67 protein-coding genes and 1 pseudogene are annotated in these 48542 nt (G+C 49.9%); 25 read left to right on the forward strand and 43 right to left on the reverse strand.

What is annotated here, in order from left to right; translation table 11 throughout:
* The first annotated feature begins 227 nt into the window (after positions 1-227).
* Entirely contained in the window at positions 228-422 is a 195-nt protein-coding gene (locus EKG38_RS22595; RefSeq protein WP_001421937.1) for a YlcI/YnfO family protein, read from the forward strand.
* Positions 423-586: 164 nt separating this feature from the next.
* Here EKG38_RS22595 and ybcW read toward each other — a convergent pair whose 3' ends face one another.
* Positions 587-793 (reverse strand): protein YbcW, encoded by a 207-nt coding sequence (gene ybcW / locus EKG38_RS22600; protein ID WP_001031427.1) that lies wholly within the window; start codon positions 791-793, stop codon positions 587-589.
* Positions 794-1078: 285 nt separating this feature from the next.
* On the opposite strand from ybcW, the gene EKG38_RS22605 reads away from it, so the two are divergent.
* Positions 1079-1489: a DUF1398 domain-containing protein gene (locus EKG38_RS22605; protein ID WP_012775990.1), complete on the forward strand. Its 411-nt coding sequence runs from the start codon at positions 1079-1081 to the stop codon at positions 1487-1489.
* Between the two features lie 289 nt (positions 1490-1778).
* A complete protein-coding gene (bor, locus tag EKG38_RS22610; protein ID WP_000738492.1) occupies positions 1779-2072 on the forward strand; it encodes a serum resistance lipoprotein Bor in 294 nt (97 codons plus the stop codon).
* 31 nt (positions 2073-2103) lie between these two features.
* On the opposite strand, the gene rzpD is transcribed toward bor, so the two are convergent.
* The 17 genes and pseudogenes from rzpD to EKG38_RS22700 form a co-directional block, all read right to left on the reverse strand.
* Entirely contained in the window at positions 2104-2565 is a 462-nt protein-coding gene (gene rzpD, locus EKG38_RS22615) for a prophage endopeptidase RzpD (RefSeq protein ID WP_000092275.1), read from the reverse strand.
* The gene (locus EKG38_RS22620) at positions 2562-3038 is read right to left on the reverse strand and encodes a glycoside hydrolase family 24 protein (RefSeq protein WP_000229403.1); all 477 of its coding nucleotides are present in this window, start codon (positions 3036-3038) and stop codon (positions 2562-2564) included. The genes rzpD and EKG38_RS22620 overlap by 4 nt, the downstream gene beginning before the upstream one ends.
* Positions 3022-3345, reverse strand: a pseudogene (locus EKG38_RS25290) (phage holin, lambda family). The gene EKG38_RS22620 and the pseudogene EKG38_RS25290 overlap by 17 nt, the downstream one beginning before the upstream one ends.
* A 676-nt stretch (positions 3346-4021) precedes the next feature.
* Positions 4022-4645: an antitermination protein Q gene (locus tag EKG38_RS22635; protein WP_001235459.1), complete on the reverse strand. Its 624-nt coding sequence runs from the start codon at positions 4643-4645 to the stop codon at positions 4022-4024.
* Positions 4642-5307, reverse strand: a complete 666-nt coding sequence (locus EKG38_RS22640) for a serine/threonine protein phosphatase (RefSeq protein WP_001271136.1) — start codon at positions 5305-5307, stop codon at positions 4642-4644. The genes EKG38_RS22635 and EKG38_RS22640 overlap by 4 nt, the downstream gene beginning before the upstream one ends.
* On the reverse strand, positions 5285-5491 hold the full coding sequence (locus EKG38_RS22645; RefSeq protein ID WP_002901791.1) for a phage NinH family protein: 207 nt from the start codon (positions 5489-5491) through the stop codon (positions 5285-5287). The genes EKG38_RS22640 and EKG38_RS22645 overlap by 23 nt, the downstream gene beginning before the upstream one ends.
* Positions 5488-6102, reverse strand: a complete 615-nt coding sequence (locus EKG38_RS22650) for a recombination protein NinG (protein WP_015979261.1) — start codon at positions 6100-6102, stop codon at positions 5488-5490. The genes EKG38_RS22645 and EKG38_RS22650 overlap by 4 nt, the downstream gene beginning before the upstream one ends.
* A complete protein-coding gene (locus tag EKG38_RS22655; protein WP_306424353.1) occupies positions 6092-6304 on the reverse strand; it encodes a protein NinF in 213 nt (70 codons plus the stop codon). The genes EKG38_RS22650 and EKG38_RS22655 overlap by 11 nt, the downstream gene beginning before the upstream one ends.
* On the reverse strand, positions 6259-6441 hold the full coding sequence (locus tag EKG38_RS22660) for a NinE family protein (RefSeq protein ID WP_000113775.1): 183 nt from the start codon (positions 6439-6441) through the stop codon (positions 6259-6261). Before EKG38_RS22660 ends, EKG38_RS22655 begins: the two co-directional genes overlap by 46 nt.
* Entirely contained in the window at positions 6408-6581 is a 174-nt protein-coding gene (gene ninD / locus EKG38_RS22665; RefSeq protein ID WP_000984218.1) for a protein NinD, read from the reverse strand. The genes EKG38_RS22660 and ninD overlap by 34 nt, the downstream gene beginning before the upstream one ends.
* Positions 6578-7450, reverse strand: a complete 873-nt coding sequence (locus tag EKG38_RS22670; RefSeq protein ID WP_000611491.1) for a phosphoadenosine phosphosulfate reductase domain-containing protein — start codon at positions 7448-7450, stop codon at positions 6578-6580. The genes ninD and EKG38_RS22670 overlap by 4 nt, the downstream gene beginning before the upstream one ends.
* Positions 7447-7887, reverse strand: coding sequence for a recombination protein NinB (locus tag EKG38_RS22675; RefSeq protein ID WP_000736903.1), 441 nt, complete (start codon positions 7885-7887; stop codon positions 7447-7449). The genes EKG38_RS22670 and EKG38_RS22675 overlap by 4 nt, the downstream gene beginning before the upstream one ends.
* Before the next feature lie 73 nt (positions 7888-7960).
* Entirely contained in the window at positions 7961-8251 is a 291-nt protein-coding gene (locus tag EKG38_RS22680) for a protein ren (protein ID WP_000145933.1), read from the reverse strand.
* On the reverse strand, positions 8248-8949 hold the full coding sequence (locus EKG38_RS22685; protein WP_000788910.1) for a replication protein P: 702 nt from the start codon (positions 8947-8949) through the stop codon (positions 8248-8250). Before EKG38_RS22685 ends, EKG38_RS22680 begins: the two co-directional genes overlap by 4 nt.
* Positions 8946-9845: a replication protein gene (locus EKG38_RS22690; protein WP_000185505.1), complete on the reverse strand. Its 900-nt coding sequence runs from the start codon at positions 9843-9845 to the stop codon at positions 8946-8948. The genes EKG38_RS22685 and EKG38_RS22690 overlap by 4 nt, the downstream gene beginning before the upstream one ends.
* A gap of 32 nt (positions 9846-9877) precedes the next feature.
* Complete coding sequence (locus tag EKG38_RS22695; RefSeq protein ID WP_000251069.1) at positions 9878-10171, reverse strand: CII family transcriptional regulator; 294 nt, start codon at positions 10169-10171, stop codon at positions 9878-9880.
* A gap of 118 nt (positions 10172-10289) precedes the next feature.
* Positions 10290-10490, reverse strand: coding sequence for a Cro/CI family transcriptional regulator (locus tag EKG38_RS22700; protein ID WP_000437875.1), 201 nt, complete (start codon positions 10488-10490; stop codon positions 10290-10292).
* Positions 10491-10590: 100 nt separating this feature from the next.
* Here EKG38_RS22700 and EKG38_RS22705 point away from each other — a divergent pair, with 100 nt between their 5' ends.
* From EKG38_RS22705 to EKG38_RS22720, 4 genes are all read left to right on the forward strand, one after another.
* Positions 10591-11304 carry a LexA family protein gene (locus EKG38_RS22705; protein WP_000104864.1) on the forward strand — a complete coding sequence of 238 codons (714 nt, stop codon included), beginning with the start codon at positions 10591-10593 and terminating at the stop codon, positions 11302-11304.
* Between the two features lie 112 nt (positions 11305-11416).
* Positions 11417-12256: a RexA family antiphage protein gene (locus tag EKG38_RS22710; protein WP_000788349.1), complete on the forward strand. Its 840-nt coding sequence runs from the start codon at positions 11417-11419 to the stop codon at positions 12254-12256.
* A 15-nt stretch (positions 12257-12271) separates the two neighbouring features.
* Positions 12272-12706 carry a protein rexB gene (locus tag EKG38_RS22715; protein ID WP_001245922.1) on the forward strand — a complete coding sequence of 145 codons (435 nt, stop codon included), beginning with the start codon at positions 12272-12274 and terminating at the stop codon, positions 12704-12706.
* Positions 12707-13170: 464 nt separating this feature from the next.
* Positions 13171-13494: an antitermination protein N gene (locus EKG38_RS22720; protein WP_001564525.1), complete on the forward strand. Its 324-nt coding sequence runs from the start codon at positions 13171-13173 to the stop codon at positions 13492-13494.
* Here EKG38_RS22720 and EKG38_RS22725 read toward each other — a convergent pair whose 3' ends face one another.
* Positions 13495-13977 (reverse strand): superinfection exclusion B family protein, encoded by a 483-nt coding sequence (locus EKG38_RS22725; protein ID WP_000281856.1) that lies wholly within the window; start codon positions 13975-13977, stop codon positions 13495-13497.
* Positions 13978-14243: 266 nt separating this feature from the next.
* On the opposite strand from EKG38_RS22725, the gene EKG38_RS22730 reads away from it, so the two are divergent.
* The 18 genes from EKG38_RS22730 (at position 14244) to EKG38_RS22825 (ending at position 25845) form a co-directional block, all read left to right on the forward strand.
* A complete protein-coding gene (locus EKG38_RS22730; protein ID WP_000213975.1) occupies positions 14244-14444 on the forward strand; it encodes an antirestriction Ral family protein in 201 nt (66 codons plus the stop codon).
* Positions 14445-14626: 182 nt separating this feature from the next.
* Complete coding sequence (locus EKG38_RS22735) at positions 14627-14995, forward strand: DUF2528 family protein (RefSeq protein WP_000065374.1); 369 nt, start codon at positions 14627-14629, stop codon at positions 14993-14995.
* A 72-nt stretch (positions 14996-15067) separates the two neighbouring features.
* Positions 15068-15232 (forward strand): protease FtsH-inhibitory lysogeny factor CIII, encoded by a 165-nt coding sequence (locus EKG38_RS25440; RefSeq protein WP_001198861.1) that lies wholly within the window; start codon positions 15068-15070, stop codon positions 15230-15232.
* Positions 15201-15344 (forward strand): host cell division inhibitory peptide Kil, encoded by a 144-nt coding sequence (gene kil / locus EKG38_RS22745; protein ID WP_000372937.1) that lies wholly within the window; start codon positions 15201-15203, stop codon positions 15342-15344. Before EKG38_RS25440 ends, kil begins: the two co-directional genes overlap by 32 nt.
* A gap of 74 nt (positions 15345-15418) precedes the next feature.
* Entirely contained in the window at positions 15419-15715 is a 297-nt protein-coding gene (locus EKG38_RS22755; RefSeq protein ID WP_000995451.1) for a host-nuclease inhibitor Gam family protein, read from the forward strand.
* A 5-nt stretch (positions 15716-15720) separates the two neighbouring features.
* Positions 15721-16506: a phage recombination protein Bet gene (bet, locus tag EKG38_RS22760; RefSeq protein WP_000100844.1), complete on the forward strand. Its 786-nt coding sequence runs from the start codon at positions 15721-15723 to the stop codon at positions 16504-16506.
* On the forward strand, positions 16503-17183 hold the full coding sequence (locus tag EKG38_RS22765; protein ID WP_000186853.1) for a lambda exonuclease family protein: 681 nt from the start codon (positions 16503-16505) through the stop codon (positions 17181-17183). Before bet ends, EKG38_RS22765 begins: the two co-directional genes overlap by 4 nt.
* Positions 17180-17362 (forward strand): DUF1317 domain-containing protein, encoded by a 183-nt coding sequence (locus EKG38_RS22770; RefSeq protein ID WP_000149542.1) that lies wholly within the window; start codon positions 17180-17182, stop codon positions 17360-17362. Before EKG38_RS22765 ends, EKG38_RS22770 begins: the two co-directional genes overlap by 4 nt.
* Positions 17335-17526 carry a DUF1382 family protein gene (locus EKG38_RS22775; RefSeq protein ID WP_015979260.1) on the forward strand — a complete coding sequence of 64 codons (192 nt, stop codon included), beginning with the start codon at positions 17335-17337 and terminating at the stop codon, positions 17524-17526. The genes EKG38_RS22770 and EKG38_RS22775 overlap by 28 nt, the downstream gene beginning before the upstream one ends.
* Positions 17527-17917: 391 nt before the next feature.
* On the forward strand, positions 17918-18139 hold the full coding sequence (locus EKG38_RS22785; RefSeq protein WP_000763367.1) for a TraR/DksA family transcriptional regulator: 222 nt from the start codon (positions 17918-17920) through the stop codon (positions 18137-18139).
* Entirely contained in the window at positions 18136-18684 is a 549-nt protein-coding gene (locus EKG38_RS22790) for an ead/Ea22-like family protein (protein WP_001289873.1), read from the forward strand. Before EKG38_RS22785 ends, EKG38_RS22790 begins: the two co-directional genes overlap by 4 nt.
* 191 nt (positions 18685-18875) lie before the next feature.
* Positions 18876-19157, forward strand: a complete 282-nt coding sequence (locus EKG38_RS22795) for an Ea8.5 family phage-derived protein (RefSeq protein WP_000026224.1) — start codon at positions 18876-18878, stop codon at positions 19155-19157.
* Positions 19158-19245: 88 nt separating this feature from the next.
* Complete coding sequence (locus tag EKG38_RS22800; RefSeq protein WP_000545733.1) at positions 19246-19413, forward strand: hypothetical protein; 168 nt, start codon at positions 19246-19248, stop codon at positions 19411-19413.
* A 39-nt stretch (positions 19414-19452) separates the two neighbouring features.
* Positions 19453-19671 carry an excisionase gene (locus tag EKG38_RS22805; RefSeq protein WP_002414258.1) on the forward strand — a complete coding sequence of 73 codons (219 nt, stop codon included), beginning with the start codon at positions 19453-19455 and terminating at the stop codon, positions 19669-19671.
* On the forward strand, positions 19649-20719 hold the full coding sequence (locus EKG38_RS22810) for a tyrosine-type recombinase/integrase (protein WP_000533640.1): 1071 nt from the start codon (positions 19649-19651) through the stop codon (positions 20717-20719). The genes EKG38_RS22805 and EKG38_RS22810 overlap by 23 nt, the downstream gene beginning before the upstream one ends.
* Before the next feature lie 838 nt (positions 20720-21557).
* Positions 21558-23135 (forward strand): AAA family ATPase, encoded by a 1578-nt coding sequence (locus tag EKG38_RS22815; RefSeq protein ID WP_015979259.1) that lies wholly within the window; start codon positions 21558-21560, stop codon positions 23133-23135.
* The gene (locus EKG38_RS22820; RefSeq protein ID WP_000735931.1) at positions 23132-24022 is read left to right on the forward strand and encodes an HNH endonuclease signature motif containing protein; all 891 of its coding nucleotides are present in this window, start codon (positions 23132-23134) and stop codon (positions 24020-24022) included. The genes EKG38_RS22815 and EKG38_RS22820 overlap by 4 nt, the downstream gene beginning before the upstream one ends.
* A 590-nt stretch (positions 24023-24612) precedes the next feature.
* Entirely contained in the window at positions 24613-25845 is a 1233-nt protein-coding gene (locus tag EKG38_RS22825) for an Ea47 family protein (protein ID WP_000162952.1), read from the forward strand.
* 128 nt (positions 25846-25973) lie between these two features.
* Here EKG38_RS22825 and EKG38_RS22830 read toward each other — a convergent pair whose 3' ends face one another.
* From EKG38_RS22830 to EKG38_RS22945, 24 genes are all read right to left on the reverse strand, one after another.
* On the reverse strand, positions 25974-26546 hold the full coding sequence (locus EKG38_RS22830) for a tail fiber assembly protein (protein WP_425277498.1): 573 nt from the start codon (positions 26544-26546) through the stop codon (positions 25974-25976).
* Between the two features lie 11 nt (positions 26547-26557).
* Positions 26558-27502: a phage tail protein gene (locus tag EKG38_RS22835; RefSeq protein ID WP_015979257.1), complete on the reverse strand. Its 945-nt coding sequence runs from the start codon at positions 27500-27502 to the stop codon at positions 26558-26560.
* A gap of 173 nt (positions 27503-27675) precedes the next feature.
* Positions 27676-28881, reverse strand: a complete 1206-nt coding sequence (locus EKG38_RS25490) for a prophage tail fiber N-terminal domain-containing protein (RefSeq protein WP_015979255.1) — start codon at positions 28879-28881, stop codon at positions 27676-27678.
* Between the two features lie 64 nt (positions 28882-28945).
* Positions 28946-29566 carry an outer membrane beta-barrel protein Lom gene (gene lom / locus EKG38_RS22845; protein WP_001246632.1) on the reverse strand — a complete coding sequence of 207 codons (621 nt, stop codon included), beginning with the start codon at positions 29564-29566 and terminating at the stop codon, positions 28946-28948.
* Between the two features lie 61 nt (positions 29567-29627).
* Positions 29628-33026 (reverse strand): phage attachment tail tip protein J, encoded by a 3399-nt coding sequence (gpJ, locus tag EKG38_RS22850; RefSeq protein WP_000515495.1) that lies wholly within the window; start codon positions 33024-33026, stop codon positions 29628-29630.
* Positions 33027-33086: 60 nt separating this feature from the next.
* A complete protein-coding gene (locus tag EKG38_RS22855) occupies positions 33087-33719 on the reverse strand; it encodes a tail assembly protein (protein ID WP_000090889.1) in 633 nt (210 codons plus the stop codon).
* Positions 33656-34399 (reverse strand): C40 family peptidase, encoded by a 744-nt coding sequence (locus EKG38_RS22860; RefSeq protein ID WP_000194780.1) that lies wholly within the window; start codon positions 34397-34399, stop codon positions 33656-33658. Before EKG38_RS22860 ends, EKG38_RS22855 begins: the two co-directional genes overlap by 64 nt.
* Before the next feature lie 5 nt (positions 34400-34404).
* Positions 34405-35103, reverse strand: coding sequence for a phage minor tail protein L (locus tag EKG38_RS22865; protein WP_001152639.1), 699 nt, complete (start codon positions 35101-35103; stop codon positions 34405-34407).
* Entirely contained in the window at positions 35103-35432 is a 330-nt protein-coding gene (locus EKG38_RS22870; RefSeq protein ID WP_000847379.1) for a phage tail protein, read from the reverse strand. Before EKG38_RS22870 ends, EKG38_RS22865 begins: the two co-directional genes overlap by 1 nt.
* The gene (locus EKG38_RS22875; protein WP_000840207.1) at positions 35429-37990 is read right to left on the reverse strand and encodes a phage tail tape measure protein; all 2562 of its coding nucleotides are present in this window, start codon (positions 37988-37990) and stop codon (positions 35429-35431) included. Before EKG38_RS22875 ends, EKG38_RS22870 begins: the two co-directional genes overlap by 4 nt.
* Positions 37983-38417, reverse strand: a complete 435-nt coding sequence (locus EKG38_RS22880) for a phage tail assembly protein T (protein ID WP_000459457.1) — start codon at positions 38415-38417, stop codon at positions 37983-37985. The genes EKG38_RS22875 and EKG38_RS22880 overlap by 8 nt, the downstream gene beginning before the upstream one ends.
* On the reverse strand, positions 38399-38821 hold the full coding sequence (gene gpG, locus EKG38_RS22885; protein WP_000479153.1) for a phage tail assembly chaperone G: 423 nt from the start codon (positions 38819-38821) through the stop codon (positions 38399-38401). Before gpG ends, EKG38_RS22880 begins: the two co-directional genes overlap by 19 nt.
* Positions 38822-38836: 15 nt before the next feature.
* Entirely contained in the window at positions 38837-39577 is a 741-nt protein-coding gene (locus EKG38_RS22890) for a phage tail protein (RefSeq protein ID WP_001349920.1), read from the reverse strand.
* A 7-nt stretch (positions 39578-39584) separates the two neighbouring features.
* The gene (locus EKG38_RS22895) at positions 39585-39980 is read right to left on the reverse strand and encodes a phage minor tail U family protein (RefSeq protein ID WP_000683105.1); all 396 of its coding nucleotides are present in this window, start codon (positions 39978-39980) and stop codon (positions 39585-39587) included.
* Positions 39977-40555, reverse strand: a complete 579-nt coding sequence (locus EKG38_RS22900) for a phage tail protein (protein WP_000975070.1) — start codon at positions 40553-40555, stop codon at positions 39977-39979. The genes EKG38_RS22895 and EKG38_RS22900 overlap by 4 nt, the downstream gene beginning before the upstream one ends.
* Before the next feature lie 11 nt (positions 40556-40566).
* The gene (locus EKG38_RS22905) at positions 40567-40920 is read right to left on the reverse strand and encodes a head-tail joining protein (RefSeq protein WP_000752979.1); all 354 of its coding nucleotides are present in this window, start codon (positions 40918-40920) and stop codon (positions 40567-40569) included.
* 11 nt (positions 40921-40931) lie between these two features.
* A complete protein-coding gene (locus tag EKG38_RS22910) occupies positions 40932-41330 on the reverse strand; it encodes a DNA-packaging protein FI (RefSeq protein WP_000158919.1) in 399 nt (132 codons plus the stop codon).
* A gap of 41 nt (positions 41331-41371) precedes the next feature.
* Entirely contained in the window at positions 41372-42397 is a 1026-nt protein-coding gene (locus EKG38_RS22915; protein WP_000063280.1) for a major capsid protein, read from the reverse strand.
* 55 nt (positions 42398-42452) lie between these two features.
* Complete coding sequence (locus EKG38_RS22920; RefSeq protein ID WP_001297109.1) at positions 42453-42785, reverse strand: head decoration protein; 333 nt, start codon at positions 42783-42785, stop codon at positions 42453-42455.
* Between the two features lie 9 nt (positions 42786-42794).
* Complete coding sequence (locus EKG38_RS22925) at positions 42795-44114, reverse strand: S49 family peptidase (protein WP_000123343.1); 1320 nt, start codon at positions 44112-44114, stop codon at positions 42795-42797.
* Positions 44095-45696: a phage portal protein gene (locus tag EKG38_RS22930; protein ID WP_001359455.1), complete on the reverse strand. Its 1602-nt coding sequence runs from the start codon at positions 45694-45696 to the stop codon at positions 44095-44097. Before EKG38_RS22930 ends, EKG38_RS22925 begins: the two co-directional genes overlap by 20 nt.
* Positions 45693-45899, reverse strand: a complete 207-nt coding sequence (locus EKG38_RS22935) for a phage head-tail joining protein (protein WP_000198149.1) — start codon at positions 45897-45899, stop codon at positions 45693-45695. The genes EKG38_RS22930 and EKG38_RS22935 overlap by 4 nt, the downstream gene beginning before the upstream one ends.
* Positions 45896-47821, reverse strand: a complete 1926-nt coding sequence (locus EKG38_RS22940; protein WP_001027292.1) for a phage terminase large subunit family protein — start codon at positions 47819-47821, stop codon at positions 45896-45898. Before EKG38_RS22940 ends, EKG38_RS22935 begins: the two co-directional genes overlap by 4 nt.
* The gene (locus tag EKG38_RS22945; RefSeq protein ID WP_000453580.1) at positions 47796-48341 is read right to left on the reverse strand and encodes a DNA-packaging protein; all 546 of its coding nucleotides are present in this window, start codon (positions 48339-48341) and stop codon (positions 47796-47798) included. The genes EKG38_RS22940 and EKG38_RS22945 overlap by 26 nt, the downstream gene beginning before the upstream one ends.
* Between the last annotated feature and the right edge of the window lie 201 nt (positions 48342-48542).

Below are 48542 nucleotides of genomic sequence, written 5' to 3' on the forward strand. Positions count from 1 at the left end.
ATCTTACTAAGTCAGTAGGTCGCCGCCCCGTAACCTGTCGGATCACCGGAAAGGACCCGTAAAGTGATAATGATTATCATCTACATATCACAACGTGCGTGGAGGCCATCAAACCACGTCAAATAATCAATTATGACGCAGGTATCGTATTAATTGATCTGCATCAACTTAACGTAAAAACAACTTCAGACAATACAAATCAGCGACACTGAATACGGGGCAACCTCATGTCAACGAAGAACAGAACCCGCAGAACAACAACCCGCAACATCCGCTTTCCTAACCAAATGATTGAACAAATTAACATCGCTCTTGAGCAAAAAGGGTCCGGGAATTTCTCAGCCTGGGTCATTGAAGCCTGCCGTCGGAGACTAACGTCAGAAAAGAGAGCATATACATCAATTAAAAGTGATGAAGAATGAACATCCCGCGTTCTTCCCTCCGAACAGGACGATATTGTAAATTCACTTAATTACGAGGGCATTGCAGTAATTGAGTTGCAGTTTTACCACTTTCCTGACAGTGACAGACTGCGTGTTGGCTCTGTCACAGACTAAATAGTTTGAATGATTAGCAGTTATGGTGATCAGTCAACCACCAGGGAATAATCCTTCATATTATTATCGTGCTTCACCAACGCTGCCTCAATTGCTCTGAATGCTTCCAGAGACACCTTATGTTCTATACATGCAATTACAACATCAGGGTAACTCATAGAAATGGTGCTATTAAGCATATTTTTTACACGAATCAGATCCACGGAGGGATCATCAGCAGATTGTTCTTTATTCATTTTGTCGCTCCATGCGCTTGCTCTTCATCTAGCGGTTAAAATATTACTTCAAATCTTTCTGTATGAAGATTTGAGCACGTTGGCCTTACATACATCTGTCGGTTGTATTTCCCTCCAGAATGCCAGCAGGACCGCACTTTGTTACGCAACCAATACTATTAAGTGAAAACATTCCTAATATTTGACATAAATCATCAACAAAACACAAGGAGGTCAGACCAGATTGAAACGATAAAAACGATAATGCAAACTACGCGCCCTCGTATCACATGGAAGGTTTTACCAATGGCTCAGGTTGCCATTTTTAAAGAAATATTCGATCAAGTGCGAAAAGATTTAGACTGTGAATTGTTTTATTCTGAACTAAAACGTCACAACGTCTCACATTATATTTACTATCTAGCCACAGATAATATTCACATCGTGTTAGAAAACGATAACACCGTGTTAATAAAAGGACTTAAAAAGGTTGTAAATGTTAAATTCTCAAGAAACACGCATCTTATAGAAACGTCCTATGATAGGTTGAAATCAAGAGAAATCACATTTCAGCAATACAGGGAAAATCTTGCTAAAGCAGGAGTTTTCCGATGGGTTACAAATATCCATGAACATAAAAGATATTACTATACCTTTGATAATTCATTACTATTTACTGAGAGCATTCAGAACACTACACAAATCTTTCCACGCTAAATCATAACGTCCGGTTTCTTCCGTGTCAGCACCGGGGCGTTGGCATAATGCAATACGTGTACGCGCTAAACCCTGTGTGCATCGTTTTAATTATTCCCGGACACTCCCGCAGAGAAGTTCCCCGTCAGGGCTGTGGACATAGTTAATCCGGGAATACAATGACGATTCATCGCACCTGACATACATTAATAAATATTAACAATATGAAATTTCAACTCATTGTTTAGGGTTTGTTTAATTTTCTACACATACGATTCTGCGAACTTCAAAAAGCATCGGGAATAACACCATGAAAAAAATGCTACTCGCTACTGCGCTGGCCCTGCTTATTACAGGATGTGCTCAACAGACGTTTACTGTTCAAAACAAACCGGCAGCAGTAGCACCAAAGGAAACCATCACCCATCATTTCTTCGTTTCTGGAATTGGGCAGAAGAAAACTGTCGATGCAGCCAAAATTTGTGGCGGCGCAGAAAATGTTGTTAAAACAGAAACCCAGCAAACATTCGTAAATGGATTGCTCGGTTTTATTACTTTAGGCATTTATACTCCGCTGGAAGCGCGTGTGTATTGCTCACAATAATTGCATGAGTTGCCCATCGATATGGGCAACTCTATCTGCACTGCTCATTAATATACTTCTGGGTTCCTTCCAGTTGTTTTTGCATAGTGATCAGCCTCTCTCTGAGGGTGAAATAATCCCGTTCAGCGGTGTCTGCCAGTCGGGGGGAGGCTGCATTATCCACGCCGGAGGCGGTGGTGGCTTCACGCACTGACTGACAGACTGCTTTGATGTGCAACCGACGACGACCAGCGGCAACATCATCACGCAGAGCATCATTTTCAGCTTTAGCATCAGCTAACTCCTTCGTGTATTTTGCATCGAGCGCAGCAACATCACGCTGACGCATCTGCATGTCAGTAATTGCCGCGTTCGCCAGCTTCAGTTCTCTGGCATTTTTGTCGCGCTGGGCTTTGTAGGTAATGGCGTTATCACGGTAATGATTAACAGCCCATGACAGGCAGACGATGATGCAGATAACCAGAGCGGAGATAATCGCGGTGACTCTGCTCATACATCAATCTCTCTGACCGTTCCGCCCGCTTCTTTGAATTTTGCAATCAGGCTGTCAGCCTTATGCTCGAACTGACCATAACCAGCGCCCGGCAGTGAAGCCCAGATATTGCTGCAACGGTCGATTGCCTGACGGATATCACCACGATCAATCATAGGTAAAGCGCCACGCTCCTTAATCTGCTGCAATGCCACAGCGTCCTGACTTTTCGGAGAGAAGTCTTTCAGGCCAAGCTGCTTGCGGTAGGCATCCCACCAACGGGAAAGAAGCTGGTAGCGTCCGGCGCCTGTTGATTTGAGTTTTGGGTTTAGCGTGACAAGTTTGCGAGGGTGATCGGAGTAATCAGTAAATAGCTCTCCGCCTACAATGACGTCATAACCATGATTTCTGGTTTTCTGACGTCCGTTATCAGTTCCCTCCGACCACGCCAGCATATCGAGGAACGCCTTACGTTGATTATTGATTTCTACCATCTTCTACTCCGGCTTTTTTAGCAGCGAAGCGTTTGATAAGCGAACCAATCGAGTCAGTACCGATGTAGCCGATAAACACGCTCGTTATATAAGCGAGATTGCTACTTAGTCCGGCGAAGTCGAGAAGGTCACGAATGAACTAGGCGATAATGGCGCACATCGTTGCGTCGATTACTGTTTTTGTAAACGCACCGCCATTATATCTGCCGCGAAGGTACGCCATTGCAAACGCAAGGATTGCCCCGATGCCTTGTTCCTTTGCCGCGAGAATGGCGGCCAACAGGTCATGTTTTTCTGGCATCTTCATGTCTTACCCCCAATAAGGGGATTTGCTCTATTTAATTAGGAATAAGGTCGATTACTGATAGAACAAATCCAGGCTACTGTGTTTAGTAATCAGATTTGTTCGTGACCGATATGCACGGGCAAAACGGCAGGAGGTTGTTAGCGCGACCTCCTGCCACCCGCTTTCACGAAGGTCATGTGTAAAAGGCCGCAGCGTAACTATTACTAATGAATTCAGGACAGACAGTGGCTACGGCTCAGTTTGGGTTGTGCTGTTGCTGGGCGGCGATGACGCCTGTACGCATTTGGTGATCCGGTTCTGCTTCCGGTATTCGCTTAATTCAGCACAACGGAAAGAGCACTGGCTAACCAGGCTCGCCGACTCTTCACGATTATCGACTCAATGCTCTTACCTGTTGTGCAGATATAAAAAATCCCGAAACCGTTATGCAGGCTCTAACTATTACCTGCGAACTGTTTCGGGATTGCATTTTGCAGACCTCTCTGCCTGCGATGGTTGGAGTTCCAGACGATACGTCGAAGTGACCAACTAGGCGGAATCGGTAGTAAGCGCCGCCTCTTTTCATCTCACTACCACAACGAGCGAATTAACCCATCGTTGAGTCAAATTTACCCAATTTTATTCAATAAGTCAATATCATGCCGTTAATATGTTGCCATCCGTGGCAATCATGCTGCTAACGTGTGACCGCATTCAAAATGTTGTCTGCGATTGACTCTTCTTTGTGGCATTGCACCACCAGAGCGTCATACAGCGGCTTAACAGTGCGTGACCAGGTGGGTTGGGTAAGGTTTGGGATTAGCATCGTCACAGCGCGATATGCTGCGCTTGCTGGCATCCTTGAATAGCCGACGCCTTTGCATCTTCCGCACTCTTTCTCGACAACTCTCCCCCACAGCTCTGTTTTGGCAATATCAACCGCACGGCCTGTACCATGGCAATCTCTGCATCTTGCCCCCGGCGTCGCGGCACTACGGCAATAATCCGCATAAGCGAATGTTGCGAGCACTTGCAGTACCTTTGCCTTAGTATTTCCTTCAAGCTTTGCCACACCACGGTATTTCCCCGATACCTTGTGTGCAAATTGCATCAGATAGTTGATAGCCTTTTGTTTGTCGTTCTGGCTGAGTTCGTGCTTACCGCAGAATGCAGCCATACCGAATCCGGCTTGTGATTGCGCCATCCCCATAGCAGCCATCACATCAGTACCGGAAAGAGAGTCAGAAGCCGTGGCCCGTGGTGAGTCGCTCATCATCGGGCTTTTTGGCGAATGAAATTTAGCTACGCTTTCGAGTCTCATGCGCCTTCTCCCTGTACCTGAATCAATGTTAGGTTTCCGCAGAACACTGCGCCGGTATCGATATACATTTGGTTGGCAAACTTGAGTGGTTTCACTGCTGGCGTATGACCAAAGATGAACGTGTCCGCGCCTTTGATTTCTTTCACGATCCCGTTTTGTGAGTTGCTGATTCGTTCGCGGTTCCAGATTACCTGCTGATGATCAACTGGCTTTCCAAACTCGTATTCGTCAAAGGGATAATCGGCGTGGCAGATAACATATTTTTTATCTTTGCTCACCAGTTCGATGATTAACGGAAGTTCATCTGCTTTATGGGCAAGAGCTTTAGCCAGAATTTCTTTGTCGTAATCGAGATTAAAGAACCAGCCACCGCCATTAAGCAGCCAGTGATTAACGTTTCCACGCTCTGATAAGCCATCAATCATCATTTGCTCATGGTTTCCACGTACAGCTCTGAACCAGGGGAATGTGATTAATTCCAGGCATTCAACGTTCTCTGCACCACGATCAACCAAATCGCCCACCGAGATAAGCAGGTCTTTTTTGTTGTCGAATCCAATCGTATCCAGTTTGTTCATCAGGTTCGTGTAGCATCCGTGCAGATCGCCAACTACCCAAATATTTCGGTATTTGCTGCCATCAATTTTTTCGTAATAGCGCATCTCTTTCACTCCATCCGCGATGAACCATGAGAACGTCGTTGACGATGGCGTGCATTTTCCCGTCTTTATCATCAACGTATTTTCTGACCGTACCGCGACTACATTTCAGTCTGCGTGCTACTTCTGTCTGATTTCCGTATGTTTCAACGAGCATGTCTGGAATGGTTTTTACTGAGAACGTCATGCGGCCTCACTTCTGCTATTTCGCAGGTCTTTGAGTTTCTGTTGGTACTCTGCCTTGATCGCCTTGCACTCTTCGATAGTCCAGCGATGGCGGTTATGGTTTGATTCGATTTCGTCTACTGCTTCCTGCCCGATGCGGCTAATCAGTTCGACGCGATACGGAACGAGATTTCCGCTTTTGTGCTGGTTGCACACCACGCATTGCTTGTGAATATTGCGTTCATTAAATCGGAGTTGAGGTGCCGCAGCAGTTGTCCGGTAATGTCCGGCATCCCACTGAGCAGACGTGAGCGTTCCGCACGAGATACATGGTAAGTCGCGGTCTCTTTCTCTGATGAAGGCGTTTACGGCTTGTTGGGCTTGTTTAATCCAGTAACTGCGGGGCTTTAAGGCGAGTTTTCGAATCTTAAGTTTATCTTTCTGTTTCTGCTCCTCTCGTCGTCGTTTCTTCTCTGCTGCTTTTTCCGCTTTTTCGCGTTCTTTACTTCGTCGTTCGAGTGCTATCTTGGTTCCACACTCTGGAGAGCACCACCACTGATTAGCGAATGCAGGGTGAAACCATTCCCGGCATTCATCGTTTTTACATCGTCTTCGCGCTGGTTTAGCCATCATCTTCTTCCTCGTGCATCGAGCTATTCGGATCGCTCATCAGTTCTGCGCAGCAGTGCTCACACACGTGAACTTCCAGCACATGCAGCTTCTGACCGCAGTTAGCGCACGTTAAAGCTCGCTCGACGCTTTCTTGTTCGTAACTTCGATTTTGGTCAATCACCTTGTTTTCCTCGCACGACGTCTTAGCCACCGGATATCCCACAGGTGAGCCGTGTAGTTGAAGGTTTTTACGTCAGATTCTTTTGGGATTGGCTTGGGTTTATTTCTGGTGCGTTTCGTTGGAAGGTATTTGCAGTTTTCGCAGATTATGTCGGTGATACTTCGTCGCTGTCTCGCCACACGTCCTCCTTTTCCTGCGGTAGTGGTAACACCCCTGTTGGTGTTCTTTCACACCGGAGACACCATCGATTCCAGTAAGGTTGATTTGGTCGGAAGCGGTTATCTTCTTTGCATTCACCGCACCGATAACATCGCATCATGCAGCTTCCCTCCCGAAGTCGAAATCAAGCTGCCCTCCAAATATTTCGCATGACTCAGAACAAGAGCCGGTATCGAATCTTTTAGCTCGTACCATGTCCTGATACAGGGCTTGATAATCATTTTCTGAATACATTTTCGCGATACCGTCCAGCGACATTCTTCCTCGGTACATAATCTCCTTTGGCGTTTCCCGATGTCCGTCACGCACATGGGATCCCGTGATGACCTCATTAAAAACACGCTGCAATCCCTCCTCATCTTTGCAGGCAAGTCCGATTTTTTGCGTTGATTTTTTAATGCAGAATATGCAGTTACCGAGATGTTCCGGTATTTGCAAATCGAATGGTTGTTGCTTCCACCATGCGAGGATATCTTCCTTCTCAAAGTCTGACAGTTCAGCAAGATATCTGATTCCAGGCTTTGGCTTTAGCCGCTTCGGTTCATCAGCTCTGATGCCAATCCACGTGGTGTAATTCCCTCGCCCGAAATGGTCATCACAGTATTTGGTGAAGGGAACGAGTTTTAATCTGTCAGTGCAGAACGCGCCGCCGACGTATGGAGTGCCATATTTCTTTACCATATCGATAAATGGCTTCAGAACAGGCATTCGCGTCTGAATATCCTTTGGTTCCCATACCGTATAACCATTTGGCTGTCCAAGCTCCGGGTTGATATCAACCTGCAATACGGTGAGCGGTATATCCCAGAACTTCACAACTTCCCTGACAAACCGATATGTCATTGGATGTTCACAACCTGTATCCATGAAAACGTAATGCACGTCTTTACCTGCCCGTCGCTTTTGCTCCATTAGCCAGAGCAAATATGCTGACGTCCTGCCACCGGAGAAACTAACGACATTTATCATGCAGCCCTGTCTCCCCATCTCGCTTTCCACTCCAGAGCCAGTCTCGCTTCGTCTGACCACTTAACGCCACGCTCTGTACCGAATGCCTGTATAAGCTCTAATAGCTCCGCAAATTCGCCTACACGCATCCTGCTGGTTGACTGGCCTATTACCACAAAGCCATTCCCGGCAAGGTTAGGAACAACATCCTGCTGCTTTAATGCTGCGGTAAACACACACTTCCAGCTTTCTGCATCCAGCCAGCGACCATGCCATTCAACCTGACGAGAGACGTCACCTAAGCAGGCCCATAGCTTCCTGTTTTGGTCTAAGCTGCGGTTGCGTTCCTGAATGGTTACTACGATTGGTTTGGTTGGGTCTGGAAGGATTTGCTGTACTGCGTGAATAGCGTTTTGCTGATGTGCTGGAGATCGAATTTCAAAGGTTAGTTTTTTCATGACTTCCCTCTCCCCCAAATAAAAAGGCCTGCGATTACCAGCAGGCCTGTTATTAGCTCAGTAATGTAGATGGTCATCTTTTAACTCCATATACCGCCAATACCCGTTTCATCGCGGCACTCTGGCGACACTCCTTAAAAACCAGGTTCGTGCTCATCTTTCCTTCCCGTTCTTCCCTGGTAGCAAACCGGTAATACACCGTTCGCCAGACCTTACCTTCGATAACCAGAAGACCTGCCCGTGCCATTTTAGCCGCGGCCTGATTTATGCTGGTTACTGTTGCGCCTGTTAGCGCGGCAACGTCCGGCGCACAGAAGCTATTATGCGTCCCCAGGTAATGAATAATTGCCTCTTTGCCCGTCATACACTTGCTCCTTTCAGTCCGAACTTAGCTTTGATTTCTGCGATCTTCGCCAGAGCCTGTGCACGATTTAGAGGTCTACCGCCCATGACAGGAAGTTGTTTTACTGGTTCAGGGATCGCCTCACCACGGTTAATTCTCGCAGTCATATGGACAAGCTCATCTGCGGCCTTACGGCGTAATTCCGCATCAGTAAGCGCATTGGCCCGCATGTTCTGATACAGGTTGGTAACCAGCCAGTAGTGCGCGTTTGATTTCCACGGATAAGACTCCGCATCCGGATACAGGCCTCGCTTCCGGCAATACTCGTAAACCATATCAACCAGCTCGCTGACGTTTGGCAGTCCGGCGGTAACGGATGCTTCTTCCCGGCACCATGCAACAAACTGCCCGGGTGATGGCAGAAATGGTCGATTCTGCCGACGGGCTACGCGCATTCCTGCGTTAACCTGTTCCATCGTGGTGATCCCGTTTTCCCGAAAAGCCAGAACCCACTGGCGACGGATTTCGTTCACTTCGTTCTGGTCACGGTTAGCCAGGCTCGCCGGGAAAGTTGCCAGTAACTGGCTGAACACACCGTTGATGATCTGCGCTACCTGCTGTACCTGCGGCTTTTCGTCGTACTGTTCCGGCATGTTGTTGGCGATCCGACGCATCTGCTCACGGTCAAAGTTAACCATCTGTGCGGCGATGTTTTTCATAGATCCACCCCGTAAATCCAGTCTGTGTTTGTCAGGTCGAGTTTTGGTTTGCTGGCTGTCACGCCTGCCTGTTGCTTGTTACGGTTGATTTCGAGTTGGGTCCACTTATCGCGGAGTTTGGCCGGGCTCAGCACGTTACCGGACCAGAAGTTGTCCTGGCATGCCCAGCGGAACAGCACACACATGTCGCGGTGGTTACGTCCGTCACGTTCACGCATCAGGCGGATATCGTTAGCCCACCCAGCAAAATTCGGTTTTCTGGCTGATGGTGCGATAGTCTTCACCATGTCAAACATCCACTCTGCGGCGGTCAGGTCTTCTGCTGTCCCCCACTTGCTGCCGCTCTGAATTGCAGCATCCGGTTTCACCACAGAAAGGTCGTTTTCTGGCTGGTCAGAGGATTCGCCAGAATTCTCTGACGAATAATCTTTTCTTTTTTCTTTTGTAATAGTGTCTTTTGTGTCCCCCTGTTTTGAGGGATAGCAATCCCCCAATTTGAGGGATGTTTTATCCCTCGTTTTAGGGGATTTTCCCTCGTTTTGAGGGATGCACCATTCTGAGATGTTTTTATTTGGTCCAAACATGCCGCCTTGCTGCTTGATAATATTCATTCTGACGAGTTCTAACTTGGCTTCATTGCACCGTTTGACAGGTAACTTTGTAATCTCGCTAAGTTGAGAATCGGTGATTCTGTCCATTGGTTTATTCCACCCATAGGTTTTACGCAGAATGGCAAGCAGCACTTTAAACTGTCGCTTGGTCAGATCTGCGCCCGAATAAGCCTCAAGCAGCATATTTGATAGTCTGGCGTAACCATCATCGAGATCTGCCACATTACGCTCCTGTCCGGCAAAGTTACCTCTGCCGAAGTTGAGTATTTTTGCTGTATTTGTCATAATGACTCCTGTTGATAGATCCAGTAATGACCTCAGAACTCCATCTGGATTTGTTCAGAACGCTCGGTTGCCGCCGGGCGTTTTTTATTGGTGAGAATCGCAGCAACTTGTCGCGCCAATCGAGCCATGTCGTCGTCAACGACCCCCCATTCAAGAACAGCAAGCAGCATTGAGAACTTTGGAATCCAGTCCCTCTTCCACCTGCTGATCTGCGACTTATCAACGCCCACAGCTTCCGCTGTCTTCTCAGTTCCAAGCATTGCGATTTTGTTAAGCAACGCACTCTCGATTCGTAGAGCCTCGTTGCGTTTGTTTGCACGAACCATATGTAAGTATTTCCTTAGATAACAATTGATTGAATGTATGCAAATAAATGCATACACCATAGGTGTGGTTTAATTTGATGCCCTTTTTCAGGGCTGGAATGTGTAAGAGCGGGGTTATTTATGCTGTTGTTTTTTTGTTACTCGGGAAGGGCTTTACCTCTTCCGCATAAACGCTTCCATCAGCGTTTATAGTTAAAAAAATCTTTCGGCCTGCATGAATGGCCTTGTTGATCGCGCTTTGATATACGCCGAGATCTTTAGCTGTCTTGGTTTGCCCAAAGCGCATTGCATAATCTTTCAGGGTTATGCGTTGTTCCATACAACCTCCTTAGTACATGCAACCATTATCACCGCCAGAGGTAAAATAGTCAACACGCACGGTGTTAGATATTTATCCCTTGCGGTGATAGATTTAACGTATGAGCACAAAAAAGAAACCATTAACACAAGAGCAGCTTGAGGACGCACGTCGCCTTAAAGCAATTTATGAAAAAAAGAAAAATGAACTTGGCTTATCCCAGGAATCTGTCGCAGACAAGATGGGGATGGGGCAGTCAGGCGTTGGTGCTTTATTTAATGGCATCAATGCATTAAATGCTTATAACGCCGCATTGCTTACAAAAATTCTCAAAGTTAGCGTTGAAGAATTTAGCCCTTCAATCGCCAGAGAAATCTACGAGATGTATGAAGCGGTTAGTATGCAGCCGTCACTTAGAAGTGAGTATGAGTACCCTGTTTTTTCTCATGTTCAGGCAGGGATGTTCTCACCTAAGCTTAGAACCTTTACCAAAGGTGATGCGGAGAGATGGGTAAGCACAACCAAAAAAGCCAGTGATTCTGCATTCTGGCTTGAGGTTGAAGGTAATTCCATGACCGCACCAACAGGCTCCAAGCCAAGCTTTCCTGACGGAATGTTAATTCTCGTTGACCCTGAGCAGGCTGTTGAGCCAGGTGATTTCTGCATAGCCAGACTTGGGGGTGATGAGTTTACCTTCAAGAAACTGATCAGGGATAGCGGTCAGGTGTTTTTACAACCACTAAACCCACAGTACCCAATGATCCCATGCAATGAGAGTTGTTCCGTTGTGGGGAAAGTTATCGCTAGTCAGTGGCCTGAAGAGACGTTTGGCTGATCGGCAAGGTGTTCTGGTCGGCGCATAGCTGATAACAATTGAGCAAGAATCTTCATCGAATTAGGGGAATTTTCACTCCCCTCAGAACATAACATAGTAAATGGATTGAATTATGAAGAATGGTTTTTATGCGACTTACCGCAGCAAAAATAAAGGGAAAGATAAGCGCTCAATAAACCTGTCTGTTTTCCTTAATTCTCTGCTGGCTGATAATCATCACCTGCAGGTTGGCTCCAATTATTTGTATATTCATAAAATCGATGGAAAAACTTTTCTCTTTACCAAAACAAATGACAAGAGTCTGGTTCAGAAGATAAATCGCTCTAAAGCTTCAGTTGAAGATATTAAGAACAGCCTCGCAGATGACGAATCATTGGGATTCCCATCTTTTTTGTTTGTTGAAGGCGACACCATTGGTTTTGCCAGAACTGTTTTCGGGCCGACCACATCCGATCTGACAGATTTTTTAATCGGGAAAGGAATGTCATTAAGCAGTGGAGAGCGCGTTCAGATAGAGCCACTGATGAGGGGAACCACCAAAGACGATGTTATGCATATGCATTTCATCGGCCGAACAACGGTGAAGGTAGAAGCCAAGCTACCTGTATTTGGCGATATATTAAAGGTCTTAGGGGCAACAGATATTGAAGGGGAGCTTTTTGACTCATTGGATATAGTCATTAAGCCAAAATTTAAAAGGGATATAAAAAAGGTTGCCAAGGATATTATTTTTAACCCGTCACCTCAATTTTCAGACATTAGCCTGCGGGCAAAAGATGAGGCCGGAGATATTTTAACAGAACATTATCTATCAGAAAAAGGCCATCTCTCAGCGCCTCTGAACAAGGTCACCAATGCTGAGATAGCTGAAGAGATGGCATATTGCTACGCAAGAATGAAAAGTGATATACTGGAATGTTTTAAAAGGCAGGTGGGCAAAGTTAAGGATTAATTATCAGGAGTAATTATGCGGAACAGAATCATGCCTGGTGTTTACATAGTAATAATTCCTTACGTTATCGTAAGCATTTGCTATCTCCTTTTCCGCCACTACATTCCTGGTGTTTCTTTTTCAGCTCATAGAGATGGTCTTGGGGCGACATTGTCATCATATGCAGGAACCATGATTGCAATCCTGATTGCTGCCTTGACGTTTCTAATCGGAAGCAGAACGCGCCGACTGGCCAAGATTAGAGAGTATGGGTATATGACATCGGTAGTTATTGTCTATGCCCTTAGTTTTGTTGAGCTTGGAGCTTTGTTTTTCTGCGGGTTATTGCTTCTTTCCAGCATAAGCGGCTACATGATACCCACTATCGCCATCGGCATTGCCTCTGCATCGTTCATTCATATATGCATCCTTGTTTTCCAACTATATAATTTGACCAGAGAACAAGAATAACCCGGCCTCAGCGCCGGGTTTTCTTTGCCTCACGATCGCCCCCAAAACACATAACCAATTGTATTTATTGAAAAATAAATAGATACAACTCACTAAACATAGCAATTCAGATCTCTCACCTACCAAACAATGCCCCCCTGCAAAAAATAAATTCATATAAAAAACATACAGATAACCATCTGCGGTGATAAATTATCTCTGGCGGTGTTGACATAAATACCACTGGCGGTGATACTGAGCACATCAGCAGGACGCACTGACCACCATGAAGGTGACGCTCTTAAAAATTAAGCCCTGAAGAAGGGCAGCATTCAAAGCAGAAGGCTTTGGGGTGTGTGATACGAAACGAAGCATTGGCCGTAAGTGCGATTCCGGATTAGCTGCCAATGTGCCAATCGCGGGGGGTTTTCGTTCAGGACTACAACTGCCACACACCACCAAAGCTAACTGACAGGAGAATCCAGATGGATGCACAAACACGCCGCCGCGAACGTCGCGCAGAGAAACAGGCTCAATGGAAAGCAGCAAATCCCCTGTTGGTTGGGGTAAGCGCAAAACCAGTTAACCGCCCTATTCTCTCGCTGAATCGCAAACCGAAATCACGAGTAGAAAGCGCACTAAATCCGATAGACCTTACAGTGCTGGCTGAATACCACAAACAGATTGAAAGCAACCTGCAACGTATTGAGCGCAAGAATCAGCGCACATGGTACAGCAAGCCTGGCGAACGCGGCATAACATGCAGTGGACGCCAGAAAATTAAGGGAAAATCGATTCCTCTTATCTAGTTACTTAGATATTGGCCTTGGCTTTATCTCAATATTATATGGATCATAGCTGGCAACTAATTCAGTCCAGTAAATATCCTCAATAGGGAATAATATATGCTTTCCATTCCATCGGGAAAAAGTTTTGTTCAACACACCAAGCTCAATCAACTCACTAATGTATGGGAATTGTTTTGATGTAACCACATACTTCCTGCCTTCATTAAGGGCTGCGCACAAAACCATAGATTGCTCTTCTGTAAGGTTTTGAATTACTGATCGCACTTTATCGTTTTGCATCTTAATGCGTTTTCTTAGCTTAAATCGCTTATATCTGGCGCTGGCAATAGCTGATAATCGATGCACATTAATTGCTAGCGAAAATGCAAGAGCAAAGACGAAAACATGCCACACATGAGGAATACCGATTCTCTCATTAACATATTCAGGCCAGTTATCTGGGCTTAAAAGCAGAAGTCCAACCCAGATAACGATCATATACATGGTTCTCTCCAGAGGTTCATTACTGAACACTCGTCCGAGAATAACGAGTGGATCCATTTCTATACTCATCAAACTGTAGGGGTTGTAATAGTTTATCCGATTTCTCGCTGTAGGGGTACACGAGAACCACCGAGCCTGATGTGGTTAAAAGACAGGCACAATCTTTACTACCGCAATCCACTATTTAAGGTGATATATGGAAGAAGAATTTGAAGAGTTCGAAGAGCATCCTCAGGATGTGATGGAACAATACCAGGACTATCCGTATGACTACGACTATTGATAAAAATCAATGGTGTGGACAATTCAAGCGATGCAATGGATGCAAGCTGCAATCGGAATGCATGGTTAAGCCTGAAGAAATGTTTCCTGTAATGGAAGATGGGAAATATGTCGATAAATGGGCAATACGAACGACGGCAATGATTGCCAGAGAACTTGGTAAACAGAACAACAAAGCTGCCTGATAGTGGCCTTTATTTTTGGCATAAATAACAGAATAAACACTGCACTGTGTATTCATTCCAACGAGTGAATACACGGAGCAATGTCGCTCGTAACTAAACAGGAGCCGACTTGTTCTGATTATTGGAAATCTTCTTTGCCCTCCAGTGTGAGGGCGATTTTTTATCTGTGAGGATATGAACAGATGTCAAACATCAAAAAATACATCATTGATTACGACTGGAAAGCATCAATAGAAATTGAAATCGACCATGACGTAATGACAGAGGAAAAACTTCACCAGATTAATAATTTCTGGTCAGACTCTGAATACCGACTCAATAAACACGGCTCTGTATTAAATGCTGTATTAATCATGCTGGCGCAACATGCTCTGCTTATAGCAATTTCAAGCGACTTAAATGCATATGGTGTTGTGTGTGAGTTCGACTGGAATGATGGAAATGGTCAGGAAGGATGGCCTCCAATGGATGGTAGCGAAGGAATAAGAATTACCGATATCGATACATCAGGAATATTTGATTCAGATGATATGACTATCAAGGCCGCCTGAGTGCGGTTTTACCGCATACCAATAACGCTTCACTCGAGGCGTTTTTCGTTATGTATAAATAAGGAGCACACCATGCAATATGCCATTGCAGGGTGGCCTGTTGCTGGCTGCCCTTCCGAATCTTTACTTGAACGAATCACCCGTAAATTACGTGACGGATGGAAACGCCTTATCGACATACTTAATCAGCCAGGAGTCCCAAAGAATGGATCAAACACTTATGGCTATCCAGACTAAATTCACTATCGCCACTTTTATTGGCGATGAAAAGATGTTTCGTGAAGCCGTCGACGCTTATAAAAAATGGATATTAATACTGAAACTGAGATCAAGCAAAAGCATTCACTAACCCCCTTTCCTGTTTTCCTAATCAGCCCGGCATTTCGCGGGCGATATTTTCACAGCTATTTCAGGAGTTCAGCCATGAACGCTTATTACATTCAGGATCGTCTTGAGGCTCAGAGCTGGGCGCGTCACTACCAGCAGCTCGCCCGTGAAGAGAAAGAGGCAGAACTGGCAGACGACATGGAAAAAGGCCTGCCCCAGCACCTGTTTGAATCGCTATGCATCGATCATTTGCAACGCCACGGGGCCAGCAAAAAATCCATTACCCGTGCGTTTGATGACGATGTTGAGTTTCAGGAGCGCATGGCAGAACACATCCGGTACATGGTTGAAACCATTGCTCACCACCAGGTTGATATTGATTCAGAGGTATAAAACGAATGAGTACTGCACTCGCAACGCTGGCTGGGAAGCTGGCTGAACGTGTCGGCATGGATTCTGTCGACCCACAGGAACTGATCACCACTCTTCGCCAGACGGCATTTAAAGGTGATGCCAGCGATGCGCAGTTCATCGCATTACTGATCGTTGCCAACCAGTACGGCCTTAATCCGTGGACGAAAGAAATTTACGCCTTTCCTGATAAGCAGAATGGCATCGTTCCGGTGGTGGGCGTTGATGGCTGGTCCCGCATCATCAATGAAAACCAGCAGTTTGATGGCATGGACTTTGAGCAGGACAATGAATCCTGTACATGCCGGATTTACCGCAAGGACCGTAATCATCCGATCTGCGTTACCGAATGGATGGATGAATGCCGCCGCGAACCATTCAAAACTCGCGAAGGCAGAGAAATCACGGGGCCGTGGCAGTCGCATCCCAAACGGATGTTACGTCATAAAGCCATGATTCAGTGTGCCCGTCTGGCCTTCGGATTTGCTGGTATCTATGACAAGGATGAAGCCGAGCGCATTGTCGAAAATACTGCATACACTGCAGAACGTCAGCCGGAACGCGACATCACTCCGGTTAACGATGAAACCATGCAGGAGATTAACACTCTGCTGATCGCCCTGGATAAAACATGGGATGACGACTTATTGCCGCTCTGTTCCCAGATATTTCGCCGCGACATTCGTGCATCGTCAGAACTGACACAGGCCGAAGCAGTAAAAGCTCTTGGATTCCTGAAACAGAAAGCCGCAGAGCAGAAGGTGGCAGCATGACACCGGACATTATCCTGCAGCGTACCGGGATCGATGTGAGAGCTGTCGAACAGGGGGATGATGCGTGGCACAAATTACGGCTCGGCGTCATCACCGCTTCAGAAGTTCACAACGTGATAGCAAAACCCCGCTCCGGAAAGAAGTGGCCTGACATGAAAATGTCCTACTTCCACACCCTGCTTGCTGAGGTTTGCACCGGTGTGGCTCCGGAAGTTAACGCTAAAGCACTGGCCTGGGGAAAACAGTACGAGAACGACGCCAGAACCCTGTTTGAATTCACTTCCGGCGTGAATGTTACTGAATCCCCGATCATCTATCGCGACGAAAGTATGCGTACCGCCTGCTCTCCCGATGGTTTATGCAGTGACGGCAACGGCCTTGAACTGAAATGCCCGTTTACCTCCCGGGATTTCATGAAGTTCCGGCTCGGTGGTTTCGAGGCCATAAAGTCAGCTTACATGGCCCAGGTGCAGTACAGCATGTGGGTGACGCGAAAAAATGCCTGGTACTTTGCCAACTATGACCCGCGTATGAAGCGTGAAGGCCTGCATTATGTCGTGATTGAGCGGGATGAAAAGTACATGGCGAGTTTTGACGAGATCGTGCCGGAGTTCATCGAAAAAATGGACGAGGCACTGGCTGAAATTGGTTTTGTATTTGGGGAGCAATGGCGATGACGCATCCTCACGATAATATCCGGGTAGGCGCAATCACTTTCGTCTACTCCGTTACAAAGCGAGGCTGGGTATTTCCCGGCCTTTCTGTTATCCGAAATCCACTGAAAGCACAGCGGCTGGCTGAGGAGATAAATAATAAACGAGGGGCTGTATGCACAAAGCATCTTCTGTTGAGTTAAGAACGAGTATCGAGATGGCACATAGCCTTGCTCAAATTGGAATCAGGTTTGTGCCAATACCAGTAGAAACAGACGAAGAATTTCATACGTTAGCCGCATCCCTTTCACAAAAGCTGGAAATGATGGTGGCGAAAGCAGAAGCAGATGAGAGAAACCAGGTATGACAACCACGGAATGCATTTTTCTGGCAGCGGGCTTCATATTCTGTGTGCTTATGCTTGCCGACATGGGACTTGTTCAATGACACCTCAGCAGGAAAACGCCCTTCGCAGCATTGCCCGTCAGGCTAATTCTGAAATCAAAAAAAGCCAGACAGCAGTTTCCGGATAAAAACGTCGATGACATTTGCCGTAGCGTACTGAAGAAGCACCGCGAAACGGTAACGCTGATGGGATTCACACCGACTCATTTAAGCCTGGCAATCGGCATGTTAAACGGCGTCTTTAAGGAACGATGAACATGAAAAGCAAAATCATCAGGGAGCTACAGGCTCCTTTTTTATTATTCGCATTCACCCTCAAGCGTATTAACCAACAGTTCAGGGATTAATGAAAGATGGCAGACATCATTGATTCAGCATCAGAAATAGAAGAATTACAGCGCAACACAGCAATAAAAATGCGCCGCCTGAACCACCAGGCTATATCTGCCACTCATTGTTGTGAGTGTGGCGATCCGATAGATGAACGAAGACGCCTGGTCGTTCAGGGTTGTCGGACTTGTGCAAGTTGCCAGGAGGATCTGGAACTTATCAGTAAACAGAGAGGTTCGAAGTGAGCGAAATTAACTCTCAGGCACTGCGTGAAGCGGCAGAGCAGGCAATGCATGACGACTGGGGATTTGACGCAGACCTTTTCCATGAATTGGTAACACCATCGATTGTGCTGGAACTGCTGGATGAACGGGAAAGAAACCAGCAATACATCAAACGCCGCGACCAGGAGAACGAGGATATTGCGCTAACAGTAGGGAAACTGCGTGTTGAGCTTGAAACAGCAAAATCAAAACTCAACGAGCAGCGTGAGTATTACGAAGGTGTTATCTCGGATGGGAGTAAGCGTATTGCTAAACTGGAAAGCAACGAAGTCCGTGAAGACGGAAACCAGTTTCTTGTTGTTCGCCATCCTGGGAAGACTCCTGTTATCAAGCACTGCACTGGTGACCTGGAAGAGTTTCTGCGGCAGTTAATCGAACAAGACCCGTTAGTAACTATCGACATCATTACGCATCGCTATTACGGGGTTGGAGGTCAATGGGTTCAGGATGCAGGTGAGTATCTGCATATGATGTCTGACGCTGGCATTCGCATCAAAGGAGAGTGAGATCGGTTTTGTAAAAGATAACGCTTGTGAAAATGCTGAATTTCGCGTCGTCTTCACAGCGATGCCAGAGTCTGTAGTGTCAGATGATGACCGTACTCAAACATCGGGTTGAGTATTATCTTACTGTTTCTTTACATAAACATTGCTGATACCGTTTAGCTGAAACGACATACATTGCAAGGAGTTTATAAATGAGTATCAATGAGTTAGAGTCTGAGCAAAAAGATTGGGCGTTATCAATGTTGTGCAGATCCGGTGTCTTGTCTCCATGCAGACATCACGAAGGTGTTTATGTAGATGAAGGTATAGATATAGAGTCGGCATACAAATATTCCATGAAGGTTTATAAGTCTAATGAAGACAAATCCCCATTCTGCAATGTGCGAGAAATGACTGATACCGTGCAAAATTATTATCACGAGTACGGTGGAAACGATACTTGCCCTCTCTGTACAAAACATATAGATGATTAAACCCAATATTACATAACAATCCTCGCACTCGCGGGGATTTATTTTATCTGAACTCGCTACGGCGGGTTTTGTTTTATGGAGATGATAAATGCACTTCCGAGTCACAGGAGAATGGAATGGAGAGCCATTCAACAGAGTTATCGAAGCGGAGAACATCAACGACTGCTACGACCACTGGATGATATGGGCGCAGATAGCACATGCAGACGTAACCAATATTCGAATTGAAGAACTGAAAGAACACCAAGCCGCCTGATGGCGGTTTTTTCTTGCGTGTAATTGCGGAGACTTTGCGATGTACTTGACACTTCAGGAGTGGAACGCACGCCAGCGACGTCCAAGAAGCCTTGAAACAGTTCGTCGATGGGTTCGGGAATGCAGGATATTCCCACCTCCGGTTAAGGATGGAAGAGAGTATCTGTTCCACGAATCAGCGGTAAAGGTTGACTTAAATCGACCAGTAACAGGTGGCCTTTTGAAGAGGATCAGAAATGGGAAGAAGGCGAAGTCATGAGCGCCGGGATTTACCCCCTAACCTTTATATAAGAAACAATGGATATTACTGCTACAGGGACCCAAGGACGGGTAAAGAGTTTGGATTAGGCAGAGACAGGCGAATCGCAATCACTGAAGCTATACAGGCCAACATTGAGTTATTTTCAGGACACAAACACAAGCCTCTGACAGCGAGAATCAACAGTGATAATTCCGTTACGTTACATTCATGGCTTGATCGCTACGAAAAAATCCTGGCCAGCAGAGGAATCAAGCAGAAGACACTCATAAATTACATGAGCAAAATTAAAGCAATAAGGAGGGGTCTGCCTGATGCTCCACTTGAAGACATCACCACAAAAGAAATTGCGGCAATGCTCAATGGATACATAGACGAGGGCAAGGCGGCGTCAGCCAAGTTAATCAGATCAACACTGAGCGATGCATTCCGAGAGGCAATAGCTGAAGGCCATATAACAACAAACCATGTCGCTGCCACTCGCGCAGCAAAATCAGAGGTAAGGAGATCAAGACTTACGGCTGACGAATACCTGAAAATTTATCAAGCAGCAGAATCATCACCATGTTGGCTCAGACTTGCAATGGAACTGGCTGTTGTTACCGGGCAACGAGTTGGTGATTTATGCGAAATGAAGTGGTCTGATATCGTAGATGGATATCTTTATGTCGAGCAAAGCAAAACAGGCGTAAAAATTGCCATCCCAACAGCATTGCATATTGATGCTCTCGGAATATCAATGAAGGAAACACTTGATAAATGCAAAGAGATTCTTGGCGGAGAAACCATAATTGCATCTACTCGTCGCGAACCGCTTTCATCCGGCACAGTATCAAGGTATTTTATGCGCGCACGAAAAGCATCAGGTCTTTCCTTCGAAGGGGATCCGCCTACCTTTCACGAGTTGCGCAGTTTGTCTGCAAGACTCTATGAGAAGCAGATAAGCGATAAGTTTGCTCAACATCTTCTCGGGCATAAGTCGGACACCATGGCATCACAGTATCGTGATGACAGAGGCAGGGAGTGGGACAAAATTGAAATCAAATAATGATTTTATTTTGACTGATAGTGACCTGTTCGTTGCAACAAATTGATAAGCAATGCTTTTTTATAATGCCAACTTAGTATAAAAAAGCTGAACGAGAAACGTAAAATGATATAAATATCAATATATTAAATTAGATTTTGCATAAAAAACAGACTACATAATACTGTAAAACACAACATATGCAGTCACTATGAATCAACTACTTAGATGGTATTAGTGACCTGTAACAGAGCATTAGCGCAAGGTGATTTTTGTCTTCTTGCGCTAATTTTTTGTCATCAAACCTGTCGCACTCCAGAGAAGCACAAAGCCTCGCAATCCAGTGCAAAGCTTTGTGTGCCACCCACTACGACCTGCATAACCAGTAAGAAGATAGCAGTGATGTCAAACGACGCAGCTGACTTCTTTTCTTTCACGACTTCCCCACACCCAGCATGCATACCTTTCCGCCATAACTGTAGTGAATGTCTGTTATGAGCGAGGAGCGGAAGTTAACACTTATGAAAAATGGCTACGAAGTCCGTGGCTATCTATCGGCTTATTAGTACTTGAAACGCTTCTTCAGAAGCCTGAAGAGCTAATCGTTCGGCGATACTATATATGCATTAATAGACTATATCGTTGGTATAAACAGTGCACCATGCAACATGAATAACAGTGGGTTATCCAAAAGGAAGCAGAAAGCTAAATATGGAAAACTACAATACGATGCCCCGTTAAGTTCAATACTACTAATTTTTAGATGGAAAACGTATGTAATAGAGAGTAACTTAAAAGAGAGATCCTGTGTTGCCGCCAAATAAATTGCGGTTATTTTAATAAAATTAAGGGTTACTATATGTTGGAGTTTAGTGTTATTGAAAGAGGCGGGTATATTCCTGCAGTAGAAAAAAATAAGGCATTCCTACGAGCAGATGGTTGGAATGACTATTCCTTTGTTACAATGTTTTATCTTACTGTCTTTGATGAGCATGGTGAAAAATGCGATATCGGAAATGTTAAAATTGGTTTTGTAGGTCAAAAAGAAGAAGTAAGCACTTATTCATTAATAGATAAAAAATTCAGTCAACTCCCTGAAATGTTTTTTTCCTTAGGTGAAAGCATTGACTACTATGTTAATCTCAGCAAATTAAGCGATGGTTTTAAACATAACCTTCTTAAAGCTATTCAGGATTTAGTAGTATGGCCAAATCGATTAGCCGACATTGAAAATGAAAGCGTCCTTAACACCTCATTACTTAGAGGGGTAACTCTTTCAGAAATTCATGGACAGTTCGCACGTGTGTTAAATGGTTTGCCAGAATTGTCAGATTTCCACTTTTCATTTAATAGAAAAAGTGCTCCCGGATTCAGTGATTTAACTATACCTTTTGAGGTGACGGTTAATTCTATGCCCAGCACGAACATTCATGCTTTTATCGGGCGGAATGGGTGTGGTAAAACAACAATTTTGAATGGAATGATTGGTGCAATCACCAACCCAGAAAACAATGAATATTTTTTCTCTGAAAATAATAGACTTATCGAGTCAAGAATCCCAAAGGGATATTTTCGATCGCTTGTTTCAGTTTCGTTTAGTGCATTTGATCCTTTTACTCCTCCTAAAGAACAACCTGACCCAGCAAAAGGTACACAATACTTTTATATTGGACTCAAGAATGCTGCCAGCAATAGTTTAAAATCACTAGGCGATCTCCGCTTAGAATTCATTTCAGCATTTATTGGTTGTATGAGAGTAGATAGAAAAAGACAACTCTGGCTTGAAGCTATCAAAAAACTAAGTAGTGATGAAAACTTTTCAAATATGGAACTCATCAGCCTCATTTCTAAATATGAAGAGTTAAGACGTAATGAACCACAGATTCAAGTGGACGATGATAAATTCACTAAATTGTTTTATGACAATATCCAGAAATATCTGCTTCGAATGAGCTCTGGACATGCAATTGTTTTATTTACTATCACAAGATTAGTAGATGTCGTTGGCGAAAAGTCATTAGTTTTATTCGATGAACCAGAGGTTCATCTGCATCCACCTTTGCTCTCTGCTTTTTTACGAACATTAAGCGACTTACTCGATGCACGCAATGGTGTAGCAATAATTGCAACTCATTCCCCAGTAGTACTGCAAGAGGTTCCAAAATCCTGCATGTGGAAAGTCCTACGGTCAAGAGAAGCAATAAATATTATCCGTCCGGATATTGAGACATTCGGTGAGAACTTAGGTGTTTTAACTCGTGAGGTGTTTTTACTTGAAGTGACAAATTCTGGATACCACCACTTATTATCGCAGTCCGTTGATTCAGAGCTTTCTTATGAAACCATTCTAAAAAATTATAATGGTCAGATAGGATTAGAAGGTCGAACCGTTTTAAAAGCGATGATAATGAACAGAGATGAAGGTAAAGTACAATGAAAAAACTACCTCTTCCAGCGAGAACTTATAGCGAAATGCTTAATAAATGCTCGGAAGGTATGATGCAGATAAATGTTAGAAATAATTTCATTACTCACTTCCCCACTTTTTTGCAGAAAGAACAACAATATAGAATATTAAGCTCGACAGGTCAGTTATTTACCTACGACAGGACACACCCTCTTGAGCCTACAACCTTAGTAGTTGGTAACCTGACAAAGGTTAAATTAGAAAAGCTTTATGAAAATAATCTCCGAGATAAAAACAAACCCGCTAGAACATATTACGATGACATGCTTGTTTCATCAGGTGAAAAATGTCCATTTTGTGGTGATATAGGACAGACAAAAAATATAGATCATTTTCTTCCTATTGCACATTATCCTGAATTTTCGGTGATGCCTATTAATTTAGTTCCATCGTGCCGCGACTGCAATATGGGAGAGAAAGGTCAAGTTTTCGCAGTAGATGAGGTACACCAAGCGATTCATCCCTATATCGACAAGGACATTTTTTTTCGTGAGCAATGGGTATATGCAAATTTCGTTTCCGGAACTCCGGGTGCTATCAGTTTTTATGTTGAATGCCCGGCGAACTGGAGGCAGGAAGACAAACACAGAGCTCTTCATCATTTCAAGCTATTAAATATTGCTAACAGGTATCGTTTGGAGGCAGGGAAGCACTTGAGTGAAGTGATTACTCAAAGAAACTCTTTCGTAAAAGTTATAAGGAAATATAGTTCAACCGCAACGTTTCAGCAGCTACAGTCAGAATTTATTGAAGCAAATCTGAAACCTATTATAGATTTGAATGACTTCCCCAATTATTGGAAAAGAGTTATGTATCAGTGCCTAGCAAACTCGGAAGATTTTTTCAGAGGGATCTAGAATATGATGAAAGATAGAAAATTACGACGCTTATCGGAAGTGAACGAATACTTTTTATATGAGGAGGGCTGTTTTTACAAAATCCGGTAGTAACTTGCTAACCAATTCCTAGGCAGGTCATTGGCAACAGTGGCATGCACCGAGAAGGACGTTTGTAATGTCCGCTCCGGCACATAGCAGTCCTAGGGACAGTGGCGTACAGTCATAGATGGTCGGTGGGAGGTGGTACAAATTCTCTCATGCAAAAAATATGTAAAATCGGTAGCAACTGGAAATCATTCAACACCCGCACTATCGGAAGTTCACCAGCCAGCCGCAGCACGTTCCTGCATACGACGTGTCTGCGGCTCTACCATATCTCCTATGAGCAACGTGTTAGCAGAGCCAAGCCACAACTCTAATTTTAATACATAATGAATGATAATAATAATATTAAAAATTTCCTGTGTAACTAATTTACTATATGGTTTCTGATAAGAATCATTGCAAAGATCAAACAACTTGTATTACATTGACAGTTAAGCAGTTAATTTTATCACCTCTAAAATATATCAGCATCTAGCATGCAACCTATCAAAATGGAGAGTTTTATGACTAAAAAACCATGGGAAAGAAGACTTAAAGATTTATCGCACTTGCTCAAATGCTGCATTGATACATATTTTGACCCTGAATTATTTCGCTTGAATTTGAATCAATTCCTCCAAACCGCAAGAACAGTAACATTTATTATTCAAAAAAACAAAAACCAGATTATAGGATATGACATTTGGTATAACAATAATGTTATTGAAAAATGGAAAAATGATCCATTAATGGCTTGGGCTAAAAATTCTCGCAATACGATAGAAAAACAAGGCGATTTAGAAATGTATAGCGAGGCAAAGGCTACTCTTATTTCATCTTACATTGAAGAAAATGACATTGAGTTTATTACAAATGAAAGTATGTTAAACATTGGTATAAAAAAGTTAGTCAGACTTGCACAAAAGAAATTACCTTCATATTTAACTGAATCATCTATTATTAAATCAGAAAGACGATGGGTCGCTAATACGCTAAAAGATTACGAATTATTACATGCCTTAGCTATAATCTATGGCAGAATGTATAACTGCTGTAACTCTCTTGGCATACAAATAAACAATCCAATGGGTGACGATGTGATTTCGCCAACATCATTCGACTCTTTATTTGATGAAGCCAGGAGAATAACTTATTTAAAATTAAAAGATTACTCCATAAGCAAATTGTCATTTAGCATGATACAATATGACAATAAAATAATTCCTGAAGATATTAAAGAGCGTCTAAAACTGGTAGATAAGCCTAAAAATATCACTTCGACAGAAGAGTTAGTTGACTATACAGCCAAGCTTGCAGAAACGACTTTTTTAAAGGACGGTTATCACATTCAAACATTAATTTTTTATGATAAACAATTCCATCCAATTGATTTAATCAATACAACATTTGAAGATCAAGCAGATAAATATATTTTTTGGCGTTATGCAGCTGACAGAGCCAAAATAACAAATGCCTATGGCTTCATTTGGATATCAGAGCTATGGCTCAGAAAAGCAAGCATCTACTCCAATAAACCAATACATACAATGCCAATTATAGATGAAAGACTTCAGGTAATTGGAATTGATTCAAATAATAATCAAAAATGTATTTCATGGAAAATAGTTAGAGAAAACGAAGAAAAAAAACCGACTTTAGAAATATCAACAGCAGACTCAAAACATGACGAAAAACCATATTTCATGCGTTCAGTCTTAAAAGCAATTGGCGGTGATGTAAACACTATGAACAATTGAGTCATAGAACTTCCATTATTCTCCTGAAGATAATAATCGCCAAATAAACCAATACTCAGCTTTACAATATACTAACTAACCGCAGAACGTTATTTCATACAACGTTTCTGCGGCATATCACAAAACGATTACTCCATAACAGGGACAGCAGGCCACTCAATATCAGGTGCAGTTGATGTATCAACACGGTTCAGCAACACCCGATACTTCTTCCAGGCTTCCAGCAACGAGGTTTCTTCCTTCGTTGCAATTTCCAGATCTGCAGCATCCTGAAGCGGCGCAATATGCTCACTGGCTACCTGCATCAGGCTTTTTTTTGTTTCTTCCGCCTCCCGGATCCGGAACAGTTTTTCTGCTTCCGTATCCTTCACCCAGGCTGTGCCGTTCCACTTCTGATATTCCCCTCCCGGCGATAACCAGGTAAAATTTTCCGGTAACGGACCGAGTTCAGAAATAAATAACGCGTCGCCGGAAGCCACGTCATAGACGGTTTTACCCCGATGGTCTTCAACGAGATGCCACGATGCCTCATCACTGTTGAAAACAGCCACAAAGCCAGCCGGAATATCTGGCGGTGCAATATCGGTACTGTTTGCAGGCAGACCGGTATGAGGCGGAATATATGCGTCACCTTCACCAATAAATTCATTAGTTCCGGCCAGCAGATTATAAATTTTTATGGTCCGTGGTTGTTCACTCATTCTGAATGCCATTATGCAAGCCTCACAATATAGTTAAATGCAATGTTTTTGACGGTGTTTTCCGCGTTACCCGCAGCGTTAACGGTGATGGTGTGTCCGTGTGAACCAATACTGAAAGAATGGGCATGAGCACCGATAACAACCGGATGCTGGTGCGCACCAATACCAACTGTATGCGCATGTGCACCGGCACTCACGGCTGTACCGGACAATGAGTGACTGTGGCTGCCCTGACTGTCCGTTTTCGATAAATAAGCAATACCCTGTGTGCTGGTTCCTTTAACTGTGGATAAACTTCCTGTAATGGTTGCTGTTCCATACTGACTCCAGCCAGAACTGTTCATCCTTAAACCACTTGTGTGGGCATGAGCACCCGCGGCCCCTGTTGAACCGCTCAGACTGTGAGCATGAGCCCCCGTGTTATTCGTCGATTTGGTGCCGTAATCGAAACTGCCTGTTGTTTTCGTCCCGTAATCAAACGACGATGTGGTTTTCGTCCCCAAATCCGTACCGGATGCACTGGCACTGTGGGTGTGCGACTTAATTCCATCCTGTTCCTGAGACAATACAGCACGACCGCTGGCGGGTTTCCCCTTGATTGTCCAGCCTCGCATATCAGGAAGCACACCCGATGGATACGCGACAGCAAGTTTTGGGTAGGCTGATTTGTCAAACGCCTGCCCCTGCATCAGGACGTAGCCAGACGGAACGATATCTGATGGCCACGGGATCGGCGCACCTGCCGGAAAGGCCGAATTCTCACCGGCCCCAAGGTATTCAAGAACATCTGCAACGGAATTTTTTGCCAGAATATCCCTGCCAACCTGAGTCAGTTCAGTCAGGCTGGCGGCATCATTTTCCGCAAAATACGGTAATTTATTTTTCGCCGTGGAAAGCCCTGCCAGCGCCGTCAGTGTCGCATTCTTCGGTTGTTTACCCGCAAGCGCGTTAGTCATGGTGGTAGCAAAATCTGGATCATTCCCGAGCGCTGCGGCCAGTTCATTCAGCGTATTCAGTGCGTCAGGTGACGCGTCGATAACATCTGCAATCGCGGCCAGTACAAAAGCGGTGTTCGCAATCTGGGTATTGTTTGTTCCCCTGAGCGCGGTTGGTGCTGTTGGCGTTCCGGTCAGTGCCGGACTGTCCAGTGGGCTTTTCTGTTCGTTTCATCCATTACCACCTTAACCGCCTTTGGCGTTGCAGCAAGCGTTTCAGACGTGCTGTTGGTTGCACTGCTGAGCTGCACTATCCCCTTTCTCGTTGTGTCCGCATCCTCAAGCGCGACAGCTGAAGCTATATCTTCTGCACGTTTTGCCGAATTTTTTGCACGTATTGCCGCCGCTTCTGCCGCACTTTTGCTCTGCGATGCTGATACCGCACTTCCCGCAGCCTCTGTCGCCTTCGTGGATGCCGTTGACGCACTCCCCGCCGCCGCTGTTTTTGCGTCTGCCGCGGCAGAGGCGCTCCGTTCCGCTGCTGTTTCAGATGACCTGGCATTCGTCTCGGACGTTTTTGCCGCCCTGGCAGAATTTTCTGCCGCCGTTGCCGAGGAAGCTGCACGACCGGCACTTGATGATGCGTTCGTTTCTGATGATTTTGCTGCCTCTTTTGAGGCCACCGCATCTCGTGCTGAAGTGGCGGCCTCTGACGCTTTCGTGGCCGCGGTGGAGGCAGACGTGGCGGCTGATTGTTGTGACGCTGCAGCATTCGTTTCTGACGTTTTCGCCGCACCGGCACTGGTGGCCGCCGCGTTTTTTGAGGACTCTGCGGCTGCGGCACTTTTTTCCGCTTCAGTGGCCTTTGCTGATGCCGCTTCTGCGCCGGAGGACGCTTCCTGAGCTGACGATGCAGCCTGTCCGGCGGACGTGCTGGCGGCGCGTGCTGAGTCAGTTGCATCAGTCACAAGGGCCGCGACCTGAGCAGCTGATGCACTGGCATCGCCGGCTGATTTCTTCGCGTCTGCCGTACTCTGTGCCACCACGGACGCGTTACGCGCCACCTCTTCCACCATCAGTTCAAGACGACGCAGCACCTCCGGCCGGGCATCATCCTCCGTCATGGCACAGAGAAAATCATTCAGCGTCCCCGGTTGTGAATCTTCATACACGGTGATGGTCCCGGCGTGCGATGGTGGAAAACCGTCAACCTGCAGGATGACACTGTACTGACCGTACTCCACATCCATGCTGTAACGCCCGGCTTCATCCGGATTCTCTGAGCCCACCGTGTTCACCACCACCGTGGTGCTGTTACGTCTGGCTTTCAGCTGAATGGTGCAGTTCTGTACCGGTTTTCCTGTGCCGTCTTTCAGGACTCCTGAAATCTTTACTGCCATATTCACCCCACAAAAAAGCCCACCGGTTCCGGCGGGCTGTCATAACACTGTGTTACCTGGCTAATCAGAATTTATAACCGACCCCAACGATGAATCCGTCAGTACGCCAGTCGCCACTGCCGGAGCCTTCATAAGCAATATCAACAACGACGGACGCTGCCGGATTAATCTGTATACCTGCACTCCACGCCACTGAGGTATGCCGCATTGCACTTTCGTCCCTGGCAGTGGTCGTCTCTTTCATATACCCGGGAGTGATTTCCGTCTTACGGTAATCCATTGTACTGCCGGACCACCGACTGTGAGCCACTCCGGCCATGGCGTACGCACTGACCTGCTTACTGATTTGTAAAACCGGTCCGGCCATCACGCTCACATAACGTCCACGCAGGCTCTCATAGTGAAACGTATCCTCCCCGGTCATCACTGTGCTGCTCTTTTTCGACGCGGCGAACCCCAGGGAAGCCATCACCCCCACACTGTCCGTCAGCTCATAACGGTACTTCACGTTAATCCCTTTCAGATGACTCACACCGGTATCCCCGCCCGACAACGACGGCAATGTACCCGGTTTCACTTGAAAATAGCCCACCGTAAACGTACCATGTCCACCTTCCGCACGGGCCGGAGTGACTGTCACCGCAAGTGCGGCAAAGACAGCAACGGCAATACACACATTACGCATCGTTCACCTCTCACTGTTTTATAATAAAACGCCCGTTCCCGGACGAACCTCTGTAACACACTCAGACCACGCTGATGCCCAGCGCCTGTTTCTTAATCACCATAACCTGCACATCGCTGGCAAACGTATACGGCGGAATATCTGCCGAATGCCGTGTGGACGTAAGCGTGAACGTCAGGATCACGTTTCCCCGACCCGCTGGCATGTCAACAATACGGGAGAACACCTGTACCGCCTCGTTCGCCGCGCCATCATAAATCACCGCACCGTTCATCAGTACTTTCAGATAACACATCGAATACGTTGTCCTGCCGCTGACAGTACGCTTACTTCCGCGAAACGTCAGCGGAAGCACCACTATCTGGCGATCAAAAGGATGGTCATCGGTCACGGTGACAGTACGGGTACCTGACGGCCAGTCCACACTGCTTTCACGCTGGCGCGGAAAAGCCGCGCTCGCCGCCTTTACAATGTCCCCGACGATTTTTTCCGCCCTCAGCGTACCGTTTATCGTACAGTTTTCAGCTATCGTCACATTACTGAGCGTCCCGGAGTTCGCATTCACACTGCCACTGATATCCGCATTTTTAGCGGTCAGCTTTCCGTCCGGTGTCAGGGAAAAGGCCGGAGGATTGCCGCCGCTGGTAATGGTGGGGGCCGTCAGGCGCTTCAGGAACACGTCGTTCATGAATATCTGGTTGCCCTGCGCCACAAACATCGGCGTTTCATTCCCGTTTGCCGGGTCAATAAATGCGATACGATTGGCGGCAACCAGAAACTGGCTCAGTTTGCCTTCCTCCGTGTCCTCCATGCTGAGGCCAATACCCGCGACATAATGTTTGCCGTCTTTGGTCTGCTCAATTTTGACAGCCCACATGGCATTCCACTTATCACTGGCATCCTTCCACTCTTTCGAAAACTCCTCCAGTCTGCTGGCGTTATCCTCCGTCAGCTCGACTTTTTCCAGCAGCTCCTTGCCGAGATGGGATTCGGTTATCTTGCCTTTGAAAAAATCCAGGTAACCTTCCGCATCATCGCTCGCCCGACCGACGGCCTCCACGAATGCCGATTTGCCAACGGTGTTCACACTGCGGATATAAAAGTAATAATCATGGCCCGGTTTGATATTGATACTGGCGGCTATCCAGTACAGCGCCGTACCAAGATAACGCGTGCTGGTTTCAACCTGTCTGATATCCGCAATCTGCTTTTCCGAGAACCAGAACTCAAACTGTACCGTCGGGTCATAAACGGCAAGATGCGGCGTGGCGGTTATCTGAAAATAGCCCGGCGTCAGCTCAATCCTCGACGGTGCTGCCGGTGCGGCAATCCGGAACGATACCGACGCCGGATCGCCCTGCTGCCCCCACGCATTTACCGCCCGGACTGTCAGCCTGTAGTTCCCCAGCGCCAGTTGCGTGAAGCGGTATGTGGTTTCCGTCGTCCGGGCCGTGCTGACCAGCCGCTCACTGCCGTCGTCCGCTGTTACGGTCAGACGGAGCAGGAAACTCACGCCCTTCACCACCTTCGGTGTGTCCCATCGCGCCAGCACCTGATATTCCCCGCTGTCTGCAGTGACTTCTGCGGTCAGGTGCTGCACCGCTGGCGGCGTGACACCATTCACCGTGCCACTCTGTTCGCCGTCAAAGTGCGCCCCGTTATCCACGATGGCCTCTTTTTCCGGCACATGCTGCACGGCGGTGATGGCATACGTGCCGTCGTCGTTCTCACGGATACTCACGCAGCGGAACAGTCGCTGGCGCAGCGTCGGCAGCTTCAGCTCCCATACGCTGTATTCAGCAACACCGTCAGGAACACGGCTCACTTTTACCTTCACGCCGTCGGTGACGGACTGAACCTCCACGCTGACCGGATTGCCACTTCCGTCAACCAGGCTTATCAGCGCGGTACCGGAGGATGGCAGCGTGATTTCACGGTCGAGCGTCAGCGTCCGGGTCTGGCTGTTCACCGCCAGCACACGACCACCGGTGCTGATACCGGCATAGTCATCATCGCAGATTTCAATAACATCGCCCGGTACATGGCGAAGCCCTTCTGCGCCGACGCTGAAATCCACGGTCTGCGTTTCCAGCAGTTCTGTTTTAATCAGCCACAGCCCGGCGCGGTGTGCCTGCCCCCGGCTGGTACAGCCAAAGGCATCCATCTTCGTAACATTACGACCGTAACGGGCAATGGCCTGCGTATCTTCAACAAGCTCTGTCGCCGTCTCCCAGCCGTTGTTCGGGTCAATCCAGTTCACCTCAACGGCATTATGGCGGTCCTTCAGGGCGCTGAAGCTGTAGCGGAACGGCGCGCCATCATCCGGCATCACCACATTACTGCGGTTATAGGTCCACGTCTTATCCGACGGTCGGTCCTGCACGAACGTCAGCGTCTGCCCGTTCCATACCGGCATACAGCGCATCGCCGAGCAGAAATCGCTGAGCACATCCCACGCCTTACGCTGTGTGGTCAGGTACGCATTACAGGTGATGCGCGGCTCCGTGCCGCCAAAGCCGTCCGGCACTGACTGGTCGCAGTACTGGCCGATGACATACAGCGCCCATTTATCCACATCCGCCGCACCAAGACGTTTCCCCATGCCGTAGCGCGGATGGGTCAGCATATCCCACAGACACCAGGCCATGTTGTTGCTGTATGCCGGTTTAAACGTTCCGTCCCAGATACCGCTGTATTGCCGCGTCTGCGGGTTATAGTTCGACGGCACCTGCAGAATACGCCCGCGCAGATGATAATTACGGCTCACCTGCTGGCTGCCGAACTGCTCCGAGTCCACCTGCACGCCGACCAGTGCCGTGTTCGGGTAGCACTGTTTCACATCGATGATTTCAGTGTATGACGACCAGAGCGTTTTGTTCTGCAGCTGGTCTGTGGTGCTGTCCGGCGTCATCCTGCGCATCCGGATATTAAACGGGCGCGGCGGCAGGTTACCCATCACCACCGAGGCCAGATACTGCGAGGTGGTTTTGCCCTTAATGGTGATGTCTTTTTCCGTCACCCAGCCACCGTTACGTTGTATCTGAACCAGCAGGCGGACTTCCGACGGATTCCTGTCACCCTTTGAGGTGGTTTCCACCAGTGCCTGTACACCGAAGGTAAAGCGCAGACGGTCGATGTTTGCAGACGTAATGGTGCGGGTGATCGGCGTGTCATATTTCACTTCCGTACCCAGCACCGTCTCGGAGCCGGAGGATTCAAATCCCTCCGGCGGAGTCTGCTCCTGCTCACCAGCCCGGAACACCACCGTGACACCGGATATGTTGGTATTCCCCTCAGTGTCCAGCACCGGCGTACTGTTCAGCAGCACGCTTTTTAAGCCATCCACCGGACCTTCAATCGGCCCTTCGCTGATGGCATCGATCACACTCAGCAACTGCGTGGACTTCAGGTTGTCCTTCGCTTCGCGCGGGGTATGCCCCTTACTGCTTCCTTTACCCATTCCTCACGCTCCATAAATGACAAAACCGCCCGCAGGCGGTTTCACATAAAACATTTTGCATCAGCGACCAATCACCACAACCTGACCACCGTCCCCTTCGTCTGCCGTGCTGATCTCCTGAGAAACCACGCGTGACCCCACGCGCATTTCCCCGTACAGAACAGGCAGAACATTGCCCTGGGCAACCATGTTATCCAGTGAGGAGAAATAGGTGTTCTGCTTACCGTTATCCGTTGTCTGTATACGGGGAGTTCTGGCTTTCGGTGCCAGCATCTGCGCCACACCACCGAGCACCATACTGGCACCGAGAGAAAACAGGATGCCGGTCATACCACCGGCCCCAATGGCTGCCCCCCATGCTGCAAGGGTGGCTCCGGCGGTAAAGAATGATCCGGCAATGGCGGCAGCCCCCAGGACAATCTGGAATACGCCACCTGACTTGGCCCCGGCGACTCTGGGAACAATATGAATTACAGCGCCATCAGGCAGAGTCTCATGTAACTGCGCCGTTAACCCGGACGTGCTGACGTCCCGCCCGGCAATCCGTACCTGATACCAGCCGTCGCTCAGTTTCTGACGAAACGCCGGGAGCTGTGTGGCCAGTGCCCGGATGGCTTCAGCCCCCGTTTTCACACGAAGGTCGATGCGGCGACCAAATCGTTGTAAATCCCCGTAAAGGCAGATGCGCGCCATGCCCGGTGACGCCAGAGGGAGTGTGTGCGTCGCTGCCATTTGTCGGTGTACCTCTCTCGTTTGCTCAGTTGTTCAGGAATATGGTGCAGCAGCTCGCCGTCGCCGCAGTAAATTGCGGCGTGATTCGGCACTGATGAACCAAAACAGCACAGCAGCACATCGCCCGGCTGTGCCGCTGACAACGGCACCTGATACAGCCCCGTCGCCTCCAGATTATCCAGATAGAGATTCTGGCCGTTACGCCACCAGTCATCCTCACGATGAAAGTCCGGCATCTCAATCCCCGCCAGATGATAAGCATCCCGGAACAGTGTGTAACAGTCCGTCACACCGTGCTCAAAGCGCCGCCCGGTGAGATGCGGCACACAGCGGAACTTATGAATCGTCCCCCGGCAGACCAGCCACCACGGCAAATCACTCTGCACCTGCAGCCGCCGGTCGGCCTCACTCAGCCAGGGCAGACCACCGGGGTGGCTGTGGACCAGCGCCACAATCTCACCCTGCATTTCTGCCTGCAGCCAGTCTTCCGGCGACATACGGAAATACGCCTCCGGCTCACCGGAGATATTCACGCAGGGGAAATATCTTTCCCCCTCCGGCGTGCTTACCACGAAGCCGCACGACTCCGCTGGCGCACATCGCCGGGCGTGCGCCAGAATCGCTGATTCTGTCTGTGTCATGGGATTTACTGCGAAAGTTTGTTAATGGAAAGGAAGCCGCCAAAGTTGCCGACGTTATTGCGGAACTTACAACCGCTCAGGCATTTGCTGCATTTATCCTTCGTGATATCGGACGTTGGCTGGTCATATTCATCCGCGACAGCCGGACCGCTATAACCGCACTCGTCACCGCGATAGGTCCAGGTGCAGGTGTTGGCCAGCATGATACGTCCCGGAAAAACAGCGCCATCCGTTTCCGTCGGCGTGGACAGTACAAAGGAGGCACTCACCGCGCTCAGTTCGCTGCACTGCTCAATGCGCCAGCGGCTGATCACCTCCTGCTCCGGATCGGCGTAACTGTTTCCGTTGACGAAGTTCACCGCATCCAGAAAACGGGCGTAAACCTTACGCCGGACCACCGTTCCGCCGACCAGACTCTGCATATCTTCCGCCATCCCGGTGACCATACCGTACAGGTTAGAAACCGTCAGCGTGGGGCGCGTACTGGTGCCTTTGCCATTCAGTTCAAAACCGCTCCCCTGAATGGGATACGGCTGATACTGTCGCCCCTGCCAGGTGACCGGCTCACCTTTTTCGTTCTGCTCATTACAGAAAAAATAACGTTCTCCACCGACCTCTGTCAGGTCGATTTCCCAGAGCACCACGCTGGCCGACTGCTCCGCACGGGTGCATTCATTCAGTGTTTCCTGCCGGATATCCTGCATCAGTTCACCACCTGTTCAAACTCTGCGCTGAACTCAACACGCAGCATACTGACCCGCGACGACCATTTTGCGCAGGTCACCTTTATCTGCCGCCACTCATAAGGCGGCGTCCACAGAAAGGATTTCCAGCCCCCGTGCTCTTCCAGAAACGACTCCAGTACCGTGGCCTCCTCACGGGGGACAGAAAGCGTCACGCTGTACGTTTTCAGGTTGGCATTCAGCCCGGCAGGCGCTCGCTGAGAATAGCCATCACCAAAGCGCACCTTTCTTACAGAAGGGACCGAAGCCACATCCATACCGGGTTTCACTTTCCAGCGGAAGGTCTTCATCGTCCACCTCCGGAGAACAGGCCACCATCACGCATCTGTGTCTGAATTTCATCACGGGCACCCTTGCGGGCCATGTCATACACCGCCTTCAGAGCAGCCGGACCTATCTGCCCGTTCGTGCCGTCGTTGTTAATCACCACATGGTTATTCTGCTCAAACGTCCCGGACGCCTGCGACCGGCTGTCTGCCATGCTGCCCGGTGTACCGACATAACCGCCGGTGGCATAGCCGCGCATCAGCCGGTAAAGATTCCCCACGCCAATCCGGCTGGTTGCCTCCTTCGTGAAGACAAACTCACCACGGTGAACAATCCCCGCTGGCTCATATTTGCCGCCGGTTCCCGTAAATCCTCCGGTTGCAAAATGGAATTTCGCCGCAGCGGCCTGAATGGCTGTACCGCCTGACGCGGATGCGCCGCCACCAACAGCCCCGCCAATGGCGCTGCCGATACTCCCGACAATCCCCACCATTGCCTGCTTAAGCAGAATTTCTGTCATCATGGACAGCACGGAACGGGTGAAGCTGCGCCAGTTCTGCTCACTGCCGGTCAGCATCGCCGCCATATTCTGTGCAATACCATCAAAGGTCTGCGTGGCTGCACTTTTTACCTGCGACATACTGTCCGTGGCGCTCTCTTCCCACTCACTCCAGCCGGACTTCAGGCCTGCCATCCAGTTCCCGCGAAGCTGGTCTTCAGCCGCCCAGGTCTTTTTCTGCTCTGACATGACGTTATTCAGCGCCAGCGGATTATCGCCATACTGTTCCTTCAGGCGCTGTTCCGTGGCTTCCCGTTCTGCCTGCCGGTCAGTCAGCCCCCGGCTTTTCGCATCAATGGCGGCCCGTTTTGCCCGTTGCTGCTGTGCGAATTTATCCGCCTGCTGCGCCAGCGCGTTCAGGCGCTCCTGATACGTAACCTTGTCGCCAAGTGCAGCCAGCTGGCGTTTGTACTCCAGCGTCTCATCTTTATGCGCCAGCAGGGATTTCTCCTGTGCAGACAGCTGGCGACGTTGCGCCGCCTCCTCCAGTACCGCGAACTGACTCTCCGCCTTCCACAAATCCCGGCGCTGCTGGCTGATTTTCTCATTTGCTCCGGCATGCTTCTCCAGCGTCCGGAGTTCTGCCTGAAGCGTCAGCAGGGCAGCATGAGCACTGTCTTCCTGACGATCGCCCGCAGACACCTTCACGCTGGACTGTTTCGGCTTTTTCAGCGTCGCTTCATAATCCTTTTTCGCCGCCGCCATCAGCGTGTTGTAATCCGCCTGCAGGATTTTCCCGTCTTTCAGTGCCTTGTTCAGTTCTTCCTGACGGGCGGTATATTTCTCCAGCGGCGTCTGCAGCCGTTCGTAAGCCTTCTGCGCCTCTTCGGTATATTTCAGCCGTGACGCTTCGGTATCGCTCTGCTGCTGCGCATTTTTGTCCTGTTGAGTCTGCTGCTCAGCCTTCTTTCGGGCGGCTTCAAGCGCAAGACGGGCCTTTTCACGATCATCCCAGTAACGCGCCCGCGCTTCATCGTTAACAAAATAATCATCCTTGCGCAGATTCCAGATGTCGTCTGCTTTCTTATACGCAGCCTCTGCCTTAATCAGCATCTCCTGCGCGGTATCAGGACGACCAATATCCAGCACCGCATCCCACATGGATTTGAATGCCCGCGCAGTCCTGTCTGCCCAGGTCTCCAGCGTGCCCATGTTCTCTTTCAGGCGGCGGGTCTGGTCATCAAACCCTTTCGTTGCGGCCTCGTTCGCCGCCTGCAATGCCCCGGCTTCATCGCCGGAACGCTGCAACTGAGCAACATACGCAATCTGCTCCGCCGACACGTTATGGAACTGGCGAGCCATCGCCGTCAGCCCCGACGTCGGGTCTGTGGTCAGCTTCCCGAAGGCTTCAGCGACCTTGTCCACCTCCACGCCGGATGCAGAGGAGAAACGCGCCACACTCTGGCTGATGGACGCAATCTGAGCCTCACCGCTTACCCCCGCCTTAACCAGTGCGCTGAGTGACTCGCTGGTCTGGTTAAACGTCAGCCCTGCCGCCTGCCCGGCTCTGGACAGGACCAGCATACGATCTGCCGTCAGTCCCGCCTGATTGCCGGAAAGGACCAGCGTTTTGTTGAAATCGGACAGGGTTGAGTTGCCCTGATACCAGGCATACGCCAGCGCACCGGTCGCCACCGCCAGCGAGGTGGCCCCCACCATCGGCAGGGTGATCGCACCGGCAAGCCCCCTGAACATGGGGATCATCCCGCCGAAGGAGTCCTTCACCTGCCCCCCCTGTTGCAGCAGGATCAGCCACGGACTTTGCCCGCCTGCAAGCTGCGTGGCCACGTCGGTGAACTGTGCAGGCAGCATACGCATGGCGGCTTTATACTGCCCGACGGAAATCCCCGCTTTCTGTGCAGCCAGCGCCTGTCGGCTCAGCGACTGTTCAACGACTGCCGCTGTTTTTTTCGCATCACTTTCCGTACCAGAAAAATGACGCCTGACTCTGGCCATCTGCTCGTCAAATCTGGCCGCATCCAGACTCAAATCAACGACCAGATCGCCTACCGGTTCAGCCATACCGGACTCCTCCTGCGATCCCTTCTGATACTGTCATCAGCATTACGTCATCCTCCGTCATGTCCGCCACATCCGGGGAAGCGGGGATAACTTCATTCCCGTCCGGGCCAAAGCGGACACCTCCGGCAAGCCCTGCCGCTTTCTGCATCAGCACATCATCTTCAGGCTCTTCGTCAGCCTCGCGCCGGTTCAGCAGACTGAAATCCAGCGGATGCATATCCGGATCGCTGAAAAACAGGCTGAGCACGGTGTACGTCAGCCCGGAAAAGTGCATATCCAGCAGAACATCATGAAAATAATGGGTACTGTAAAAGCGGTGCCAGTCGGCATACTCCGTGGATGACATCCCGGCAAGCATGGCACGCCAGTCGGGTCGCCCCATCTCACGCGCCAGTTTCAGGGCAAAACTCAGCTCACCGTCGAACACTTTCCCGCAGAAACAGGCTCTGCGGGCCCGGCGTCCTCTGTCTGTTCAGGGGCATTATTCACCACAAACTCATACATACCAGACAGCCGGTACACCACGTTTTCAGCATGAGAAATTGCCTCCGTGGGCCAGGTGGTAAGCACTTCCTGCTCAATCTGTTTAACGGCTTCATTCATGGACGGCATCTGCGTCTTCTGCGGATGGTTATGCCACAGGGACATCGCCACCAGAAACGCGCCGGTTCTGATGGCGTCTTCCACAGTAAACTTCCGGTTGCTGTCTGACTCCGCCTGTTCTGCCTGCCGTTTCATCAGGGCGAGATGCTCAATGCGCTGCAGGGCTGACAGTTCAGAAAGCGTGACGGTCACACCGTTATGTTCAAATGATTCGGTTTTCAGGAACATCGCTGACTCTCCGGATTAACTGGCGGTGACGGTAATTTCTGCAACCGCAGCAAACTCACCATTACCGGATACAACCGGAATGTTGACCTTGCCTGCAGCAACGCCGTTCACGGTGATGGTCATACCACTGACCGACACGGTGGCTTTTGTTTTATCCGCAGACACCGCACGAAAGCTCTTGTCGGTTACGCCCTCCGGCTGGAAGGCCACGGTCAGCGTGGTGCTCTGCCCTTTCACCACCGAGGTGCTGGCAGGCGTCACGGTCATGCCGGTTGCCGCTGTTACCGTGCTGCGATCTTCTGCCATCGACGGACGTCCCACATTGGTGACTTTCACCGTGCGGGTGATCACTTCCTTCGCCGTCACCGCCTTACCGATACTGCTGACCCAGCCACGGAACACATCGACCGTGCCGTTCGGGAAGCGGATTTTATAGGCACGGGTATCGCCTTCATTAAACCACGCCAGCAGCGCCTGCTGCCCCTGCTCTCCGGGCATCCACGCCAGCGTGAAGCTGGTATCTCCGGCAGATTTCTGCCCCTGCCCGGTCGCAGTCCAGTCTGCATCTTCATCATCGAGATAGCTGTCGTCATAGGACTCAGCGGTCAGTTCGCCGGGCGTCAGGTCTTTAACTTTTGCCAGACGCGACCAGTCAACGTCTGAAAGCGGATTCGCGTAAGGGTCACCGCTCCCCTTATAAACCCACAGGGTGGTCCCGGCACCTTTCACCGGCATTGTAGGATTTGGTACAGGCATAGCGTCCTCACATTTCATAGGTAATGACATAAGTCAGATCGGCTGAACTCCACAAGCCCGCATCATCGTCGCGCCGGTAGTCATAGCCGCTGGCCACCATACTGGTGATCAAATCTGACAGTGCCGGGATATCGCTCATCACCGGATAAATCCGGGACTCCATCCACGCATCCAGCTCTGAATCCGGCACCTGAGCAGGCAGGAAAACTTCGATATGCAGCTCCGCCTGCCAGGTATCGCTGTCCAGCTCTTCGCCCGTGTATTCAGCGCCGGTGAGATAAACGGCAACTGCCGGAAAATCCGCCTCATCAAAAACAGCGGGGCGACCATCAAAAAACGTCGCCCCGGTGTCATGCTTCTCCAGTGCATCCAGTACGGCTGCACGGAGTTCAGTATGTTTCATCGCTTTATTACCATCCTCAGTTGATGCTGCAGCGCATAGCCCAGCTCTTTCGGAAGACGTTCACGCCGTATCCGCTCAATATTTTGTTTAAACGCCGTGGTCAGCGGCACCGCCATCGGGATTTTCACCACATCAATGGGGTAACGGTTTTTCCCAGCCACACGCTGCATGACATGCCACCGGCCATTTTTCAGTTGCTGAATAAACGCGCCGGGAATACGACGGTTACCCACCACAAGCACGCTGCCGCCACCTTTCAGGGATGAACGCTGCCCCTTTTTACGACGCCTGCGGCGCGAAAGGACAACCCGCGCATTACCCAGCTTGATTACGGGCAAATCCCCCCGGTTAACTTTGATTCTGGCCTGCGGATTTTTGACCGTGGCCCTTTTCAGCCTGGCCCTTTCCTTTACCAGTTTCCGGCGTACCTTTGTCTCACGGGCAACCTGTGACGCCGACTGCGATATCGCGGATGAAGCAACGCGGTTAATGGCCATTGCGGCGGCACCAGGCACCGCCGTTTTGCTGATACGGCTGAGGTTTTCAACGGCCTGCTCAAGACCTTTTATGGCCATACATCCCCCTTTCAGCGGCGACGGTTAACGGCAGGCGGTACGCCCCGTCCAAGCCAGAGATGACAACTTCCGCCATCATCCGGCGAAACCCGATCTACCCAGAAATTTTCCTCACCGATGGTCAGCGTGTCTCCACGCCGCAGCTGCCGCACCTCATCAGTCCGGACAAACAGGGACGGGCTGGAGCCTTCAACGCGCACGCCCTGTCCGGCATAGCTGATATTTTCAGGGTCATCAAAAACACCACGTATCACCGCACCTGACTGCTCACCGGATGTAATGGTGGCTGACGTTCCCATGTACCCGCGTATCGTTTCATCGGCGCGGGCAATGGCAGCATCGAACAGGTTATCGAAATCAGCCACAGCGCCTCCCGTTATTGCATTCTGGCCAGGCCGCGCTCTGTCATTTCGGCTGCCACACCGGCAGAGACACGAAACGCCGTTCCCGGCAGCACAAATGCCACAGGTTCATCCCGCGTGGCGTGAAGTGCATCAGTATGCAGCTTCACCAGTGCCACGACCGTGACCAGTTCAGACGTATCCAGAATCACGGTATCCGGCTGCGCTGATCCCACCTCATTTTCATGTCCGGTCAGCACATTTTCCCGGCTGAGAGGGGTGTCCTGACCGGCAGTTTCATCCGTGTCATCAAGCTCCTCTTTCAGCTCTGCCACACGGAGCGCCAGTTCTTCTTTCGTCCCCGTCAGGCTGACATCACGGTTCAGTTGTTCACCCAGCGAGCGGAGACGGGCAATCAGTTCATCTTTCGTCATGGACTCCTCCACAGAGAAACAATGGCCCCGAAGGGCCATGATTACGCCAGTTGTACGGACACGAACTCATCAGGGTCAGCCAGCAGCATCAGCGGTGCTGACTGAATCATGGTGAACTCACGCGCCGGATCGCCGGTGGTCACCCAGTTTTTCGGGTAACGGGCAGAGGCGTTAATGCCTTCGCGCTGTGCGTCCGCATCCTGAATGCAGCCATAGGTGCGCAGACCGCGTGCCTGAGTGTTCCCCAGCACCATCGTGTTGTCCGGCAGGAAGTTCTTTTTGACGCCGTTTTCCACGTACTGTCCGGAATACACGACGATGGCCACATCGCCATACATCCCCTTATAGGACACCGCTTTGCCCAGGTCTTTCACCGCTGTCTCCAGCTCGGAATTAGAGCCACGACGGGTATCCAGCTTCTCCTTGACGGCTTTGAAGGAACGGAACAGCGCCCAGCCTTTCGGATCGAACACGATGATATTCACCACACCGCTGGCGTTCAGCGCGTAGGCTTCGATATCGTCGGTCGGGTCATACGTGGACTTGTCACGCTTGCTCCACTCCGTGCCGCCGGACTGCGTGATGTTATTCTCCTCACTGCGGCCCATATCCACCTCAACCGGATCGAAGGCTTCACCGGTCATGGTGTATTTGCCCTTAAGCACGGCAGAAACTGCCTGCATCTCTTCGACCTGAGCAATGGCCAGCTCTTCGTCACGCATGTTCTGCATGATGATGCGACGGCGGCGGTAAGCCGGGTCCGCCAGATTCTGCGGATCTTCATCCGGCAGGCGACGCAGGGTCATCTGCGGATTCACTTCATGCTTCGGCTTGACATATCCCGGCGTAAATTCAGAGGTGGAGCCGCCACGGGAACGGATAACCTCACCGGAAACAATCGGCGAAACGTACAGCGCCATGTTTACCAGTCCCGGAATTTGTGAGAGATAGACTTTCTCCGTGGTGAAGGGATAGCTCTCACGGAAAAAGAGACGCAGAAACAGCGGATCAAACTTAAATTTCTGCTCATTTGCCGCCAGCAGTTGGGCGGTTGTGTACATCGACATAAAAAAATCCCGTAAAAAAAGCCGCACAGGCGGCCTTTAGTGATGAAGGGTAAAGTTAAACGATGCTGATTGCCGTTCCGGCAAACGCGGTCCGTTTTTTCGTCTCGTCGCTGGCAGCCTCCGGCCAGAGCACATCCTCATAACGGAACGTGCCGGACTTGTAGAACGTCAGCGTGGTGCTGGTCTGGTCAGCAGCAACCGCAAGAATGCCAACGGCAGCACCGTCGGTGGTGCCATCCCACGCAACCAGCTTACGGCTGGAGGTGTCCAGCATCAGCGGGGTCATTGCAGGCGCTTTCGCACTCAATCCGCCGGGCGCGGTTGCGGTATGAGCCGGGTCACTGTTGCCCTGCGGCTGGTAATGGGTAAAGGTTTCTTTGCTCGTCATAAACATCCCTTACACTGGTGTGTTCAGCAAATCGTTAACGGCATCAGATGCCGGGTTACCTGCAGCCAGCGGTGCCGGTGCCCCCTGCATCAGACGATCCAGCGCAGTGTCACTGCGCGCCTGTGCACTCTGTGGTGCTGCGGCCAGAATGCGGCGGGCCGTTTTCACGGTCATACCGGGGGTTTCTGCCAGCACGCGTGCCTGTTCTTCGCGTCCGTGAGCCTCCTCACAGTTGAGGATCCCCATAATGCGGCTGTTTTCTGCCGCAACCGCTGCGGTGATCTGCGCGTTCACGTCCGGCTGCGCCGCGCTGGCGTTCTCGCCCTCCGTCGCTGGCACCACGTCAGTAACGTCAGCCTGCGAAGCAGTGGCTGAAACAGTTGTTGATTGAGTCTCTTTGGTCATTCGCCCTCCTGAGAGACGGGATTTACGTGCATCCAGTGCATCACGCATGACGGTGATCGCATCGGTGCTGTTAACAAGTTCATCAGCCAGTCCGGCATCAATGGCCTCCTGACCGCTGTACACTGCAGCCTCGGTATCCAGCACAACCTGCACGGACAGGCCGGTATATGCCGACACCTTCTGCGCAAACATCTGGCGGGTTGCGTCCATCCGGGACTGCAGTGTCTCCCGGACGTCATCCGGAAGATGGCTGTAGGGGTTGCCATCCACCTTATGGCTGCCGCTGTAAATCAGCGTGATTTCCACACCCTGTTTCTCCAGCGCAGCACCGTAATTACTGTGAGCCATCATGACGCCGATGGAGCCTGTCCGGGCGGTCTGCGTGACCAGACGCCGGGAGGCGGCACTGGCAAGCAACTGACCTGCACTGCAGTTCATGTCGTTGGCAAGCGCCCATACCGGTTTTATGTCACGCACACGGGCGATGATGTCAGCGCAGTCAAATGCCCCCGCCACCATCCCGCCGGGCGTGTCCATATCGAGCAGAATGCCGTCCACCATCGGATCGCTGGCAGCCTGTTGCAGACGGGCGATAATGCCGTTGTAACCGGTCATCCCCGAGTACGGCTGCAGCGCCCGCGTCCGGCTGACCAGCGTGCCGGACACCGGCAGCACGGCGATGCCGTTCATGACCTGATAACTGCGGGCCTGTCGTGGTCCGTCATCATCACCGGATAATGCCAGCGTCGCGAGTGCCTCCTGGGCAGTCAGGCTGTCGCCGGACACCGCATCCGTCAGGCTGCTGATCCCAAGCTGGCCTGCAAGCGCACAAAAGAAAACCCGCGCATAGGCGGGTTCAAGCATCAGCGGCTCATTAAAGGCCATGCTGGCAATATGCGGGAGATTACGCAGCTCTGCTGTCACTCTTCTCCTCCTCTGTTGATTGTCGCAGCCCGGATTCAAATGCTGCAGCCGCCCAGGCGGGCGGTTTAAGACCGGCTGCACGGCGCTCCATCGTTTCACGGACCTGCTGGGCAAAAATTTCCTGATAGTCGTCACCGCGTTTTGCGCACTCTTTCTCGTAGGTACTCAGTCCGGCTTCTATCAGCATCACCGCTTCCTGAACTTCTTTCAGACCATCGATGGCCATACGACCGGAGCCTATCCAGTCGCAGTTCCCCCAGGCACTGCGGGCTTCCTGAAAACTGAAGCGCGCTTTTGAAGGTAACGTCACCACGCGGCGAACGATGGCCTCTTCCAGCCAGCACAGAAACATCTGGCTCGCCTGACGGGATGCGACGAATTTTCGCCGCCCCATAAAGTACGCCCACGACTCGTTCGCACTGGCCCGTGCCGTGGAGTAGCTCATCTGGGCGTAATTCCGGGAAAGCTGCTCATACGAGACACCCAGCCCGGCAGCGATATACCGCAGCAGTGACTGCTCAAACACGGAGTAGCCGTTATCCGTATCCTGAGCCGTCTGCAGGTTCAGTGAGTCACCCGGCATCAGGTGCGGTACTTTTGCGCCTCCCAGCCGGACCGGCGCTGCGGCGTAATACGCGGCAATTTCACCAATCCAGCCGGTCAGCCTTTCCCGCTGCTCCTGACTGTTCGCGCCCAGAATAAAATCCATCGCTGACTGCGTATCCAGCTCACTCTCAATGGTGGCGGCATACATCGCCTTCACAATGGCGCTCTGCAGCTGCGTGTTCTGCAGCGTGTCGAGCATCTTCATCTGCTCCATCACGCTGTAAAACACATTTGCACCGCGAGTCTGCCCGTCCTCCACGGGTTCAAAAACGTGAATGAACGAGGCGCGCCCGCCGGGTAACTCACGGGGTATCCATGTCCATTTCTGCGGCATCCAGCCAGGATACCCGTCCTCGCTGACGTAATATCCCAGCGCCGCACCGCTGTCATTAATCTGCACACCGGCACGGCAGTTCCGGCTGTCGCCGGTATTGTTCGGGTTGCTGATGCGCTTCGGGCTGACCATCCGGAACTGTGTCCGGAAAAGCCGCGACGAACTGGTATCCCAGGTGGCCTGAACGAACAGTTCACCGTTAAAGGCGTGCATGGCCACACCTTCCCGAATCATCATGGTAAACGTGCGTTTTCGCTCAACGTCAATGCAGCAGCAGTCATCCTCGGCAAACTCTTTCCATGCCGCTTCAACCTCGCGGGAAAAGGCACGGGCTTCTTCCTCCCCGATGCCCAGATAGCGCCAGCTTGGGCGATGACTGAGCCGGAAAAAAGACCCGACGATATGATCCTGATGCAGCTGGATGGCGTTGGCGGCATAGCCGTTATTGCGTACCAGATCGTCTGCGCGGGCATTGCCACGGGTAAAGTTGGGCAACAGGGCTGCATCCACACTTTCACTCGGTGGGTTCCACGACCGCAACTGCCCTCCAAATCCGCTGCCACCGCCGTGATAACCGGCATATTCGCGCAGCGATGTCATGCCGTCCGGCCCCAGAAGGGTGGGAATGGTGGGCGTTTTCATACATAAAATCCTGCAGGTCCCCTGCGTCGCTGTGTCATGCCGGTCTGCACTTCCAGCTCTGCAATATATTTTTTCAGGTCAGACACGGAAGTGGCCGTAAACTCCACCCTTCGTCCGTCTTTCTGTACTGTTGCCACCCGTTTACCTGTCATCAGGTCATGCAGTGCCGCACGGGCAGCGGCAAGTTCTTCCTGTCGCGTCATTCATCCTCTCCGGATAAGGCACGGGCGTAATCTGCCAGTGTTTTCTTGTTGGTTGCTGCACCATCCTCTTCCTGCAGGCTCGCCAGCAGCGCACTGAGATCCAGCTGCCAGCGGGAAATACTGATGCGCAGCGCCGCCAGCGCATAAACGAAGCAGTCGAGTGCCTCATTGCGTCGCTTTTTGCTGTCCCACAGTATTTTTTTCCTGCCATCCACCCATTTTTCGACCTGCTCTTCAGCAGTCAGCTGCTGCGCTTCGGTCAGATCAAAAATATCCGGGTTATTCGGGAAGTGAACGGCACCGGGAAGCGGTTCATCCCCTTCCGGCGTCAGTGTGAAGCGGTTATAAATCTGCTCTTTCGCGGTATCCGTACCGATTTCGGTAAGGTAAACCCCGTTTTTGTTTCGCTTACGTGGCATGCTGGCCACCGGCTTTCCGTAGACGGATGCCCCTTTAATGGGGATCACCCGGAACAGCCCATGTTTTTTCGAGCGTTCATACACAATGGTCGGGTCAATCCCGCCAGTATCCCAGCAGATACGGGATATCGACATTTCTGCACCATTCCGGCGGGTATAGGTTTTATTGATGGCCTCATCCACACGCAGCAGCGTCTGTTCATCGTCGTGGCGGCCCATAATAATCTGCCGGTCAATCAGCCAGCTTTCCTCACCCGGCCCCCATCCCCATACGCGCATTTCGTAGCGGTCCAGCTGGGAGTCGATACCGGCGGTCAGGTAAGCCACACGGTCAGGAACGGGCGCTGAATAATGCTCTTTCCGCTCTGCCATCACTTCAGCATCCGGACGTTCGCCAATTTTCGCCTCCCACGTCTCACCGAGCGTGGTGTTTACGAAGGTTTTACGTTTTCCCGTATCCCCTTTCGTTTTCATCCAGTCTTTGACAATCTGCACCCAGGTGGTGAACGGGCTGTACGCTGTCCAGATGTGAAAGGTCACACTGTCAGGTGGCTCAATCTCTTCACCGGATGACGAAAACCAGAGAATGCCATCACGGGTCCAGATCCCGGTCTTTTCGCAGATATAACGGGCATCAGTAAAGTCCAGCTCCTGCTGGCGGATGACGCAGGCATTATGCTCGCAGAGATAAAACACGCTGGAGGGGTCATCCGGCGTCCATTTGAGGCCAAACGGCGTCTCTTTGTCGCCAAATTTAAGATACTGCTCCTCCCCGCAATGCGGGCAGGCAACATGAAAACGCATAAAATGCGGGGATTCACTGGCTGCACGCTCAATCTGACAGGTGCCTCTCACTTTTGGCGTGGAGCCACGGATGGACTTTGGCCAGACCGAGCCTTCAATACGCTTGTCACCCAGGAACGTCGGAGAGCCTTCCTGTTCAATATCATCATCAAAAGCAGCAAGTTCATCATAACCCGCCACATCCACCGACTTTTCACGGTAGTTTTTTGCCGCTTTACCGCCCAGGCACCAGAAGCCACGCCCATTAGTGAAACGCTTCATGGTGAGCGTGTTATCCCGGTGCTTTTTGCCATACCACGGGGCCAGCGCCAGCAGCGACGGAATATCACGAATAGTCGGCTCAACGTGGGTTTTCATAAAGTTCTCGGCATCACCATCCGTCGGCAACCAGATAAGGGTGTTGCGCTGCTTATGCTCTATAAAGTAGGCATAAACACCCAGCAGCATTTTGGAATAACCGACACGGGCAGACTTCACCACATTCACCTCACGGATGTAGTCGCTGCCCATCGCATTCATGATGGCCCGCTGAAAGGGCAGTGTTTCCCAGCGCCCTTCCTGGTATGCGGATTCTTTCGGGAGATAGTAATTAGCATCCGCCCATTCAACGGCGGTCTGTGGCTCCGGCCTGAACAGTGAGCGAAGCCCGGCGCGGACAAAATGCCGCAGCCTGTTAACCTGACTGTTCGATATATTCACTCAGCAACCCCGGTATCAGTTCATCCAGCGCGGCTGCTTTGTTCATGGCTTTGATGATATCCCGTTTCAGGAAATCAACATGTCGGTTTTCCAGTTCCGGAAAACGCCGCTGCACCGACAGGGGGAGCCCGTCGAGAATACTGGCAATTTCACCTGCGATCCGCGACAGCACGAAAGTACAGAATGCGGTTTCCACCACTTCAGCGGAGTCTCTGGCATTCTTCAGTTCCTGTGCGTCGGCCTGCGCACGCGTAAGTCGATGGCGTTCGTACTCAATAGTTCCTGGCTGGAGATCTGCCTCGCTGGCCTGCCGCAGTTCTTCAACCTCCCGGCGCAGCTTTTCGTTCTCAATTTCAGCATCCCTTTCGGCATACCATTTTATGACGGCGGCAGAGTCATAAAGCACCTCATTACCCTTGCCACCGCCTCGCAGAACGGGCATTCCCTGTTCCTGCCAGTTCTGAATGGTACGGATACTCGCACCGAAAATGTCAGCCAGCTGCTTTTTGTTGACTTCCATTGTTCATTCCACGGACAAAAACAGAGAAAGGAAACGACAGAGGCCAAAAAGCTCGCTTTCAGCACCTGTCGTTTCCTTTCTTTTCAGAGGGTATTTTAAATAAAAACATTAAGTTATGACGAAGAAGAACGGAAACGCCTTAAACCGGAAAATTTTCATAAATAGCGAAAACCCGCGAGGTCGCCGCCCACTGACACTCGG

This window comes from Shewanella canadensis (assembly GCF_003966225.1).
GTDB lineage: Bacteria > Pseudomonadota > Gammaproteobacteria > Enterobacterales > Shewanellaceae > Shewanella > Shewanella canadensis.

What these genes read in the sequence shown, in the direction of transcription:
- EKG38_RS22595 (WP_001421937.1), top strand. Translation starts at nt 228, where the DNA reads ATGTCAACGAAGAACAGAACCCGCAGAACAACAACCCGCAACATCCGC.
- ybcW (WP_001031427.1), bottom strand. Translation starts at nt 793, where the DNA reads ATGAATAAAGAACAATCTGCTGATGATCCCTCCGTGGATCTGATTCGT.
- EKG38_RS22605 (WP_012775990.1), top strand. Translation starts at nt 1,079, where the DNA reads ATGGCTCAGGTTGCCATTTTTAAAGAAATATTCGATCAAGTGCGAAAA.
- bor (WP_000738492.1), top strand. Translation starts at nt 1,779, where the DNA reads ATGAAAAAAATGCTACTCGCTACTGCGCTGGCCCTGCTTATTACAGGA.
- rzpD (WP_000092275.1), bottom strand. Translation starts at nt 2,565, where the DNA reads ATGAGCAGAGTCACCGCGATTATCTCCGCTCTGGTTATCTGCATCATC.
- EKG38_RS22620 (WP_000229403.1), bottom strand. Translation starts at nt 3,038, where the DNA reads ATGGTAGAAATCAATAATCAACGTAAGGCGTTCCTCGATATGCTGGCG.
- EKG38_RS22635 (WP_001235459.1), bottom strand. Translation starts at nt 4,645, where the DNA reads ATGAGACTCGAAAGCGTAGCTAAATTTCATTCGCCAAAAAGCCCGATG.
- EKG38_RS22640 (WP_001271136.1), bottom strand. Translation starts at nt 5,307, where the DNA reads ATGCGCTATTACGAAAAAATTGATGGCAGCAAATACCGAAATATTTGG.
- EKG38_RS22645 (WP_002901791.1), bottom strand. Translation starts at nt 5,491, where the DNA reads ATGACGTTCTCAGTAAAAACCATTCCAGACATGCTCGTTGAAACATAC.
- EKG38_RS22650 (WP_015979261.1), bottom strand. Translation starts at nt 6,102, where the DNA reads ATGATGGCTAAACCAGCGCGAAGACGATGTAAAAACGATGAATGCCGG.
- ninD (WP_000984218.1), bottom strand. Translation starts at nt 6,581, where the DNA reads ATGATGCGATGTTATCGGTGCGGTGAATGCAAAGAAGATAACCGCTTC.
- EKG38_RS22670 (WP_000611491.1), bottom strand. Translation starts at nt 7,450, where the DNA reads ATGATAAATGTCGTTAGTTTCTCCGGTGGCAGGACGTCAGCATATTTG.
- EKG38_RS22675 (WP_000736903.1), bottom strand. Translation starts at nt 7,887, where the DNA reads ATGAAAAAACTAACCTTTGAAATTCGATCTCCAGCACATCAGCAAAAC.
- EKG38_RS22680 (WP_000145933.1), bottom strand. Translation starts at nt 8,251, where the DNA reads ATGACGGGCAAAGAGGCAATTATTCATTACCTGGGGACGCATAATAGC.
- EKG38_RS22685 (WP_000788910.1), bottom strand. Translation starts at nt 8,949, where the DNA reads ATGAAAAACATCGCCGCACAGATGGTTAACTTTGACCGTGAGCAGATG.
- EKG38_RS22690 (WP_000185505.1), bottom strand. Translation starts at nt 9,845, where the DNA reads ATGACAAATACAGCAAAAATACTCAACTTCGGCAGAGGTAACTTTGCC.
- EKG38_RS22695 (WP_000251069.1), bottom strand. Translation starts at nt 10,171, where the DNA reads ATGGTTCGTGCAAACAAACGCAACGAGGCTCTACGAATCGAGAGTGCG.
- EKG38_RS22700 (WP_000437875.1), bottom strand. Translation starts at nt 10,490, where the DNA reads ATGGAACAACGCATAACCCTGAAAGATTATGCAATGCGCTTTGGGCAA.
- EKG38_RS22705 (WP_000104864.1), top strand. Translation starts at nt 10,591, where the DNA reads ATGAGCACAAAAAAGAAACCATTAACACAAGAGCAGCTTGAGGACGCA.
- EKG38_RS22710 (WP_000788349.1), top strand. Translation starts at nt 11,417, where the DNA reads ATGAAGAATGGTTTTTATGCGACTTACCGCAGCAAAAATAAAGGGAAA.
- EKG38_RS22715 (WP_001245922.1), top strand. Translation starts at nt 12,272, where the DNA reads ATGCGGAACAGAATCATGCCTGGTGTTTACATAGTAATAATTCCTTAC.
- EKG38_RS22720 (WP_001564525.1), top strand. Translation starts at nt 13,171, where the DNA reads ATGGATGCACAAACACGCCGCCGCGAACGTCGCGCAGAGAAACAGGCT.
- EKG38_RS22725 (WP_000281856.1), bottom strand. Translation starts at nt 13,977, where the DNA reads ATGTATATGATCGTTATCTGGGTTGGACTTCTGCTTTTAAGCCCAGAT.
- EKG38_RS22730 (WP_000213975.1), top strand. Translation starts at nt 14,244, where the DNA reads ATGACTACGACTATTGATAAAAATCAATGGTGTGGACAATTCAAGCGA.
- EKG38_RS22735 (WP_000065374.1), top strand. Translation starts at nt 14,627, where the DNA reads ATGTCAAACATCAAAAAATACATCATTGATTACGACTGGAAAGCATCA.
- EKG38_RS25440 (WP_001198861.1), top strand. Translation starts at nt 15,068, where the DNA reads ATGCAATATGCCATTGCAGGGTGGCCTGTTGCTGGCTGCCCTTCCGAA.
- kil (WP_000372937.1), top strand. Translation starts at nt 15,201, where the DNA reads ATGGATCAAACACTTATGGCTATCCAGACTAAATTCACTATCGCCACT.
- EKG38_RS22755 (WP_000995451.1), top strand. Translation starts at nt 15,419, where the DNA reads ATGAACGCTTATTACATTCAGGATCGTCTTGAGGCTCAGAGCTGGGCG.
- bet (WP_000100844.1), top strand. Translation starts at nt 15,721, where the DNA reads ATGAGTACTGCACTCGCAACGCTGGCTGGGAAGCTGGCTGAACGTGTC.
- EKG38_RS22765 (WP_000186853.1), top strand. Translation starts at nt 16,503, where the DNA reads ATGACACCGGACATTATCCTGCAGCGTACCGGGATCGATGTGAGAGCT.
- EKG38_RS22770 (WP_000149542.1), top strand. Translation starts at nt 17,180, where the DNA reads ATGACGCATCCTCACGATAATATCCGGGTAGGCGCAATCACTTTCGTC.
- EKG38_RS22775 (WP_015979260.1), top strand. Translation starts at nt 17,335, where the DNA reads ATGCACAAAGCATCTTCTGTTGAGTTAAGAACGAGTATCGAGATGGCA.
- EKG38_RS22785 (WP_000763367.1), top strand. Translation starts at nt 17,918, where the DNA reads ATGGCAGACATCATTGATTCAGCATCAGAAATAGAAGAATTACAGCGC.
- EKG38_RS22795 (WP_000026224.1), top strand. Translation starts at nt 18,876, where the DNA reads ATGAGTATCAATGAGTTAGAGTCTGAGCAAAAAGATTGGGCGTTATCA.
- EKG38_RS22800 (WP_000545733.1), top strand. Translation starts at nt 19,246, where the DNA reads ATGCACTTCCGAGTCACAGGAGAATGGAATGGAGAGCCATTCAACAGA.
- EKG38_RS22805 (WP_002414258.1), top strand. Translation starts at nt 19,453, where the DNA reads ATGTACTTGACACTTCAGGAGTGGAACGCACGCCAGCGACGTCCAAGA.
- EKG38_RS22810 (WP_000533640.1), top strand. Translation starts at nt 19,649, where the DNA reads ATGGGAAGAAGGCGAAGTCATGAGCGCCGGGATTTACCCCCTAACCTT.
- EKG38_RS22815 (WP_015979259.1), top strand. Translation starts at nt 21,558, where the DNA reads ATGTTGGAGTTTAGTGTTATTGAAAGAGGCGGGTATATTCCTGCAGTA.
- EKG38_RS22820 (WP_000735931.1), top strand. Translation starts at nt 23,132, where the DNA reads ATGAAAAAACTACCTCTTCCAGCGAGAACTTATAGCGAAATGCTTAAT.
- EKG38_RS22825 (WP_000162952.1), top strand. Translation starts at nt 24,613, where the DNA reads ATGACTAAAAAACCATGGGAAAGAAGACTTAAAGATTTATCGCACTTG.
- EKG38_RS22830 (WP_425277498.1), bottom strand. Translation starts at nt 26,546, where the DNA reads ATGAGTGAACAACCACGGACCATAAAAATTTATAATCTGCTGGCCGGA.
- EKG38_RS22835 (WP_015979257.1), bottom strand. Translation starts at nt 27,502, where the DNA reads ATGACTAACGCGCTTGCGGGTAAACAACCGAAGAATGCGACACTGACG.
- EKG38_RS25490 (WP_015979255.1), bottom strand. Translation starts at nt 28,881, where the DNA reads ATGGCAGTAAAGATTTCAGGAGTCCTGAAAGACGGCACAGGAAAACCG.
- lom (WP_001246632.1), bottom strand. Translation starts at nt 29,566, where the DNA reads ATGCGTAATGTGTGTATTGCCGTTGCTGTCTTTGCCGCACTTGCGGTG.
- gpJ (WP_000515495.1), bottom strand. Translation starts at nt 33,026, where the DNA reads ATGGGTAAAGGAAGCAGTAAGGGGCATACCCCGCGCGAAGCGAAGGAC.
- EKG38_RS22855 (WP_000090889.1), bottom strand. Translation starts at nt 33,719, where the DNA reads ATGGCGCGCATCTGCCTTTACGGGGATTTACAACGATTTGGTCGCCGC.
- EKG38_RS22860 (WP_000194780.1), bottom strand. Translation starts at nt 34,399, where the DNA reads ATGACACAGACAGAATCAGCGATTCTGGCGCACGCCCGGCGATGTGCG.
- EKG38_RS22865 (WP_001152639.1), bottom strand. Translation starts at nt 35,103, where the DNA reads ATGCAGGATATCCGGCAGGAAACACTGAATGAATGCACCCGTGCGGAG.
- EKG38_RS22870 (WP_000847379.1), bottom strand. Translation starts at nt 35,432, where the DNA reads ATGAAGACCTTCCGCTGGAAAGTGAAACCCGGTATGGATGTGGCTTCG.
- EKG38_RS22875 (WP_000840207.1), bottom strand. Translation starts at nt 37,990, where the DNA reads ATGGCTGAACCGGTAGGCGATCTGGTCGTTGATTTGAGTCTGGATGCG.
- gpG (WP_000479153.1), bottom strand. Translation starts at nt 38,821, where the DNA reads ATGTTCCTGAAAACCGAATCATTTGAACATAACGGTGTGACCGTCACG.
- EKG38_RS22890 (WP_001349920.1), bottom strand. Translation starts at nt 39,577, where the DNA reads ATGCCTGTACCAAATCCTACAATGCCGGTGAAAGGTGCCGGGACCACC.
- EKG38_RS22895 (WP_000683105.1), bottom strand. Translation starts at nt 39,980, where the DNA reads ATGAAACATACTGAACTCCGTGCAGCCGTACTGGATGCACTGGAGAAG.
- EKG38_RS22900 (WP_000975070.1), bottom strand. Translation starts at nt 40,555, where the DNA reads ATGGCCATAAAAGGTCTTGAGCAGGCCGTTGAAAACCTCAGCCGTATC.
- EKG38_RS22910 (WP_000158919.1), bottom strand. Translation starts at nt 41,330, where the DNA reads ATGACGAAAGATGAACTGATTGCCCGTCTCCGCTCGCTGGGTGAACAA.
- EKG38_RS22915 (WP_000063280.1), bottom strand. Translation starts at nt 42,397, where the DNA reads ATGTCGATGTACACAACCGCCCAACTGCTGGCGGCAAATGAGCAGAAA.
- EKG38_RS22920 (WP_001297109.1), bottom strand. Translation starts at nt 42,785, where the DNA reads ATGACGAGCAAAGAAACCTTTACCCATTACCAGCCGCAGGGCAACAGT.
- EKG38_RS22930 (WP_001359455.1), bottom strand. Translation starts at nt 45,696, where the DNA reads ATGAAAACGCCCACCATTCCCACCCTTCTGGGGCCGGACGGCATGACA.
- EKG38_RS22935 (WP_000198149.1), bottom strand. Translation starts at nt 45,899, where the DNA reads ATGACGCGACAGGAAGAACTTGCCGCTGCCCGTGCGGCACTGCATGAC.
- EKG38_RS22945 (WP_000453580.1), bottom strand. Translation starts at nt 48,341, where the DNA reads ATGGAAGTCAACAAAAAGCAGCTGGCTGACATTTTCGGTGCGAGTATC.